The organism is Alteromonas sp. 07-89-2 (genome assembly GCF_013113925.1).
In the GTDB taxonomy this organism is placed as follows: domain Bacteria; phylum Pseudomonadota; class Gammaproteobacteria; order Enterobacterales; family Alteromonadaceae; genus Alteromonas; species Alteromonas macleodii.
In genome coordinates, this window is record NZ_VTYM01000006.1 from 1 (window position 1) to 57,671 (window position 57,671).

43 protein-coding genes (1 of these 43 running past the window's edge) are annotated in these 57,671 nt (G+C 45.7%); 21 read left to right on the plus strand and 22 right to left on the minus strand.

All coding sequences use genetic code 11. The features are described from left to right. Nucleotides 1–143 precede the first annotated feature (143 nt). From lexA to F0261_RS05925, 3 genes are all read right to left on the minus strand, one after another. Nucleotides 144–770, minus strand: a complete 627-nt coding sequence (gene lexA / locus F0261_RS05915; protein WP_014951387.1) for a transcriptional repressor LexA — start codon at nt 768–770, stop codon at nt 144–146. 112 nt (nt 771–882) lie between these two features. After that, nucleotides 883–4,443, minus strand: a complete 3,561-nt coding sequence (locus F0261_RS05920) for a hypothetical protein (RefSeq protein WP_171337450.1) — start codon at nt 4,441–4,443, stop codon at nt 883–885. 172 nt (nt 4,444–4,615) lie between these two features. Beyond that, a complete protein-coding gene (locus F0261_RS05925) occupies nt 4,616–6,901 on the minus strand; it encodes a diguanylate cyclase (protein WP_171337451.1) in 2,286 nt (761 codons plus the stop codon). 267 nt (nt 6,902–7,168) lie between these two features. Here F0261_RS05925 and plsB point away from each other — a divergent pair, with 267 nt between their 5' ends. Then, nucleotides 7,169–9,622 carry a glycerol-3-phosphate 1-O-acyltransferase PlsB gene (plsB, locus tag F0261_RS05930; protein WP_014951390.1) on the plus strand — a complete coding sequence of 818 codons (2,454 nt, stop codon included), beginning with the start codon at nt 7,169–7,171 and terminating at the stop codon, nt 9,620–9,622. A gap of 246 nt (nt 9,623–9,868) precedes the next feature. On the opposite strand, the gene ilvA is transcribed toward plsB, so the two are convergent. Both ilvA and ilvD read right to left on the minus strand, forming a co-directional pair. Continuing rightward, the gene (gene ilvA, locus F0261_RS05935; protein ID WP_014977809.1) at nt 9,869–11,422 is read right to left on the minus strand and encodes a threonine ammonia-lyase, biosynthetic; all 1,554 of its coding nucleotides are present in this window, start codon (nt 11,420–11,422) and stop codon (nt 9,869–9,871) included. Then, nucleotides 11,422–13,272 (minus strand): dihydroxy-acid dehydratase, encoded by a 1,851-nt coding sequence (gene ilvD / locus F0261_RS05940; RefSeq protein ID WP_171337452.1) that lies wholly within the window; start codon nt 13,270–13,272, stop codon nt 11,422–11,424. The genes ilvA and ilvD overlap by 1 nt, the downstream gene beginning before the upstream one ends. A 442-nt stretch (nt 13,273–13,714) precedes the next feature. Here ilvD and F0261_RS05945 point away from each other — a divergent pair, with 442 nt between their 5' ends. Beyond that, a complete protein-coding gene (locus tag F0261_RS05945; protein WP_014951393.1) occupies nt 13,715–14,332 on the plus strand; it encodes a trimeric intracellular cation channel family protein in 618 nt (205 codons plus the stop codon). Nucleotides 14,333–14,540: 208 nt separating this feature from the next. After that, nucleotides 14,541–16,055 (plus strand): YifB family Mg chelatase-like AAA ATPase, encoded by a 1,515-nt coding sequence (locus F0261_RS05950; RefSeq protein WP_171337453.1) that lies wholly within the window; start codon nt 14,541–14,543, stop codon nt 16,053–16,055. A gap of 20 nt (nt 16,056–16,075) precedes the next feature. On the opposite strand, the gene ilvY is transcribed toward F0261_RS05950, so the two are convergent. Continuing rightward, the gene (gene ilvY, locus F0261_RS05955) at nt 16,076–16,948 is read right to left on the minus strand and encodes an HTH-type transcriptional activator IlvY (RefSeq protein ID WP_014977812.1); all 873 of its coding nucleotides are present in this window, start codon (nt 16,946–16,948) and stop codon (nt 16,076–16,078) included. 157 nt (nt 16,949–17,105) lie between these two features. On the opposite strand from ilvY, the gene ilvC reads away from it, so the two are divergent. Beyond that, nucleotides 17,106–18,584 carry a ketol-acid reductoisomerase gene (gene ilvC / locus F0261_RS05960; protein WP_039235682.1) on the plus strand — a complete coding sequence of 493 codons (1,479 nt, stop codon included), beginning with the start codon at nt 17,106–17,108 and terminating at the stop codon, nt 18,582–18,584. Between the two features lie 133 nt (nt 18,585–18,717). Here ilvC and F0261_RS05965 read toward each other — a convergent pair whose 3' ends face one another. Together F0261_RS05965 and F0261_RS05970 are read right to left on the minus strand one after the other, a co-directional pair. Then, on the minus strand, nt 18,718–19,965 hold the full coding sequence (locus tag F0261_RS05965) for a multidrug effflux MFS transporter (protein WP_061096227.1): 1,248 nt from the start codon (nt 19,963–19,965) through the stop codon (nt 18,718–18,720). Between the two features lie 140 nt (nt 19,966–20,105). Next, nucleotides 20,106–22,097: a S9 family peptidase gene (locus F0261_RS05970; RefSeq protein WP_171337454.1), complete on the minus strand. Its 1,992-nt coding sequence runs from the start codon at nt 22,095–22,097 to the stop codon at nt 20,106–20,108. 367 nt (nt 22,098–22,464) lie between these two features. On the opposite strand from F0261_RS05970, the gene F0261_RS05975 reads away from it, so the two are divergent. Together F0261_RS05975 and F0261_RS05980 are read left to right on the plus strand one after the other, a co-directional pair. After that, the gene (locus tag F0261_RS05975; protein ID WP_061486851.1) at nt 22,465–24,303 is read left to right on the plus strand and encodes an autotransporter assembly complex family protein; all 1,839 of its coding nucleotides are present in this window, start codon (nt 22,465–22,467) and stop codon (nt 24,301–24,303) included. After that, nucleotides 24,300–28,172 carry a translocation/assembly module TamB domain-containing protein gene (locus F0261_RS05980; RefSeq protein ID WP_171337455.1) on the plus strand — a complete coding sequence of 1,291 codons (3,873 nt, stop codon included), beginning with the start codon at nt 24,300–24,302 and terminating at the stop codon, nt 28,170–28,172. The genes F0261_RS05975 and F0261_RS05980 overlap by 4 nt, the downstream gene beginning before the upstream one ends. Before the next feature lie 42 nt (nt 28,173–28,214). Here the strand turns inward: F0261_RS05980 and F0261_RS05985 are convergent, their stop codons facing one another. Together F0261_RS05985 and F0261_RS05990 are read right to left on the minus strand one after the other, a co-directional pair. After that, nucleotides 28,215–28,835 (minus strand): hypothetical protein, encoded by a 621-nt coding sequence (locus tag F0261_RS05985; RefSeq protein ID WP_171337456.1) that lies wholly within the window; start codon nt 28,833–28,835, stop codon nt 28,215–28,217. Further along, nucleotides 28,828–29,334 (minus strand): RNA polymerase sigma factor, encoded by a 507-nt coding sequence (locus tag F0261_RS05990; RefSeq protein ID WP_171337513.1) that lies wholly within the window; start codon nt 29,332–29,334, stop codon nt 28,828–28,830. The genes F0261_RS05985 and F0261_RS05990 overlap by 8 nt, the downstream gene beginning before the upstream one ends. A gap of 210 nt (nt 29,335–29,544) precedes the next feature. Between F0261_RS05990 and F0261_RS05995 the strand changes: the two genes are divergently transcribed. Then, nucleotides 29,545–29,820 (plus strand): hypothetical protein, encoded by a 276-nt coding sequence (locus F0261_RS05995; RefSeq protein ID WP_014951413.1) that lies wholly within the window; start codon nt 29,545–29,547, stop codon nt 29,818–29,820. A 16-nt stretch (nt 29,821–29,836) separates the two neighbouring features. On the opposite strand, the gene F0261_RS06000 is transcribed toward F0261_RS05995, so the two are convergent. The 4 genes from F0261_RS06000 to proB all read right to left on the minus strand — a co-directional run bounded on the left by F0261_RS06000 (nt 29,837) and on the right by proB (nt 33,432). After that, nucleotides 29,837–30,739, minus strand: coding sequence for a DMT family transporter (locus F0261_RS06000; protein ID WP_049586437.1), 903 nt, complete (start codon nt 30,737–30,739; stop codon nt 29,837–29,839). A 9-nt stretch (nt 30,740–30,748) separates the two neighbouring features. After that, nucleotides 30,749–31,765, minus strand: coding sequence for a D-2-hydroxyacid dehydrogenase (locus F0261_RS06005; RefSeq protein ID WP_171337457.1), 1,017 nt, complete (start codon nt 31,763–31,765; stop codon nt 30,749–30,751). A gap of 3 nt (nt 31,766–31,768) precedes the next feature. Continuing rightward, nucleotides 31,769–32,206 carry a thioesterase family protein gene (locus F0261_RS06010; protein ID WP_014951416.1) on the minus strand — a complete coding sequence of 146 codons (438 nt, stop codon included), beginning with the start codon at nt 32,204–32,206 and terminating at the stop codon, nt 31,769–31,771. Between the two features lie 125 nt (nt 32,207–32,331). Next, nucleotides 32,332–33,432 (minus strand): glutamate 5-kinase, encoded by a 1,101-nt coding sequence (proB, locus tag F0261_RS06015; protein ID WP_014951417.1) that lies wholly within the window; start codon nt 33,430–33,432, stop codon nt 32,332–32,334. A 193-nt stretch (nt 33,433–33,625) separates the two neighbouring features. On the opposite strand from proB, the gene F0261_RS06020 reads away from it, so the two are divergent. The 4 genes from F0261_RS06020 (at nt 33,626) to F0261_RS06035 (ending at nt 39,108) form a co-directional block, all read left to right on the plus strand. Further along, the gene (locus F0261_RS06020) at nt 33,626–36,088 is read left to right on the plus strand and encodes a M1 family aminopeptidase (RefSeq protein WP_014980757.1); all 2,463 of its coding nucleotides are present in this window, start codon (nt 33,626–33,628) and stop codon (nt 36,086–36,088) included. Further along, nucleotides 36,078–36,662, plus strand: coding sequence for a DUF6702 family protein (locus F0261_RS06025; protein WP_171337458.1), 585 nt, complete (start codon nt 36,078–36,080; stop codon nt 36,660–36,662). Before F0261_RS06020 ends, F0261_RS06025 begins: the two co-directional genes overlap by 11 nt. A gap of 283 nt (nt 36,663–36,945) precedes the next feature. Then, nucleotides 36,946–37,365, plus strand: a complete 420-nt coding sequence (locus tag F0261_RS06030; RefSeq protein WP_014951420.1) for a hypothetical protein — start codon at nt 36,946–36,948, stop codon at nt 37,363–37,365. 375 nt (nt 37,366–37,740) lie between these two features. Continuing rightward, nucleotides 37,741–39,108 carry an AarF/ABC1/UbiB kinase family protein gene (locus tag F0261_RS06035; protein WP_171337459.1) on the plus strand — a complete coding sequence of 456 codons (1,368 nt, stop codon included), beginning with the start codon at nt 37,741–37,743 and terminating at the stop codon, nt 39,106–39,108. Nucleotides 39,109–39,283: 175 nt separating this feature from the next. On the opposite strand, the gene F0261_RS06040 is transcribed toward F0261_RS06035, so the two are convergent. Both F0261_RS06040 and F0261_RS06045 read right to left on the minus strand, forming a co-directional pair. Further along, on the minus strand, nt 39,284–39,592 hold the full coding sequence (locus F0261_RS06040) for a DUF6482 family protein (RefSeq protein WP_171337460.1): 309 nt from the start codon (nt 39,590–39,592) through the stop codon (nt 39,284–39,286). 90 nt (nt 39,593–39,682) lie between these two features. Further along, nucleotides 39,683–40,075, minus strand: coding sequence for a hypothetical protein (locus F0261_RS06045; RefSeq protein WP_171337461.1), 393 nt, complete (start codon nt 40,073–40,075; stop codon nt 39,683–39,685). Nucleotides 40,076–40,456: 381 nt separating this feature from the next. On the opposite strand from F0261_RS06045, the gene F0261_RS06050 reads away from it, so the two are divergent. From F0261_RS06050 to F0261_RS06080, 7 genes are all read left to right on the plus strand, one after another. Beyond that, nucleotides 40,457–41,317: a DUF3014 domain-containing protein gene (locus F0261_RS06050; protein ID WP_171337462.1), complete on the plus strand. Its 861-nt coding sequence runs from the start codon at nt 40,457–40,459 to the stop codon at nt 41,315–41,317. Continuing rightward, nucleotides 41,304–41,888, plus strand: coding sequence for a DUF1285 domain-containing protein (locus tag F0261_RS06055; protein WP_171337463.1), 585 nt, complete (start codon nt 41,304–41,306; stop codon nt 41,886–41,888). Before F0261_RS06050 ends, F0261_RS06055 begins: the two co-directional genes overlap by 14 nt. A 149-nt stretch (nt 41,889–42,037) precedes the next feature. Continuing rightward, entirely contained in the window at nt 42,038–43,330 is a 1,293-nt protein-coding gene (locus F0261_RS06060; protein ID WP_014980764.1) for an amidohydrolase family protein, read from the plus strand. Nucleotides 43,331–43,355: 25 nt separating this feature from the next. Next, nucleotides 43,356–43,946 carry a YqaA family protein gene (locus F0261_RS06065; RefSeq protein ID WP_171337464.1) on the plus strand — a complete coding sequence of 197 codons (591 nt, stop codon included), beginning with the start codon at nt 43,356–43,358 and terminating at the stop codon, nt 43,944–43,946. Nucleotides 43,947–44,109: 163 nt separating this feature from the next. Then, nucleotides 44,110–44,571, plus strand: coding sequence for a hypothetical protein (locus F0261_RS06070; protein ID WP_171337465.1), 462 nt, complete (start codon nt 44,110–44,112; stop codon nt 44,569–44,571). 27 nt (nt 44,572–44,598) lie between these two features. Then, nucleotides 44,599–44,781, plus strand: coding sequence for a hypothetical protein (locus F0261_RS06075; RefSeq protein ID WP_232298237.1), 183 nt, complete (start codon nt 44,599–44,601; stop codon nt 44,779–44,781). Between the two features lie 116 nt (nt 44,782–44,897). Continuing rightward, nucleotides 44,898–45,701 (plus strand): DUF1206 domain-containing protein, encoded by an 804-nt coding sequence (locus tag F0261_RS06080; RefSeq protein ID WP_171337466.1) that lies wholly within the window; start codon nt 44,898–44,900, stop codon nt 45,699–45,701. Nucleotides 45,702–45,752: 51 nt separating this feature from the next. On the opposite strand, the gene tusA is transcribed toward F0261_RS06080, so the two are convergent. Genes tusA through rph form a run of 3 tightly spaced genes read right to left on the minus strand, consistent with a single transcriptional unit; the run spans nt 45,753 to nt 47,415 of the window. After that, the gene (gene tusA, locus F0261_RS06085; protein WP_014951430.1) at nt 45,753–46,013 is read right to left on the minus strand and encodes a sulfurtransferase TusA; all 261 of its coding nucleotides are present in this window, start codon (nt 46,011–46,013) and stop codon (nt 45,753–45,755) included. Then, the gene (pyrE, locus tag F0261_RS06090) at nt 46,003–46,644 is read right to left on the minus strand and encodes an orotate phosphoribosyltransferase (protein ID WP_171337467.1); all 642 of its coding nucleotides are present in this window, start codon (nt 46,642–46,644) and stop codon (nt 46,003–46,005) included. Before pyrE ends, tusA begins: the two co-directional genes overlap by 11 nt. 57 nt (nt 46,645–46,701) lie before the next feature. Next, nucleotides 46,702–47,415, minus strand: coding sequence for a ribonuclease PH (rph, locus tag F0261_RS06095; RefSeq protein WP_014951432.1), 714 nt, complete (start codon nt 47,413–47,415; stop codon nt 46,702–46,704). Nucleotides 47,416–47,716: 301 nt separating this feature from the next. Here rph and F0261_RS06100 point away from each other — a divergent pair, with 301 nt between their 5' ends. Beyond that, a complete protein-coding gene (locus tag F0261_RS06100; RefSeq protein ID WP_014980769.1) occupies nt 47,717–48,580 on the plus strand; it encodes a YicC/YloC family endoribonuclease in 864 nt (287 codons plus the stop codon). 158 nt (nt 48,581–48,738) lie between these two features. Here F0261_RS06100 and F0261_RS06105 read toward each other — a convergent pair whose 3' ends face one another. From F0261_RS06105 to F0261_RS06115, 3 genes are all read right to left on the minus strand, one after another. Then, nucleotides 48,739–50,244: a tryptophan halogenase family protein gene (locus F0261_RS06105; protein WP_171337468.1), complete on the minus strand. Its 1,506-nt coding sequence runs from the start codon at nt 50,242–50,244 to the stop codon at nt 48,739–48,741. Then, a complete protein-coding gene (locus tag F0261_RS06110; protein ID WP_171337469.1) occupies nt 50,222–51,895 on the minus strand; it encodes a tryptophan halogenase family protein in 1,674 nt (557 codons plus the stop codon). The genes F0261_RS06105 and F0261_RS06110 overlap by 23 nt, the downstream gene beginning before the upstream one ends. Nucleotides 51,896–52,038: 143 nt before the next feature. Further along, a complete protein-coding gene (locus tag F0261_RS06115) occupies nt 52,039–54,969 on the minus strand; it encodes a TonB-dependent receptor (protein WP_014977831.1) in 2,931 nt (976 codons plus the stop codon). A gap of 525 nt (nt 54,970–55,494) precedes the next feature. On the opposite strand from F0261_RS06115, the gene F0261_RS06120 reads away from it, so the two are divergent. Together F0261_RS06120 and F0261_RS06125 are read left to right on the plus strand one after the other, a co-directional pair. Beyond that, nucleotides 55,495–56,832: a GH1 family beta-glucosidase gene (locus F0261_RS06120; protein ID WP_171337470.1), complete on the plus strand. Its 1,338-nt coding sequence runs from the start codon at nt 55,495–55,497 to the stop codon at nt 56,830–56,832. 17 nt (nt 56,833–56,849) lie between these two features. Then, a protein-coding gene (locus F0261_RS06125) for an MFS transporter (RefSeq protein ID WP_171337471.1) crosses the window boundary here: on the plus strand, nt 56,850–57,671 show its 5' portion. It continues 786 nt past the right edge of the window; 822 of the gene's 1,608 nt are visible here — the first part of the coding sequence; the start codon lies at nt 56,850–56,852; the stop codon falls past the right edge of the window.

The window sequence follows — 57,671 nt, forward strand, 5'->3', positions numbered from 1 at the left end:
GCCTAAATCGATACCAAGAACTTTAATAGTAGACATGATGGTTCGCCTCTTTGATTGCCTAACTCTAAGACTAGCTTAGAGGTGAGGCGGACCATCTAATTAAAGCGGCTAACGCGCCGCTTTTATACAAACAAGCTAAAATACTACATCCAGTCAGCGTTTCTGATCACACCCACCGCAATGCCTTCTATCGCAAAATGTTCAGTCGCCAAATCAACTTTTATTGGTGCAAACTCATCATTCTCAGCATGAAGCAATACTTCACGCCCGCGTTTCTCTAGACGCTTTACGGTGACGTCTTCATCTACACGCGCCACAACCACCTGACCGTTGTGTACATCAGTGGTGCGATGAACAGCGAGAAGATCACCGTCTAAAATACCAATGTCTTTCATGCTCATACCGTTAACGCGTAGCAAAAAGTCGGCATGGGGTTGAAACAGTGCAGGATCGACTTTGTAGTGCGATTCAACATGCTCTTGCGCCAAGATCGGCTCACCGGCTGCAACACGCCCAATTAACGGTAGGCCTTCTTCTTCTTGTGCGTCGTTATCAAGAGGGATATTGAGCTTAATGCCACGAGACGTACCAGGCAAAATTTCAATCACGCCTTTACGCGCCAATGCTTTCAAATGTTCCTCTGCTGCATTAGCAGAACGAAAGCCAAGCTGACGGGCTATTTCCGCACGAGTAGGCGGCATTCCCGTTTCTAACATGGTTGTTTTAATAAGTTCTAAAACTTCGGTTTGTCGAGCTGTGAGTGGGCGCATAAAAGACCTGTCTGTTCATACAGTTCCTGTAAGTATATACACCTAAAACTAAATAACAAGCACTTGCCGCGTCTTTTGCGATCTGCAATAGCCTACGACAAGTGCTTTCCTCTTATTTTACGAGAAGAGCCATGTTCGGGTTACTAATTTGTAACTCCAGCTCCCCATCACTATTTTGACGTGTGCGCATGCCTTCAACATTATCGAGCCCAAGTCCAGGGCTTTGCCACACCACATTGCCTTTATTATCAACCTCAACCACGCGATATGCGATGCTGTCATAATAATTGTACGAATAGTCATTCTCGTTAGGCTGGTAGATAGCGAGAATCGACTGATTAGACGACGTCGTTGGAACAGCCGCTATATACTGAGGGTAGAATGACGGTGCTATAGCGTCTTTGAGTTCTAATGCATCGCTCGCCACGTCATAAACATTGATGGTGTTGTAGTTTCTATTTAAACACGCAAATTCAAGTTCGCTATCACTATCAAAATTTACCGTGAGCAATTGGTCACAATTGGTTTCCAATTCATTCAATCCAACAAATTCACCATCCTGCATTTTATAGAGCTTGAGCGAACTATAGCCCCCAACAGCAAAATAATGCACACCGTCTTTTTCAGAGGCAGCAAGCGCATTAATTGAAAAATCGTTAATGATTGAGTCGATAAGCACCTGATTCTCGATATCAAACGCTTTAAGTCGATTGTTCTCAATAATAACTGCATCGGCGTAACTATCGTTATTTACGTCAATGGCTTCAATAAACGAAATTTCACTATTCTGATTATTGTTCAGTGTCCACTGAATAGCGTTATCTGTAAGTCTCACGACATTAAACGACGAACTATAATCCAGTGCCCCTATTAGTAACTCACCCACACCGTCATTGTTGTAGTCTGTAACGACCGGTTTGCTATAGTTATAGACATCTTCGCCAACCTCAGCACTTATCGCAAAGTTATCCTCTTTATCTACCGATAAAATCTGAATAGATGATTCGTAACTACTTGTATCGCTAACAAAGACGGCTCTTTCATCATTATCGCCATAAGGTGCCCAACCCGCGGCATGATATCTACTCGCGCGCGGCGCACCTTTTATATCTGACAAGGCATATTCACCGTTGGCATCTTGTTGCGCTACTAAAATTTGATTCTCACCAGTCCAAATAATGTCGTCCACATTGTCATTGTCTAAATCGTCAATGAGAAGTGACATGCCACTGTAAGTGTTGTGGTTAAGAGCCCACTGCTCAGAGATTTGTCCCGCTTCTAATGCAAAACCTCTAACTTGTCCCCACTGACACTCGGAGACAACCACTATTCCTTCTGTAGCTGGGCTTTCTTTACTATAGGCGATATCACAAATGTCACCATGTTCCGCCGTTGCCAAACTGCTTTTCGATACTGCTGAGTAGATTGAGATATCATTCCAACTATCGGCACCGATGATTTCATCTACACCATCGTTATTCATATCACCCAGCACAACAAATGCGTCGCTGAACCCGCTACCGTATAGCCATTGGTTGGCACCGCTTTCGATATCAAATACATAACCATTGTTCGTTACCATTTCTATCGATGTGTCATCATCTACATTACCAAAAGCAAGGTTATTGACGCCGTCAATATCGTACTGTTGCAAGTGCTCACCTGTGCGAACATCTACAATGGCAATAGAAGTCGCATTGTAATATTCGCTCCCATATAAATAAGCAACTTCATCAACCCCGTCACCATTGATGTCGTAAAATAAGCCAGAAATAATACTATCTTCAATAATAAACACCGCTTCTGCGTTACTTTCGCGGTCTTTTATTACAGACAATCCCTGTTGAGTAAGAAGGTAGATTTCATCATTATTGTCACCATCAACATCTTGGGTATGCACGCTTCTAATTTCGCCTTTAGTTGGCAGTTTATACGGATACACATAGGTATTTTTAAGCGTATTGCCTTCTAGCGAAAATGCGCCCACGTTGCGAGCATTTACCGTGATAAGTTCACTTACACCATTGGTCGAAGCAATAGCAAAGCCGTGATTATAAATTGGTGTCATCACAGTAGTACGAGCATAAGCCGGGGCCTTGTCCGCATAAGAAGTGATTTCGAGCGTTTGTTGGGATTCAGTTCCGTCTAAGCTAGCGAAACTAAACATATAAGTTTGAGCGTTGAAAAGTTGATTCGCAGGTACATTCCAGGTCATCAGACCTTCCGCATTTAACGAAGCACCGGGAGGCGCTGAAATAAGCTCTCCCGCGACGTCATCGTCAACTCTGTCTGGGTCACTCATCGATACGGTAAACTCTACGTATCCGCCCGCAGTTACTACTTCAGGCATATTCGATGCAGTGAGCGTCATAGGAGAATTGCCGATCTCAACGAAAGTAGGCTGGGATTCAACAACGTTAATACCGTCTGACACCACCATGGTAACTTTAACTTCATCACCGAAGACTGCGCTGTAAGGTGGCAGCGTGGTACCATTAACATCGTCAAGGACTACACCATTTACATACCAGCGAAACGAAATCACCAGCTCTGAGTCGGGAGTATCTGAATCATGATAGTAGCCAGGCTCAACGGTGACTTCATCTGTGGTATAGACAGTCTCATAGGCATAGTAATAAGGCTGATTCACTACAGGAGGTACGGATATCGCATCGATATCTGAAAGCGCAAGGCCAGTATGATTTCCGCTGGCAAACGCTGTTAGATTATTAAAGTATACACCTACATCGTAAATATCATCGCCGTTGTTATCTTCGCCATAGCGAACTGCGCCATCAATAACGTCAATTCCAGCCGTTTTATCTCCTTTTACGACCAGCGAGCCAGATGACGAATAGGGAAGGTCGCCCTGATCAGAAGAATATGCAAAGTCCAATTTGCCTTTAGACGCAATGTAGATTGAACCATTAAGTTCAGACACGAAGGTGTTGTTTGTCACCCCTTCTGCTGATGTGCCACTGACCTTGTAAGTTTCACCATTGTGCGTGACAGTAAGATACTGCCTCGTCTCTTCATAAAACGTACCTGTTTGTGGGCGGTAGCGAAAATCAACACTTAAGTAGCCTTTTAATGTTGTGCGCACGCCACCGTCTAGCATAGACAAAGTAGTGAAATAAGACGTTACTTCGGAGCTGTTTTCACCTGCGTCAGTAATAACTAGCGAAAATTGTCCGTCATACCGAGTGGAGTCGTAATATTGAATGCACTGATCATAGTCTACAGTAATCGTTCCTTTACCCGTGTCTTCATCAAGCTTACCTGAGTATGTTACTGATCCTGATTCATAGCACTCGGTCGTACCTTCAACGTTGCCGTTCTCATCTAGGAAGGTGTAGATATCATATTGATCTACATAGGGTGAGCCACTTGTATTGTCACCAAAGAGCGTGATGTAAACCTCTTGTACTGCGCTGATATCCACAGTAGAGACTTTCGTTTCTCCACTGTAGTTCGCATCAGCATAGGTGGTTGCCGCCGAGTTTAGTCGTGACTCTGAGTAATCTAAAGGATTTGATAAAATTTCTAGTGCTGTCGGCTCAGGTGGAGGTGGTGGGTTTGTAGGTGGAGAAGAATCAGAGCCACCTCCACCACCACACGCAGTTAGAGCTAAAAGAGAAAAAAGGCCAGAAAAACCCAAGCGCGAAGTTTTCATACATCGTCCCTGATTTAAAAGGCATGTCGGCTTTTTAGTTAAAAGCTCAAAACAAGCCTAATTATTAAGTTTAATAAAATATTCGTTTTTTATAACTTAACTTTATCAATCTAGCAACAGCGCCTTGAGCGTATTCGCTTATATTTAATGTAGGCGAAGCCACGTACTATTATTATTCATCCCATACGACTTGGTTTCTGCCCTGCTCCTTGGCTCTGTACAGCGCCTTGTCAGCAAGCGATAAGAGGGCGCTGAAATCCGCCTCATAGGTGTCTTTAACAAATGTTGCGCCAATGCTGATCGATAAATTCATAGTGTCTGTCTTGTAGGTCACCCTTCCTTCTTCAACAGCAATGCGCAGTGCTTCTAGCTGCCTATGGATCTCTTCTTTCTTGTCACCTATCATGACTATTGCAAACTCTTCTCCTCCTAATCGAGCCACGACATTTGGCGCTTGATTATGTTTAGCTATTTTTCTCGCAACAGCAATAAGCGCCTGATCTCCAGCATCGTGACCGTAGGTATCGTTTACTTTTTTGAAGTGATCAATATCGACAATAGCAACACATCCTCGACAATGTTGTTTTGAAAATGAGATGCACTCGTCAAGGAACGCGCGTCGGTTATAAAGGCCCGTTAAAGAATCAGTCATCGCCAAATGCCTAAGCTTCTCTTCAGCAACGGCTCGGGCTTCCTCAAGCTCTACTGCGTAGAACAAGCCAGCCAATGCATCTAAAAAGGGCTGTAGAAACTCAGCATCTTCGTCAGTGTAGGTATCAAACTTATTCGCTAAACCGACCATTCCCACTACTTTATCTTTCACTTTTATAGGTAGGCCTAAAAATCGGCTAATGCGCGGATGACCGTGCGGAACACCTTTGGAATTAGGGTGACTGTTTGGCGCATTACTAATGGTAACTTCTCCCGTTAAAATTGAGGTTCCAAAAAGGTTGTCGAAGTTACTAAAGTAGAGGTTTCGTTTTTTGTATTCTGCATATTGAGAAAAGCTACTGTTATCCCAAACAATTTCAGAAATCGCATGAATGAAAAGTCTAGATGAGCTACCGTCTCCTTTCATTTGGCCGACAAAGGCAAACTGGCTATCTGAGATATCTATGAGTTCAGCCAGTACGGACTGACACGCCATCGTCAAGTCATTGTTTTGCAGATATGATGCCCGGGTTTTATTGATAAATTGAAGGAGCTGGGTTTTCTTTCTCTCATGCAGTTCGCTTTCCATGCGCTGCGTTATATCTCTATGAATACCTGCTATACGAACCGGCTTACCTTGGGCATCTGTCTCAACGGTTTTCCCATAACTTTCAACCCAAACCCAAGAGCCATCAGTGTGTTTCATGCGAAATGTGGTGTTAAAGACTTTGCTCTTACCAATTAGATGCATGTTGAGCTGCTTTTCAACTTTGACGTAATCCGCGGGATGAATGAGCTGTCTAAAAAAGCGAGAGCCACTGTCATAGTATTCATACTCAAGACCAACAATGTCGCACCAGCGCTTGTTGACTTGATTAACATCGGCGGCCAAGTTCCAGTCCCATGTTCCTAACTCTGAAGCCTCGAGTAATAAACGCATCCGCTGATTGGTTTTGTTGAGCTTATCTTCCACATACTTTTGGTCACTAGTATCAAACAAAAATGCTTGAACCGAGTACAACATGCCGTCTTCGCGAAAATTTGCCGTTGATATCATGCTCACCCAAATAGTACGCGTTGGCGTTTTTATCTGAAGACGGCAGGTGTGCGTTTCAACACCTTCCATGTGGGCCTGCATAGCAAAGGTAAAATCACCCTCCGCCTCCTCAGACAGCACCTCACTCAATGCCACCGTTCCAGTGAGCAAATCTTGGGGTGAAACTCCCAATACACGCTCACTATTTTTCGAGATATACACCAGCCTCAACGACGTATCATAGCGCCACGTTGCCAACACAATAGGAGACTTCTCAATAAGCCCATGCTCGCGTTTAAGCGCTTCGTGTTCTCTTGAAAGCGAAATATGCTGACTAACCAAAGCACCTATTCTCTCTAAAACTTCTAAGTGTTTTGCGTCTATTTCTCTTGGCACGGTATCAATTAAACATACGGCACCGATTACCTGATCATTTATCTCGATCGGCGTTCCTGCGTAGAAACAAATGTGAGGTTCTCCGGTGACGAGAGGATTATGCATAAACCGTGGATCTTCTTGCGCGTTGCTAACAACCACCTGCTCGCGCTCTTCAACGACGTGACTACAAAACGCATGTTCACGAGTGACTTTAGAAAGAGTGGTTCCGTAGTGTGCTTTAAAGGTTTCTTCAAACTCTCCGACGACGCCAATGAGTGCGATCGGCACCTTGTATGCCTCTGCGAGCACCATCATTAAATCATCAAGATCTAACGGCACTTCGCTATTGAGCATAAAGTCATCAATTGTCTTTAACCGGCTTTGATCATCCACTACTGCTTGCTCATATTCATTTGCCCTTATAAAAGTAGTAACAGTCCGACTGTACCGCAATTAAATACAGCTAATGTTACGTTCTCTGTATTCGAACCCATTATAGAAATGGCTGTGACTCACAAGAAAAGGAGAAGGGCGCTTTTGAACTTCCCATGTTATGGATAGTCATTACAGCATGAGAAGCGATGAAATTGGCTTGTCGCGAGATTGTGACGCGTTTGTGTTACACTTCACCCGTTTTTATTTCATAGGATTACATAATTCATGTCGTGGATGCGAAAAGCCCTTCTGTCGGTATTTCATTATCCTGTTAAGTTACTGGTTAAAGCCCACAGCATTCCAGTTAACGTTGAAACCGAATTAGGAATAGATAAAAGTAAACCTATCGTTTATCTACTCCCCACCAACTCAGTGACAGACCAACTTGCACTGAGAATGTCGACTAAAGCGCTAGGTTTACCTAGTCCTACAGAAACCCTCACATTAGCGGGGCGAGAGTATTCGTCGACCTTATTTTTACGCAAAACCCAGCCTCTTTTCCGTTCGTCGGCTAAAGATACGGGAATTGAAGACGTTTTTACTGACCTCTTTCATTTGCATAGAGACCATGAAAACCTAGATTTACAAGTTGTTCCTGTCTATGTGACGTGGGGCCGTGCCCCGGGTCGTGGTAAGCCAGGCTTAAGCGATCTCATTGCTGATAAAGCGGCGCCAAGTTGGCTTCGTAAGTTGTTCATTGTGCTGTTTTTGGGCCGCGACAACTTTATTAACTACTCTAAAGCCGTTTCTGCACGCGCGATGTCCAATCAACATGGTAGTGACCAAAGTATTGCACATAAGCTTGTGCGCGTAGCAAGCACTCACTTTCAAAGAAAGCGCCAAAGCATGACTGGCCCTACGCTGTTAGAGCGCCAAGAACTCAATAATAGTGTGTTGGGCTCTGATGCAGTGCGTCGCGCTATTGCTGAGGAATCACGAAGCAAGAAGGTGTCTCATGAAAAAGCGAAAGAGACTGCCCAAACCTACATCACAGAAATCGCGGCAGACTACCGCGAAGGGCTAATTCGTTTTGGCGACAGGCTACTTACCCGTATCTGGAACAAAATTTATAACGGTATTAGTGTAGGTCATGCCGATCGCATTCGTGAATTGGCGGCTAATGGTCATGAAATCATCTACGTACCGTGCCACCGTAGTCACATGGATTACCTATTATTGACCTACGTGATTTATCACGAAGGTATGGTTACGCCACATATCGCTGCAGGTATCAATCTGAACTTTTGGCCGGTTGGAAAAATGTTCCGTCGTGGCGGTGCTTTTTTCTTACGCCGCAGTTTTGCAGGTAACAAGCTCTACACAGCTGTATTCAGAGAATATCTAGAGCTGCTGTTTAACAAAGGCTATTCGGTAAAATACTATCCCGAAGGTGGCCGCAGCCGAACCGGCCGTTTGATCCCACCGAAAACGGGCATGCTAGCCATGACCATTCAAGCCATGCTCAAAGGCGTTAACCGTCCCGTTAGTATCGTGCCTGTCTATATTGGCTATGAGAACGTGATGGAAGTGAAGAGCTACTTGAACGAACTCAAAGGCTCTAAGAAGAAAAAAGAATCTAACCTTCAGGTGTTCTCGGCTATTCGTAAACTCAAGAATTATGGTCACGGATACGTGAATTTTGGCGAACCCATTGCGCTTAACCAGTTTCTTGAAAATCATGTGCCTAACTGGCGAGATTGTCGCGATGCCGAGCCAGAGAAAAAACCAGCGTGGCTGACACCTGCGGTTAACGAACTGGCCAATAATGTCATGACGCGAATTAATCGCGCAGCGGCATTAAATGGTATGGCGTTAGCGTCGTTATGCTTACTGTCTTCTAAACGACAGACCATGAGTGAAGCTGAGTTAAAACAAGCAATGGGCGATTTCATGGACTTGTTTAAAGCGGTACCGTTCAGCGATGATGCCACCATTCCAGATTCATCAGCGGAAGAGCTACTGCGCGATACGCTGAAATTAGGCCGCTTTGACGTAAAAGAAGACGATTATGGGCGTTTGATCAGTCCTCAACCAAAATCAGCGGTATACCTTACTTATTATCGCAACAACATTTTGCATTTATTCGCGATCCCAGGTCTTATTATGGCGTCTATCTTCGCGAAGAAAGGCACCACGAAGAACAGTATTTTTCAGCTTATTGCGGCGCTTTATCCGTTGCTGCAAAAAGAGCTGTTCTTGCACCTTACCCAAGATGAAGCGCTTGCGCATACTGATGCGCTTATAACAGCGCTACTAAACAAAGGATTGTTGCGTCAGGAAGGCGATGAACTGTTGCCGCCAGATGCACACTGCAAACAATTCCACTCAGCATGGCTGTTAAGCCGATGCATGCAGGAAACGCTTCAGCGTTACGCGGTGGTATTGACCATTCTAGATAAAGAAAAGGTCATTAGCCGAAGTGCACTTGAGCGCGAAAGTAAGCAAGTGGCTGAACGCTTATCTGCTCTCTACGGGCTAAGCTCACCAGAGTTTTACGATAAGAATGTGTTGTCTAGCTTTATCAGTGCATTGAAAGAAAACCACTGGCTGGACTCTGAAAAAGATGGCAGCTTGAAGTACTCAGAAGAGTGTGAAGCCTTACGCGCTGACGTTATGGCCCTGATTTGGCCAGAAATGATGCAGCATTTGGAAAACGTTACACTAAACGCTTCGAATTAAGGCGACGCTAGCTGGCTGAATTTGCCAGAACTACGGAGCTTAGGTAAAAAGAGAAAGCCCATGCTACTGCATGGGCTTTTTATTGCGCGTCAATCTATCTTGGCAGGCATTGAAAATCCCCATACTTCATTGAAAGATAGACGCTAGATAGTGCCGCTTCGTATCGCTCCCCGGTAAACCTGCGCTTAACGCGAAGCAATACAAAGCGAAAACGGGAGATAGGCTCGTTTTCGCCTGTTTCGCTATTTAAACCTTCGCTGGTTGCGACAGGAAAAAACGATAGGCGGGGTTGTCTGTTACTTCTTCAACCTTATAGCCTAACTCAGCAACATGCTGGTTAAAGTCATCTCTACTTTCTGGTGCGATATCAAAGCCTGCCAATACCAAACCTTCTGCTGCGCCATGGTTGCGATAGTGAAATAGGGTAATATTCCACTGTTCACCTAACGTATTTAAGAAGTTCAGTAGCGCACCCGGACGCTCAGGAAATTCAAAGCTGAAGACTTGCTCGTTGAGAATAGTTGGCGGACGGCCACCAACCATGTGGCGAACATGGAGCTTCGCTAACTCATTATCGGTTAAGTTAACGCAGTCATACCCTTTGCTTTCAAGGTCGCTTTGCAGTGCCGCGAACTCTTGCTGCCCGCCTTTGAGCTTAACGCCCACGAAAATATGTGCTTCGCTCTCACTGGCATAGCGATAGTTAAATTCGGTGATTGCTTTTGCCCCAACGCACTCGCAAAACTGTTTAAACGCACCTTTGTTTTCAGGAATTTTAACCGCAAAGACCGCTTCTTTCTGCTCACCTAATTCACAGCGTTCAGACACATAGCGAAGGGTATGAAAGTTGATGTTTGCGCCACACAGAATGCCGCCTAACTTCTTACCTTTGAGGTCGTGTTGCTTAGCGTACTTGCGAATTGCCGCCACCGACAATGCGCCCGCAGGCTCTGCAATAACACGGGTATCATCAAAGATATCCTTAATTGCTCCGCATATTTCATCATTAGTAACCGTAATGGTTTCATCAATTAAACGATTACACAGACGGAAAGTTTCCTGCCCCATCACTTTAACAGCAACGCCATCAGCAAAAATGCCGACGCTTTCAAGCTCGGTAGGCGCGCCTTGCGCCTTTGCTTTAATGAAACAGGCCGATTCTTCCGACTCTACCGCAACGATTTTTATGCTTGGTTTTAGTTGCTTTAAGTAAACCGCAATACCAGCGGCTAAACCACCGCCACCCACAGCAATAAATAAGATATCGAGGTGTGGGTTTTGCTCTAGCAACTCTCGCGCGACTGTACCTTGCCCTGCAATGACATCGGGGTCGTCAAAGGGCGGAACAAAGGTATAACCGTGGGTCTCACATAATGCTTTTGCATGGCTACTTGCTTGATCAAAGCTGGTTCCATGCAATACCACATTTACGTTTTCACCGCCGAAGCGTCGTACTGCGTCTACCTTGATATCAGGCGTGGTTTCAGGCATGACAATAGTCGCCTGAATACCTTTCATTTTTGCACTGTACGCTAAGCCTTGCGCATGATTACCCGCCGAGGCGCCAATTACGCCAGCTTGCAATTGCTCGTCGCTTAGTGAGCAAATACGGTTATAGGCACCGCGCAGCTTAAAGCTTTTTACCGGCTGCTGATCTTCGCGTTTCAGAAAAATTTCATTGCCAAGCTCGGCTGAAAGCAAAGACATATAGGAAAGTTCACTTGCCACTGCTACATCGTAAACAGGGGCAAGTAAGATCTTCTTCAAATATTCATGATCGCTAACGTGTTCGGCTGCCATTATAGATTTTCCAGCTTAGTCACATCACGCACTGCACCTTTATCGGCACTGGTTGCTAACGCCGCAAAGGTTTTAAGTGATGTGGAGACTTCACGAACGCGATCTTTCGGCTTCCAAGGCTTATCACTGGCTTCCATTTTCGCGCGGCGTTCTGCTAGTTCTTCATAGCTAATAGCAATATTGATACTTCTATTGGGTATATCTATTTCAATTTTATCGCCATCTTCCACTAGGCCAATGCCACCACCACTGGCGGCTTCAGGTGAGCAGTGACCTATAGACAACCCACTGGTACCGCCACTAAAGCGTCCGTCTGTTACCAAAGCGCAGTGCTTGCCTAACCCTTTAGATTTCAAGTAAGACGTTGGGTACAGCATTTCTTGCATACCCGGGCCGCCGCGGGGACCTTCGTAGCGAATGAAGACCACATCACCGGCTTTTACTTCATCGCCCAAGATACCTGCTACCGCATCATCTTGGCTTTCGTAGATTCTCGCAGTTCCGTTGAATTTAAGAATAGACTCATCTACGCCAGCCGTTTTTACAATACAGCCATCTTCAGCCACATTACCGTAAAGCACGGCTAGGCCACCTTCTTGACTGAACGCATGGTCGATAGAGCGAATGCAGCCGTTTTCGCGGTCGTCATCGGCTTCGTCCCAGCGACAATCTTGGCTAAATGCTTTTGTCGTGCGAATACCCGCAGGACCCGCGCGATAAAAGGTAATAGCGTCTTCGTTTTCAGGGTTAGTGATGTCCCACTCGCTGATAACGTCGGTAAGCGGTTTTCCTAAAACATGATTAACATCGGTGTTCAGCAAGCCAGCCTTATTTAGCTCGTTCAAAATACCCAAAACGCCACCCGCTCGGTGTACGTCTTCCATGTGATATTTGGGTGTTGAAGGTGCCACTTTGCATAGGTGAGGGACTTTGCGAGACAATCTGTCGATGTCTGCCATAGTAAACGGCACTTCGCCTTCCATTGCCGCTGCTAACAGATGCAAAATGGTATTGGTCGACCCACCCATGGCAATATCCAAGCTCATGGCATTCTCAAAAGCCTTAAAGTTAGCGATATTACGTGGTAATACACTGTCATCATCGTCGCCGTAGTAACGCTTGCACAGCTCAACAATTTGTTTGCCTGCTTGTTTAAATAAACCTTCACGGTCGGCGTGGGTAGCCAGCATAGAGCCGTTGCCCGGCAAGGATAAACCTAACGCTTCGGTTAGACAGTTCATGGAGTTCGCGGTGAACATCCCTGAACATGAGCCGCAGGTAGGGCAGGCTGAGCGCTCAATTTCGTCGGTATCAGCATCGCTAACTTTGTCGTCAGCAGCCGCTACCATGGCGTCAACCAAGTCTAGTTTAATAAGCTGGTCTGAAAGCTTGGTTTTACCCGCTTCCATTGGGCCCCCAGACACAAAAATGACCGGTACGTTCAAGCGCATAGACGCCATTAGCATTCCCGGAGTGATCTTGTCGCAGTTAGAAATACAAACGATTGCATCGGCGCAATGTGCGTTCACCATGTATTCCACTGCATCAGCAATGATTTCTCGAGATGGTAAGCTATACAGCATACCGCTGTGCCCCATGGCGATACCGTCATCCACTGCGATAGTGTTGAATTCTTTCGCCACACCACCCGCTTCTTCAACGCTGCGTGCCACTAATTGGCCGAGATCTTTTAGGTGAACATGCCCAGGTACGAACTGCGTAAATGAGTTCGCAATAGCAATAATAGGCTTGCCGAAATCAGAGTCTTTCATTCCAGTTGCTCGCCATAACGCGCGAGCTCCCGCCATATTTCTACCTTGGGTGGTAGTTGCTGAACGTAACTTGGGCATAAATCCTTCCCGTTAATTTAAGGTTCTAGGTTTAGGCGCTAGACCTTTTTGTGAAACTAAAAAACAGTGGTAAACCAGTAATGCTTTGGCTCAACTTCCAATACGCGCTGTTTTACTCAAAATTGCATGTCATACTGATGATGTAACACATCATCTAAGGTCGTTCAAAGCGAGGAGCAACAAAGCCTAACTGCTAACACATCAGTAGCGCTTTGTTTTATATGATATATTTGACATACAATACCTATATCCATTGGCATTGTAGTTATGAAATGTTGTTCGTTAGAGGTTATGGCTTTACCTCATCACTCAATATCACGAACCGTAATCTCAACAGTACGTTTCGATATTGGGCAAAGAAATAGCATGAAACATAAGGCCTGATCAAGTATTTTGCGGTAGGAATGGCGAGTTTTTAAGGGTAGTAAAAGGGTACAAGAAGATGTTTGATTGGTTTCATTGGTTAAACTTAGCGGGGGTTGCAGTGTGCGCAATTTCCGGCACCCTGATGGCCTATCAAAAGCGTATGGATGGATTTGGCGTGGTCGTGCTTGCCAGCGCAACCGCCATTGGCGGCGGAACACTACGTGATGTCATGTTAGATGTCCCGGTCTTCTGGATTGCCGATACCGATTATTTATACACCACACTGATAGCCGCCTTTATACCCATTATCTGGCTGCGTATTAGTCCACGCTTTCCTTTTCACTATTTATTAATTGCCGATGCTTTCGGGCTGGCGCTGTTTAACGTAGTAGGCATAGAGAAAGCCTTGGCAAACGATACAGGCATGGCCGTGGCGGTTGCCATGGGCACCATTACCGGCGTGTTTGGCGGTCTGTTACGGGACGTTATTTGCCGAGAGGTACCGCTGGTACTCAACGGCGAACTGTATGCCATGACCTGTATTGCAGGGGGCGTGGTTTATGGAATAGGCATGCAAATGGAACTCGCCACACAGTGGTGTGGTATTGCGGCCCTTGTAACAACCGTACTGTTTAGGCTTGGCGCCATGCGCTGGCATTGGCAGCTGCCCGTTTTCTACAACGACCACCACTAGCACTAGCCTAAGTTTGCTGAGCAGGATCATTACATGCCAAGCGTTTTATGCACTCTCAGTAAATCCCATCGTTAGTACAGTTACATCTTATCCCGACTCTCTCTAAAGTTTACGCCGACTGCGTTGGCTTACATTTTTACCGCGCTGACACGTTTGCGTTTCATAACCACGAATCATAAGTATTCAGGGAGAGGAGGTTGTTTAGATTATGGGAATGGCTGTTGTTAAAACCTTTGCGGGGCAGGGCGTGGCAGCGCCAGAGGTAAGTGTAGAGATTCACCTAGCTAATGGTTTACCTGCTTTTCAACTGGTCGGCATGGCAGAAACCAGCGTTAAAGAAGCGCGAGAAAGAGTACGCAGCGCCCTGATAAACAGTGGTTTTGAGTTTCCCGCAAAACGAATAACCGTCAATTTAGCGCCAGCAGATATTCCCAAGTTTGGTGGGCGGTTCGACCTTCCCATTGCCGTAGGCATTTTAGCTGCGTCGGGCTACATCTCAGACATTAGCCTGCTCAACATTGCCTTTGTGGGCGAGCTTGCATTAAACGGTGAAATAAAGCCGGTTAACGGGCTTATTCCTGTTGTCATGGCAGCCGCAAATGAAGATATTGCGCTCGTATATCCGGGGGATAATGACGTAGAGGCTGCATTGGTTTCTCACGCAACGCGCTATCCCGCTTTCGATTTACTGTCTGTTTATGAACACCTTACCGGCAACAAAAAGCTCGCCAAAGGCCAGCCGTTTACCTCGCGAGCACTTAACAGCCCCCTTTCAGGGTGGGATGACATTATCGGCCAAGAGCAAGCCAAACGAGCGCTTGTTATCGCAGCAAGTGGAGCACACAATTTACTTATGGTGGGGCCTCCTGGCACAGGTAAAAGCCTGCTCGCCAGCCGAATGCTATCGCTATTACCCGATATGAGCGAGGAAGAAGCGTTGGAAGTGGCTGCCATTCACTCTGTGAAAGGCGAAAAACTGCATGCAGAGCGGTTTTTAACCCGCCACTTGCGTTCGCCCCACCATACTAGCTCTGCGGTGGCACTTACTGGCGGCGGCTCTAACCCAGTGCCAGGTGAAATATCGCTGGCTCATAATGGTATTTTGTTTCTAGACGAACTGCCTGAATTTGGGCGAAAAGCACTGGATGTATTGCGCGAGCCACTTGAAACCGGCGACGTGCATTTGTCTCGTGCTTCAGGAAGCGCGACATACCCCGCTAACTTTCAATTAGTAGCGGCAATGAACCCAAGCCCGACAGGTGACATTGATGATAACCGACTAACCCCGCAGCAACAGCTCAACTACTTGAACCGATTATCGGGCCCACTGCTTGACAGAATTGATATACAAGTCGAAGTGCCGCGGCTACCTGACTACGACCTGCCAGAGCGTGCCAATAGATCTGACGACTCGATACACGCAACGCGAGAGCGGGTCATTGCAGCGCGTCACAAACAAGGGCTACGGCAAGGTAAGCCAAATGGGGCGCTGCACGCGGGTGAGCTTGCCGATATATGCTTACTTGATGACGCTGATTTGCAGTTTTTACAAGCCGCTGCTAAACAGCTTAATTTGTCTATGCGGGTGTTTCATCGCACGTTAAAAGTGGCAAGAACCATTGCAGATCTTGAAGATGAGCACGCCGTATCGCGGGCGCACATTGCAGAAGCATTGGGCTATCGCGCTCTCGATAACCTTATTAAACAGTTGAGCGCTAGCTGAGCACCAGCTATGCCTTAAACTTAGCCACGCGTTTGCAAATTAAGCTGCATAAAGGCGTTAATAAGCGGCTCGTTTTGCTTGTCCTGCAAGCAGCACAATCCTAGGGCATAAGGCTCAATATCTTCAACAGGTATTTGGGTTACAGCATTGGCCATACTGGAGTGATCAAGTACCACTTTAGGCACAAAACCCACGCCACATTCAAGTGCCACCATGCTCACGATGGCCTCGTTACCGCCGACATAAGCATACACATTTGGACGAATACCGTGTTCAGCAAACCAGTGATAGGCAGTACGACGGGTTGGGCCAGTTTCGGGCATAATCACCTGATGCTTGGTCCAGTCCAACTGGCTTAGTTGAGTAAGTCGCCACTCTCTTGGGGCAATAAGTACCAAAGGTACATTATCAAGCGCGGTGAAATGTAAATCTGTCGGCATATCAGGGGTGTAGATAGCAATAGATAAGTCGCACTGTTTGCCTTTCACTTTTTCTATCGCAAGGGCAGGATCGCCGGTAATTAGGCGAATATCAACACCCGGGTGCTGTTGCCTGAACTGTCTAAGCATAGCGGGTAAGTGGCTTTGACTAGCGGTAACCGAGCAAAATACGCTGAGCTCTCCCTGCAATGCGTCGTTATCTTCTTTTAAGTCGACCTTTAGCTGCTGCCAATCTTTCAGCGCTTGCTTTGAAAAAGACAGCAGCTTGTGCCCACTGTGGGTTAGCGCCACTTTGCGGTTATCACGTTTAAACAACGTGCAGCCTAGCTCGTCCTCAAGGCGTTGAATAACCCGGCTTAACGTAGAAGGCGACACATACATGGCCTCGGCGGTAATGCCAAAATGTAGGCTGGTAGCTAGGTGATTGAACAGCTGTAGACTGCGAAAATCCATAAACATTTCACTTTATGCAATATTATCTTGCAAATATATCATTTTCCAAAACAAAAGAAATCTTTTAGTCTCAATATCAAGTCGTCATAGACGAGGTCTGTCAACACCAAGGTCGGTGCTTGATATTGACAAAAATGAATGTTGTTCGGAAATTTTTATGGCTAATTATTTCAACACCCTGTCACTTCGCCAGCAGTTAGATCAGCTTGGCCGCTGCCGTTTCATGGCACGCGATGAATTCGCTGACGGTTGTCAGTTCTTAAAAGGCAAGAAAATTGTCATTGTAGGCTGCGGCGCGCAGGGCCTTAACCAAGGCTTGAATATGCGTGACTCAGGGTTAGATGTTTCTTATGCGCTGCGTCAAGCAGCCATTGATGAGCAACGCGACTCATATAAGCGTGCAACCAGTAACGGATTTACCGTTGGTACTTACCAACAGCTCATTCCAGAAGCAGACGTAGTATATAACTTAACACCTGATAAGCAGCACGCTAGCGTAGTCGAAGCCGTAATGCCGCTTATGAAAGAAGGTGCAACGCTAGGTTACTCTCACGGTTTCAATATCGTTGAAGAAGGCCAGCAAATTCGTAGCGATATCACAGTAATCATGTGTGCGCCGAAAAGCCCGGGCTCTGAAGTACGTGAAGAATATAAGCGTGGCTTCGGTGTACCAACTCTGATTGCTGTACACCCAGAAAACGACCCTGAAGGTAAAGGTTGGGATCAAGCCAAAGCACTTGCAAGTGCAACGGGCGGTGACCGCGCAGGTGTGCTTGAGTCATCATTTGTGGCTGAAGTTAAATCTGACCTCATGGGCGAGCAAACCATTTTGTGTGGTATGCAACAAGTTGCAGCGGTACTTGCGTTTGAAAAAATGGTTGATGACGGTATCGAGCCAGGATACGCAGGTGCACTTATTCAGTACGGCCTAGAAGCTATTACTGAAGCACTTAAGATTGGCGGTGTGACTAACATGATGGACCGTCTATCAAACCCTGCAAAAGTGAAAGCGTTTGAGCTTTCTGAGCAGTTAACTGATTTACTTCGTCCGCTATTTGAAAAGCACCAAGACGACATCATCAGCGGTGAGTTCTCTCGCACCATGATGGAAGATTGGGCCAATGGCGATGCGAACCTGCTTAAGTGGCGTGAAGAAACCGGTGAAACCGCGTTTGAAAACGCACCGGCTTATGAAGGTGAAATCAGTGAACAAGAATTCTTTGACCACGGCATCTTACTGGTTGCCATGATCAAGTGTGGTGTTGAAGTTGCGTTCGACGTAATGGTTGAAGCCGGTATTTTACCTGAGTCTGCGTACTATGAATCACTGCATGAAACACCGCTTATTTCTAACACAATCGCACGTAAGCGTTTGTATGAAATGAACGTGGTTATTTCAGACACAGCAGAATACGGAAATTATTTGTTTGCTAACGCAGCAATTCCAATTTTGCGTGAGAAATTTATGCCTACCATCGATACCAGCGTTATCGGTAAGGGTTTGACTACTGCTTCTAACCAAGTAGAAAACAAACGCCTTGTTGAAATTAACGAAGCCATCCGCTCACACGGTGTGGAATCGGTAGGTAAGACCTTACGTGGCTACATGACTGACATGAAGGCCATCATAGGTTAGGACAGTTTCTGTCGTTAGGTGCTTAACTAAGCCCTCTTGCCCGACCATTTTGGTCGGGCTTTTTTATGTCCGTAAGCCTGCTAATAAGTATCTTTCTTACGCAACTGACCACTGCGACACGCCGATACACCTTCTAAATAGAACCTTCACGAACGCGCTCAGCATAGCGTACGGATACGTAAGACAAAGCAAAAAAGACGAGAAATCCCCAGCCGATAGGCATTAAATTTCCATTTAAGAAACTGTCGACGAACAGTGCAACAGGCACCGAGAAAAGGCTAGAAAATGAGCCAATTATGGCCGCGCCTAAACCTGCCATATCGCCAAGCGGCTGCATCGCCATGGCGTTTAAGTTACCAAACAGTATGCCCACAAAGAAAAAGCCTACAAACATAACCGCAACCGTAGGAATTAAAGGCGGCAAGCCGTCGTACGCCAACAGCAACACTAAATACACAACGGCAAACCCGTTAACCCCTTTAAGTGCAAAACGACAAAGCTTGCGCATCCCAAAACGCATTACCATTTTGCCGTTAAAGTAAGAGGCGAGACCAATTGAAAAAGCAAGCGTTGCAAAGATGTAGGGAAACCATTCACCTACGTTGTAAAACACAGTAAATATGGTTTGCGAAGCACTTAAATACGCCAAGAATGCCCCAAAAATACAGCCCATAGCAAAGGTGTAACCCATCACTGCTGGGTTAGTGAGAATGAACTTTGAAGATGCAAAAAACTGCGCCCATGAAAACTTTTTACGCCTTGCTCTTGGCAGGGTTTCCCCTTGACGAGAAAAAAACCAAATGCCGGCCATGGTAGCCACAATGAGAAACATAGTGAAAATATGGAACCATGAGGTCAACTCCATGACCGTTTGCCCAATTATAGGCGCCAACATAGGCACTAATATAAACACCATCATGATAAACGACATGACTTTTGCCATCGCATCGCCAACGTAAAGGTCGCGAATAATTGCCATAGAGGCTATTCGTGGCCCAGACACCCCAAATGCTTGAATAACGCGACCTACCAGCATGGTCTCCAAATTGGTGGCCATCATGCAAACAAATGTACCTAAGGCGAAAATACACAGGCCCACTAATATAGTTAGGCGACGGCCGCGGCTATCGGAAAAAGGCCCAAAGAACATTTGACCCAGTGCCATGCCTAAAAAGAACACGGTAACGATTAAGTGGGTTTGATGCGCCTCGGCGACCTGTAGTGACTCGCCAATTTGAATCAACGCAGGCAGCATAGCGTCAATGCTCAACGCGACAAGGGATGTCATCGTAGCCATTAGCGCAACAAATTCAACAAGGCCAAGCGCTGGCTTTTGCACAACTGCAGTATCCTCAGATACGCCATTAGAAGTCTGGGGCATAAAGTCTCGAATATGAAATAAAGTGGGGGAAATTAAAAAGGCGCGAAATTAACGCGCCTTGTTGAGTATACCTGAAACTTGGTTAAAAAGCCGCCAGCCAAGTAAAATCTTGTCGTAAATACTGGTGCATTTAACGGGTGTTACTCGGAAGCTGAAACATTTGCCGTTTCAGCACTCGCTTTACTCGCTGGCCTAAGGTGTTGGTCTAAAAATGCATCCATTTCCTTAAAGAAAATATGACGATTTCGCTGAATAGACAAATTGTGGTCGCCACTTTCAAGCTCTACATACTTGTAGACCTTGTCGTAATCATCTAACTCGTCAGCCATGTAGCGACTATGAAGTGGAGGGACAACTCTATCTTCCTCTCCATGTACCAGCAAAATTGGCGTCTTTATCCCTTTCGCATTGTAGTAAGGCGAGCGCGCTTCAAGGTCGTCATAATCATCCCCAATTTGGTTTTTCACAAATTCGTTGTTCAGGAAACGGCGAGAATGAATAATGACGTGTTTAAGTGAACTTACGCCAGCAAAGCTCACCGCACACTTAAACAGATCCGGGGTTTTAACAGTTGCCATCAGGGCGGCGTAACCGCCATAGCTAGCGCCCACAATACACATGTTGTCTTGCTCAGCGTGCCCCTGCTCTACCATCCAGTTTGCCGCATCGGTGATATCATCTTGCATAGCCAAGCCCCAACCTTTCATTTGGCTTTGCGCAAAGCTGTACCCATACCCTCTAGAACCTCTAAAGTTAGGCCTTAGTACTGCATAACCTTTCGATGTAAAATACGCTGTCCAATAGTCGAAACCACTGAAATCTCTTGCTCCAGGGCCGCCGTGGGGATGAATAATGGTAGGAAATGGGCCTTCGCCTTTTGGTAAGGTCAAATACGCTTCGATTTTGATGCCGTCTCTGGCTTCATATTCAATTAACGTATGCTCAGATAATTTTGCCGGATCTATTTGAGCATACTGCTCAAAAAGCATCACTAACGTGCCTTCTTTACGGTCACCCAGCAAATAAACTCCTGGTAAGGTGTCAGACTCTGAATAAACAATATATGTTTGTTCGTCGTCGCTAAAGCTCACTAAGGTATTGTCGTAATCAGGAAGACCAGCATCGATACCATTTTGAAGAGCAACGTAACGTTCATCCCAATAATGTCGACCGTCATGGCGTACTCCTATTGCATCTCGGGTAACCGGTGAATAGATAAGGCTACCATTTACATCATACCCTTCATCAGCATACACCTCTGTTCGCTCATTAGTAGTAAGGTTTAAGGTGTACAATGCACGGAAGTCTCCTTTATAACCTTTGAAATAAAGAATATTTGGGTCTTTTGCAAAGCCAACTGGGTATTCACCCTTGTCAGACATAGCGTTGTAAGCAAATAAGGTGCGCCAATCGTCTCCTTCTTTTAGAAAGACTTCTCGCTCTCCTGTATCGTAATCAAGTGAAACACCTATACGAACGTTATTTTGTTGGTCCGTCATCCAATCTCTAATGCGTTTTTTCCCGCGAATAATGCGACTTACGCCACCATCATTAACATTGATTTTGTAAACCGACGGCAGCCCCAACACCTCAGCGTCTAAGGCAATTAGAATATGTTCTGGATCGTCAGGCAGCCAGTCGATAACGTCATCGTGAAATTGAGGAATGTGGTTCGGGTTACCTGCTCGACGCTTTATTCTCTCCCATTCAACCAAGTTGAATGCACCGCCTTCACCGTCAAACTTAATGCTTAACAACCGTGTGTCATGAACTTTCGTTGTGCCACGTCGGGTTTCGTAACGAGCGCTAACCACCAGCCGTTCATTGTTCACCCAGTTGTACCAGTTAATTTTTACGCGTTCATTGTCCGATCGCAGTAGGTAGTGCTTTTCACCCTTTTTTAAGTCGTAAGTGGCAAGCATGGCAAACGCTTCTTCTTGCTCAACGTTTTGAACAAAAGCGATTTTTGAGCCATCGGGTGACAGCGACGGAGTCCAATAAGTTGGCAAAGAACTGAATTTTTCGTACTCGGGTTCTGCCTTAGTTTGATCTGCGCCCAGTGTGGGGAAAGAGCAAACCAACAGTAGCAAAGTAACTAGTGTCGTAGGTAAGAGAGCCTTATTAGAAGACATAACATTCCCTTGTTGTTTTTTATTGTTAGTGGAACTTAGCTTAGGCAAAAAACTCGAAGTTAAGTTACGCAGAGTATACCCACTCATGCCCAGATGTACAAAAACAAAGCAATACTAGGCTCTATGTTCAGTGAGTGAATGTGCAAGATATGTTCTGAAGAAGGGCATTCTAGTTAGGAAAATACGTTGAATGCATTCTATGCGGATTGGTATTAATTACCGACGTCAGCGCAATTATTTGATCTCTCGTCGTAGTTTGCGGATACAAATTGCAAATGTGGTATCATTAACCACAGACATAATATGGATTTTACCATCAAGCGGTAAGCTTCACAGCCCAGCGTTACCTTAAGGATTTAGCCTTTTCATGCCTTCGATTTGGAGCGGGCTTGCCAGTTTGCAAGACCATCTTTTCCGACAATTTATGTTCAGAATCACCAAAGCAGTCCGAGTTTTGGTGGGCAGTACATTGTGCACGCTAGCGTGTGCTCTCTTTACTTTTTCACATGCCCAAGACCCTATTTCCTATAACATTCAGGGCGTAGAAGACGACAAACTGCGTAATAATATCCGCCTGCATTTAAACAGTCTCGACGTGGAAAAATCGTTGCTTACTGACCCTTACTGGCAAGATGAAGTGGGCGAAACTGTAGCGACGGCGGTTCAACCCTATGGCTATTACAACAGCGAAACCAAGGTAAGTATTGAAGAGGGCGACAAGGTTACAGTGAATGTTGCTTTGAATGCGCCGCTTACCATAAATAAAGTTACTCGCGAAATAATAGGTGCAGGACGTGAAGATAAGGCTTTCAGAGAACGTTTTAATTCACTAAAGCTTAAAGAAGGCGACGTGTTAAACCAAACCATTTACGAGTCGTTTAAGTCGTCCATGTTTAACTACGCCTTATCTAATGGCTATTTTGATTATTTTTGGCAGGCGACGCGTCTCGACCTAGTGCGTGACGAAAAACAAGCAAACGTACTTTTGATTGCGCAAAGCGGGCCCCAGTACCAATTTGGAGAGCTAAAATTTATTGGCGATGACAAGGCGAAAGCCATCATTGAGCGGCTAAAGCCGTTTAAAACAGGCGATGCGTACTCTTCATCAACACTTGCCGATTTCAACAGAAGCCTTAATCAATCTGGGTATTTTACCCGCGTTATTGCTCGCCCGGTTGTAAGTGAGGCTGATGGTTTGCTGGTACCGGTTGAGGTATCGTTACTTCACAGACCCACAGACGCATTTAACGTTTCTGTTGGCGCAGCCACTGACACGGGCCCACGGGTTCGCTTAGGATGGGAGCGTCCTTGGGTGAATAGTAAAGGGCACTCTGTTTCATCTGATATTTTCATTTCAGCGCCAGAACAATCAGTGACTGCCGACTACCGTATACCGATGAGAAACATAACGCGGGATTACGCGAGTATAGAGGCGGGTTACCAATTTATAGAGTACAGTAACACTTCCTTTGAGAGTGAAACCCTATCTTTGTCTGCACACCGTTACTGGCAACATGACAATTCACCATGGCAACACGATGGCTCGGTGACATATCTACGTGAAACTTATGATCAAGGGGAATTGAGTACAAACACCACGTCCCTAGTATTACCCGGGTACTCGTTAACCTATCGCGATAAAGACAGTGAGCTCAACATTAATAATGGTACCTACCTTCAAATGCTCACTCAAATAGGCAGAGAAGGTTATGGTTCTGATATCGATTTTGCCAAAGCCGTGGTTGAAGCCACGCTTATCCGTACCTTTAACAATGTGCACAGAATAACCATACGCGGTGAAGCTGGGGTTATTAAAACCAATAGTTTTGATGAGGTGCCAACGTCGTTGCGTTTTTATGCAGGGGGCGATAAAAGTGTTCGCGGCTTCGACTATCGCGAAATTTCTCCGACAGCTGAAGTCATTGATCCAGAAACAGGAGAACTCATTGTTGACTCTATTGGAGGGAAGTACCTTGCTACATCGAGTGTAGAGTATGCCTATCAAGTGGCAGATAATTGGAGAGTGGCAGCGTTTGTCGATGCAGGTACAGCAACAAACGACACCAGCACAACGCTGACATATAGCGTTGGACCTGGTGTACATTGGCTTTCACCAATTGGTCCAGTCAGACTTTACGTGGCAAGAGGCTTTGCGCCAGACGAGAATACATGGCAGTTACATATTTTGTTGGGGCCTGAGCTATGAGAAAACGTACGCTTTCGGCCATTTTACTTTCACCGGTTCTTATACTGGTCGCGTTGTATGCCGTTTTGATAAGTCCTCTAGGCGGCTCTACCGTTAAGTTACTGGCCAACACGTTTGTTGAAAACCTTTCCATCGATGCCATTGACGGTGGGTTTGCTGACACACTAGAAGTGCATAATGTGGAGTGGGAAAACCCGCAATGGAAGGTGTCTGCACAATATGCCTACATTGATATTACCTGGCGTTGTTTGTTTGAGCCTAGAGTATGTGTCAATGAAGTCACGCTGGAAAACGCTACGCTTACACAGCGATCAAACGCGCCTGACTCTTCCGATGATGCACCTGCAGGTGGCCAGATTGAATTACCGCTGCCTATTGATGTTGGGTATTTAGCGCTAACGAATATCAAACTTGCTCTACTTACGACAACAGTAGAAATTGATGAACTAGAGCTAACCGATTTTGAAGGAAATAGCGACCTCATACTTGACAGCATAGCCGCGAAAGGTGTTCGCATTGCTCTGCTAAACCAAGATGAAGCTGCCAGCTCTACACCGGCAGCCATGACCAATGCATCGGAAACTAATAGTGAGCAGCCTGCTCCCAAAAAAGAACAGGCTCCAAGTGCTGATAGCGCTTTGCCTACTTCATACTCACTAAGCTACGATGTCCCCGTACTACCAAATATAGCTACGCCTATTCCTTTGTCTCTTGGTACTTTTTTAGTAGAAGATCTACACATAATTCAAGGGGAGAGCAAACAGCACATTTCACTCATCTCGCTGTTAGAGGCTCACTTTAAGGGCAGCGATGTTGCTATTGAAGAAATGACCGTTGTACATGAACAAGGTGAGGTGAAAGGAAAAGCGAGCGCAACACTTGACGGAAATTTCCCATTAAATGTGGCTATTAACGCGAAAACGAAGCTTGGCGACACACCACAAGAACTGAGTGTAGCGGCCTCGGGTGCGTTGGACGACTTAACGCTGTCAGTTGTAGCCAAAGGCGCGGTAACCGCAAACGCTAACCTAATGGCCAACATTCTAGACAGTAACCTTCCCATAGAATTCACTGCGAACTGGCAAGAACAAGCCATACCGACAGTGGAAAACACTACGCTCAAAGAAGGACAGTTAACGCTTTCCGGCACCATGGGTGATTACGTACTTAAAGGAGCTGGCGCAGCTACATTGCCTGACATTGGCAATGTACCGGTATCACTTGATGTGGTGCTGAAAAAGAACAATATTTTTGTTAATCAAGCCAATATAAACGCTTTGGAAGGGAGCTTAACCAACACAGGTACCCTTTATCTAAATGAGAGTATCGCGTGGGAAGGTAAGACAACGCTTAAGAATGTATCAGGGCGGCAATTCAGCACTTATGCGCCTGAAAAAATTAGCGGAGAAATAGACAGTATATTGCAATACTCTGAGCGCGGCGGATTACACATGAGCCTAAGAGATATGACTGTCTCGGGCGTACTTCAGGGCAAACCGCTTCAGGTGAAGGGGAATGCGGTTTATGCTGGCCCCAGCGACTTATTCGTTACTAACGTCAATATCATTCAAGAACACGAGCAAGAGCGAAACACGATACGCGCCATTGCTCAAGTACTGAATAAGCGGCATTTAAATGCAAATATTGCGATAAACGTTAACGCTATTTCAAGCCTATACCCAGAAGTGACAGGTGCGATAAGTGGCAATATCACAGCCGCCGGTCCTTGGCAAAACCCAAGTGCTAACGGCACACTCGCCCTATCTAATATTGCTGTGTCACCCAATTTAAATGCCTCTGCCGCGCAGCAAGGACCATTGAACGGCGAAATCAAAGTTAACGGTACCTATCGCGACCACACCGCAGATATTGACCTAGCTGTGCCCAACAATAATATTGGGCTGTCTTTAAAAGGTGCATGGACGAACAATCACTGGGTGGGGGAAATTAGTGATACCGCATTGAAGCTCGCTAATATGCAGTGGACGCTATCAAGCCCGTTCAGTGTAGATATAGGCACCTCACCTATAACGGCTAAAATAGGTCAGCACTGTTGGACCTCTCGAAAAGAAGGTGAGCTGTGTATTTCAAACGTGAATTATCAACAAAACAAAGCCAGTTGGGATATCAGCGCGACGGCGCTGCCCATCGGGTTATGGGCGAACGAGTTAGCGCCTACTGTTGTTTCAAGTCCCTCACAGGCAACACTTACCGTAAAAACCAAAGGCAGCTACTCGGCTAACGATCCCATCGATGCCACATTTACTGCGTCTATGAGTTCTGCGCCATGGCAACTTGGTGAAACGCGCCCGCTAACGCTCACTATTAACTCCATAGAAACTAAAGGAGAGATAAAGCAGGGGCAGTTAGCATCAACATCTGTGATCTCAAGCCAAGATGTCGGGGATGCAACACTAACCTTGAATACCCGCCCTTTCGAATCGCGTATACCACTCGATGGTAAACTAGAGATGCAAGGGCTTAATGTTGCACCATTCAAACCCCTTTCCCCTGCTATCAGAACCCTTACAGGAAAGTTAAATGGGAACGTATCGTTGAGTGGTTACATCGACGACCCTACGCTTAACGGTGAATTGACGGTTTCAAATGGCGCTATCGATATACAAGATACACCTGTGACACTGGCCGATTGGAATCAAAAAGTATCGCTTAATGGTCAAACCGCTGCTCTAGACGGCACCTTCTTACTAGGCGGAGGAAAAGGGGCGTTAAAAGGCGAGTTAGACTGGTCATCCAACCCCAGTGCGACATTTAATTTAAAGGGAAACGGTTTCGAAATTCGTCAGCCAAACATTCGACTCAAGGTATCACCGAATATCGATATCGCCGCCACAAAAGAAAAAGTGGACGTGAGTGGCGAGGTAAATATTCCTTGGGCGAGAATTGAAATAGAGTCGCTACCTGAGAGTGCTGTTTCCCCATCAAAAGACGTGCACCTGCGTGGCGAACCGGATAGAGAGGAACCGCTAGATATCGTCCACGCTTCGGTATTGGTCAACATCGACAAAAACAAAACCGAAGAAGTAAAACTCGAAGCGTTTGGCCTTACTGCAAGTTTGTATGGTGGCATTCGCGTAAACACTCAACCTGCACTTGTGGGCTATGGTGACCTTCAAATTTTAAATGGTCGATACAACGCTTACGGACAACAGTTAATTATTCAAACCGGTGAAGTACAATTTAACGGCCCAATTGACCAACCTTTGTTGCTGGTCGAAGCCATCCGCGACCCGGCTAAAACCGATGACGACGTAATTGCAGGTATCCGAATTGATGGCGCGGCTGACTCGCCAAGTATTAACCTTTTCTCTGAGCCTGCGATGGATCAACAGGGCGTATTGTCATATCTACTCACAGGTTCTGGACCGAACTCGGGCACACAAGATCCTAACTACGCTGCGCTGCTGGTAGGTTTTGGTTTATCCAACACCAAAACCCTGACAGGACAAGTGGGAAGCGCGCTAGGTATTGATGATTTTAGTTTAAGCACTAACGAAGATTTACTGTCGGTAAGAGGGCAGATTAACGAGCGATTATCGGTGGAATACAATGTGGACGTTGGTCTAAGTAACAACGACGCCAATAGCACGCTACGACGCAGACAACTACCGCCTGACTTGGCGGTAAAATATCAGCTTCTACCTAGTTTATATTTAGAAGCCATTCAAACCACACTGGAAGACCAATCTGAGTTCGCGTTAGACCTTTATTATGAGTTTTTCTTGGGTGATAACAGAACCCGTAGAGATAGTGATGAAGACGACAGTGAAGCTGACGAGTCCAATGAAAGCGCAGAGCAAGATCTGAAAGATAATGTGAGCACTCCGAGCACAAGTAATAACAATTAAGCGCTCAAAGTCAAAACATCGTACTTTTGCACTCATGCGCCCTTAACGCTGCTGTGCCATCTTCTCAAGCGTTTCGAGTTGACGCTCAAAACGCTTTTGTCTTTTGCTCGCCCACACATACCACACTAGCATCACAACGCTCATGGTCGTCATAACTATAGCCATCTTCATAACTTTCGCTGGGGTAAGCTCCCCATAAAAATAGCGCTCCACCAGAAAGGCACATCCAAATAACACTGCAGTCCATGTCGAGTGTTTAGTGATTACAGCAATCTTCACGTTATTCTTAATTTGCTTTATTAGCTGCGTTAGGTGGTCAGCGGTTTGAGTGTCTCTTGAAAATGCAGCCACTCTTCTTAACCACAGCTGATAAACAAGCAAGGGAAGAGCCGTGACCAGCATAAAAACAAACATCGCGTGGGCGACAAAAGTGAACTTTTCCCAAGTAACAACTAGCAAGTAGATCGCTGGGATAAACGCTAAGGAGTCAACCAACATATACCAGCGTTGCTTGGTTCGCTCGCTGCTTAAACTGGCTTTTACTTCCGAGAGGTTGATAGTCGTAACTGGCTGAGCTTGCCATAGCGCAGAAAGGCCATCATTTTGCGCATCGTCTACTGATACGGGCGGGTTCGTTTGATTCTCTTTATCTGAATTATGCATGCGGTTGCTCCTGCATGATACTTTGCTTGGCGCGCTTTAATATCACACCAACATGATTTTTAGTCAGACCACAGACGTCTGCAATTTCATTGTAACTTAAGCCTTCAAGAGAAAGCGTTAGCACTTGTCTTGACTGCAATGGAAGTGCCCGTACCGCGCGAAGTAGGCGTTCTAATGACTGGTGTTGACTAGACATTTCCTCTGGTGAATGGGTAGTACTCGCGAACCCGTCAGAGCCCAAATCATCGTGGTCATATTGATGGGTATCGAGACGCTTCACTTGATTTGCTACGTGAGTAACTGCGCGGTTATGAGCTATCTTCAAAATATAGGTTTTCACGCTGCTATCGCCCTTAAAACGTGACAGCCCCTGCCAAACGGCAATAGCAATTTCTTGCAATAATTCTTGCTGCATCGCTTCGTTTGCTTCATAGCTGTTGGCTACACGGCTCAATATTGCCCCGTATTGCGCAAAAACATCTTCAAAACCCTGCCCCAACGTCACATCCCTAATCACAAAAACTGTTGTTATTTTATTGTGTTACTTCTATCAGTCTGCCCCCACGAATTTTTATTACAAACTTTTTTCGTCAATACTGTAATTTTTTTAAGCAGCAAACGACTAGTTAAAACAGTAAGTGCAGTAACGTGCGTTTAGGGCATTTTCCCTAAAAGCTTTCAACCTTGAAATTTGGATTAGGAAAAAATTATGTCTACGTTAAGTATAGTTTTGTTAATTGGCAGCCTGACGTCGCTTGTGCTTTTGGCAAGCTACTTAGACGCAAAATTTCAGTGGCGACTAAACGACTGGATGAACGGCGAGTGCAGCAACCCGTTCGTTAAAAGCGTGACCGACAAACAGCAGCAGCGTTTAGAGGAAAAAGATGCGCAGATTGAAGCTTTGATGGCGCGAATCGAAACCCTTGAAACCATTGTTACCGAGCCTGCTTACGAACTGAATAAGAAAATCAACGCGCTCAAATAAACGGTTTTACCAGCTCCTAGCTCGACACCGGTGGGCGACGCATAAAGCGGGGAATTTTTCCCATTGCAATGGCGTTGCCTACCAGCACAATGACCACCCCAACCACAGATAAAACGCTCCAGGTATAGCCTTCGAAAAAGGTGGAAATAACCAGTGCAACCATGGGGTATACCAAGACCACATATGCAGCCTTGTCAGCGCCCATTTGCTTTAACAGTTTCATGTACGCGCCAAACGCAAACACAGAGCCAAAGATAGCCAGATAAAGCAGCGACAGATAGAACTCGGGTTGGGTAGGAATGACCAACTTACCCGGCATTGCCAGTGAGGTGATGAAAAGCAGCACCATGGCATAGCTCATGGCATAGAAGTTCATTTGGATAACAGGCGTACCCGAGGTCAAAATACGCTCGGAGATAACGTTACCTGTTGAGGCGCAGAAAAAGCTGACAAACGCTATAGCGAGGCCGGTAGCAAGCGCCGCATCCATGGAGACTTTGGAAAACTCCGGCACAAACAAACACACAATGCCCAGCAAGCCAAATGTAGCACCTATAACCACTTCTTTTCTTATAGGCTCTTTAAGCCACCATCGCCGAAGCACAACATTAATGTAGATAATACAAGAACTCATAAGGGCTAACAGCGCGCTAATTATGTGCGCTTGCGCCATATACAGCAGCGTGTAATTTAAGCTGTATAAAAAGAGACCGACTGCGGCCATTTTCACATGAACATGTACCGGTAGCTTAAGCGGCAAACGCCTAATAACACAGTAAATCCCTAAACAGGCCGACGCCAATAAATAACGCAGCGCAATGGCAAACGTTTCAGAGGTATGCCCTATTTGGTAAGTGATGGCTATCCATGTTGAGCCCCAAATCAGGCAGCACAGAGCAAATAAGGTTGCGTTATTCATAGCGGTGTTCTAGCCCTGGGAAGCTGATAAACAAGAAGATAAATGGGCAGATAAATGGTCAATAGCACTATCGAGCAGTTTTTGCCTAGCGCCATTACCAATCCACGCATTATGCGGCGTTACCAGCAAGTTAGGTAGTGCCTCTTTAAGCAATATATGATCAACAGGCGGAGGCTCGACACTTAATACATCTAATCCCGCGCCACCAATTTGATTGTTTTTAAGCGCATGATAGAGTGCCTCCTCATCAATCAAACCGCCGCGAGCCGTATTAATGAGAAAAGCGGTTGGCTTCATCAGCGACAACGTCTTGGCATTAATCAGCTTATCGGTGGCTTCAGTAAGCGGGCAATGAAGACTTGCCACATCGGCATTTGGTAAAAGCGATGCAAGACTTGGACGAGGGTCGTCTTGTTTACCTGGGCGAGCAGCGATACTCACCTGCATACCCATAGCCTTAAACAATGCCTCTACACGCTTGCCAAGCTCGCCATGCCCAACAATTACCGCATGCTTACCCGCCAATTCCACCACGGGATGATTGAGTAAGCAGAAATGAGAAGATGCAGACCATGCTTGGTTGCGCATATCGCGCTGATACGTCACAAAATTGGTGGCCAAATTTAGTGCCAAGGTCAACGTATGTTGAGCGACGCTGTCTGTGCCGTAGCCCTCTACATTTTGAACGGTAATACCAGCCTGTTCGCAGTAGTCACGGTCGATATTGTTCATGCCAGTCGCAGTTACACCAATATAGCGCAGCTGACTGGCCTGCTGTAAATCTTTGGCTTGTAGCACGACTTTGTTAACCAGCACAGCATCGGCATTTTTAATGCGCTCGGCAACGTCTTCGGCTTGAGTTTGTTGATGAAGCGTAATCGCGGCGTCGAAATTTTTTTGTACGTCATCGAGTGACGAGGTATCAAGACTGGGCAAATCCATGGTTTCGGCGTCCAGAAAAACAACCTGCTTTTGTTTGCCGTTGCTCATCGCTTGTGATGCATTGTGTTTCGTCATTTTTGCCATGCTCTACATTACTTCCACAATCGACTCTAACGCTGTTTTCACATTAACAGGAATAGGAATGGCCTTGTCGGTTTTTCTATCTACAAACACATGCACAAATTGGCCATGAGCCACGCGTCGCTTATTCTCTCCGGCATAAACCGATAGACCATAAGTCACTGAACTTCTTCCAATTTTGATAACGCGCAAGCCTACAAAAATGTCTTCAGGGTAGGCTGCCGGAGCAATGTACTGACACTGACTGCTTACCACATACGCCACGGATTGCCCGTTGTGTATATCTAGCCCACCTTCTTCAATTAAAAAACGGTTTACCGCGGTATCAAAGAAACCATAGTACACAACATTGTTGATATGTCCGTACGCATCATTGTCTTGCCAACGCGTGGCGATAGTGACTTTGTAAGGGTAGTCGGCAAGTGTAGGTGTGATATCAGTCATGATCGTCCCTTAGTGAATAAATGTATCGCTTTGTTGTTGGCGCAAATAATGGAAATCGATGAACGACTAACGCCAATTAATGTTTAATGTGCGGTAGTCTATTGCAGCGATTCTTTTGAGTAGCGCTATGAGTAAAGCACCATATCGTCACGGTGAATGGCAACATCCGTTGTTTCATAACCTAACACACTGGCAATTTCTTTCGACTTTTTCCCTTTTATAAGCGTTAAGTCTTTTGCGTTATACAGGCAAAGCCCCTTGGCAATAACTTCGCCTTGGCACACCACTTCAACAGCATCGCCTTGTTCAAACAAACCGACGACATCAACAATACCCGATGGCAGTAATGACGCGCCTTTTCGCACTAACGCCTCTTTCGCACCGCTATCAACGTCTATTCTGCCAGCGGTTTTAAGAGTATGGGTAAGCCACAGTCTGCGCGCGCTGGCGGGAGTGCTACTAGCATTGAATAGGGTTCCCGGCACTTTACCTTCAAGTAATGCATCGAAGGTTTCGCCTTTTCGCCCGTTTACAATAAGAGTTTGAATACCGCTACTGGTGCACTTATCTGCCGCTTCAATTTTTGTGCGCATGCCGCCAGTTCCTACCGCAGTTCCAGCGCCGCCGGCAAGGCCGTAAATAGTGCTGTCTATTTTATCTACCTGTGGAATGAGTGTGGCGCTGGCGTCTTTTCTTGGGTCTGCGGTAAATAAACCGTCGATATCTGAGCAGATAATGAGGGTGTCTGCTTGGGCGACCAGGGCAGTGTAAGCACCCAAGTTATCGTTATCACCCACTTTGAGTTCGTTGACAGCTACGGTGTCGTTTTCATTCACAATAGGTAACGCATTGTGATTCAAAATTTCGCGCAAGGTATTTTTAATATTTACGTAGCGGGTTCTATCGCGTAGATCATCCGCCGTTAACAATACTTGTGCACAGGGAAAGTCGAAAAAGCGCTGCCAGTTGGCCATCATTAAATTCTGGCCAATCGCAGCCATGGCTTGTTTTTCTGCAATAGATGCGTTGTGACGAACCTTCACTTTGCTGCGGCCCGCGGCAACACTGCCAGAAGAGACAAGAATAATTTCTTTGCCAGCTTCGCGACTAGCAGTAATAAATCGAGCAAGAGACAGTAAATAACGCCCACTACACTCATTGCCTTCAGGAGCAATAAGCGCACTGCCAACTTTTATAACGGCACGTTGCCAATTAAAACGGTTCATAGGGGGAAGAAAAAAGAAAACAAGAGCTTAAGAATACGACAGTTAAAGCGCGAAACAAAACGATCTGTTACAGTTTTTTTGCGTTAAAACATGGTTAGTTTACGGTCAAAAAATTGGATTGTGACAGGCATACTTATATACTAGGCGGTGTTATCTTATAACAATTCTAACTTACAAGTTGCAAGGAACCTGCATGAGCACCGCAAAACGACACTTTTTCTGGCTAGCGCCAGTGTTGTCTATGCTGATTTCTCTTCCTAGTACCGCCGCTATTAAACAAACTAAAGGCGATTTCGAAGATAAATTCCGTCAGCTGGACGAAGTTCTTCCTACTCCAAACGTATACCGTAACGCCGCTGGTGAGCCAGGCCACCAATATTGGCAACAACAAGTAGATTACGATATTGACGTAAAGCTACTTGAAGACAAACGCCGCATTGAAGCAAGCGAAACCATTACTTACCACAACAACGCGCCAGACACGCTTAAGTACTTGTGGATCCAGCTTGACCAAAACAAATTCCGCGACGATTCAATGTCTGCGCTTACTACCACGTTTGGCGGTATCGGTAACCGCGGGCCGGGTACGCAAGCTGCTAGCGGCGATGCGCCAGCTAAGCTAAGCATGGGAGCATTGCGCCGTCAGCAGTTTGTTGACGACAACGAGCTGGGCTATACCATTTCTCGAGTTGAAGACAAAGCGGGCAATGACTTACGTCACACAGTAGTTGGCACCTTAATGCGTGTTGACTTGGCTCAACCGTTGAAGCCAGGCAGCAAAGTTACGTTTGATATCGATTTTGCGTTTAACATTGTTGAAGAAGACGCTGTTTCAGCACGTGCAGGTTACGAGCATTTCCCAGATGACGAACGTGAAGGCGGTAACGACATCTTCTTGCTAGCACAGTGGTTCCCTCGTCTAGCGGCTTACACCGACTACGAAGCATGGACCAATAAAGAGTTTATTGGCCGTGGCGAGTTCACGCTAGAGTTCGGTAACTACGAAGTAGATATTACGGTTCCGGCTGACCACATCGTATCGTCAACGGGTGTGCTTCAAAACCCGAAAGACGTGTTAACTAAAACACAGCGCGACCGTCTGAAAAAGGCAGAAAAAGCTGACCGTATCGTATTCATTGTTTCACCAGAAGAAGCAATTGAGAACGAAAAAGAAGGCACGACTAAGCTTAAAACCTGGACCTTTAAGGCAGAAAACGTACGTGACTTTGCATGGGCCTCTTCGCGTAAATTTGCGTGGGATGCGCGTGGTTATCAGCAAGGCGGTGACACTCAACCATTGGTAATGGCCATGTCTTTCTACCCGAAAGAAGGTGGCGAGCTATGGCAGAAGTATTCTACAGAATCAATCATCCACACCATGGATGTTTATAGCCGCTTTAGCTTCGATTACCCATACCCAGTAGCCCAATCAGTAAATGGTCCAGTTGGCGGCATGGAATACCCCATGATCACCTTCAACGGCCCGCGTACAGAGCTTCGTGACGATGGTTCACGCACGTACTCGCTTGCTGAGAAACGTTTCCTTATTGGCGTGGTTATTCACGAAGTAGGTCATATCTATTTCCCTATGACAGTTAACTCTGACGAGCGCCAGTGGACATGGATGGATGAAGGTCTGAACAGCTTCCTAGACGGCGTTGCCGGTCGCGAGTGGGATCCTACGATCCCTTGGGGCGTTGAGCCACGTGATATCACTGGCTATATGAAGTCTCAGACGCAAGTGCCAATTATGACCCAGTCTGACTCAGTACTTCGCCTTGGCCCAAATGCCTATACCAAGCCTGCAGTAGCACTTAATATTCTTCGCGAAACTATTCTTGGCCGTGAGCTGTTTGACTTCGCGTTTAAAGAGTACGCGCAGCGTTGGATGTTTAAACGTCCTACACCATCAGATTTCTTCCGTACTATGGAAGAGGCGTCAGGCGTTGACCTAGACTGGTTCTGGCGTGGTTGGTTTTACACCACAGACCATGTAGATATTAGCCTAGACAGCGTATACAAGCTTCGTTTAGACACTGAAGATCCAGATATCGATTTTGCTCGCGAGCGCGAAGCAGAAATGGAAAAACCGAAGTCACTTACCGACCTTCGTAATAAAGAAGAAGGCAAAAAGCTTTGGGTAGATCGCTTTGAAGATATCAGTGACTTCTACGACGAAAACGATCGTTACACCGTAACTAACAAAGAGCGCAACAAGTACAAGAAATTCTTGAAAGATCTTGAGCCTTGGGAGCGTAAAGCGTTTGAGCGTGCGGTGAAAGAAGACAAAAACTACTACGTGCTAGATTTCAGCAACAAGGGTGGGTTGGTGATGCCAATCATTCTTGAGCTAACGTTTGAAGACGGCACAAAAGAAGAAATGCGTATTCCTGCGGAAATCTGGCGTCGTACACCTAAAGCGGTAAGCAAGCTTATTGTTACCGACAAAGACAAAGAGCTGGTAAGCGTGACGGTTGACCCGCATTGGGAAACAGCAGACGTAGATGTGGAAAACAACCACTACCCCCGTCGTATTATTCCTTCGCGTATTGAAGCGTACAAGAATAAGCCGCGTAACACTTACGAGTACCGCGACCTGATGCACGACTCAAAGACCGAGCTAAAAACCGACGACGAGGACAAAGATGACGAATAAGTTATCTTTGACCCGCTTGCAGCAGAGCGCGCATGCTCTGCTTGCAAGCGTAAGTGCATTCGCAATTACGGCTGCGCTATTAGTTAGCGCAATGTCGTACAGCACTGCAGCCCAAGCGCATCAAATAAAAGCCGCAATTACCACGGTACTGTTTAATCCTAGAACAGAAAATATTGAGGTGATGCACCGCTTTAATTTGCACGACGCTGAACACGCGGTTAAGGCGTTGTTCGACAAGCACGCAGATATTATGGACGACATAGAACCGCAGCAACAATTCGCTGATTACGTCGCCCACCACTTTGCGATTTTAAATGCGGCAGGCGAGCCATTAGAGCTTACCGATGTAGGTTTTGAAGTTGAAGGGAAACACTTTTGGGTTTATCAGGAAACTGCTGAACCGCCTGTGCTTGAAGGCATTAAAATTCGCCACGATGCATTGCGTGACTTGTGGCCGAAACAGGTGAATACGCTAAATGTAGAAGGCAAGGGTGATATCAAAACCCTGACCTTTGCTGATAGCGTAAATTTGCTGGAAGTAAGCTTCAAAAGCCAAAATAGCGACCATCACTAATACCTAACGGTATAAGTTTGTGAAAGCCCACCCGCATTCCTTGTCAAACGGCAGTGATTGCGGGTGGGCTTTTTTGTTTACGTGCTTCACGGTGTTCTTATAGATAATGTATGCCTACCTCAGCCTTTGCCCCTCTAATTCGAGCGCCGCATTCGAATAGGGAAAATCCTAAAACACGTTTTCTAATTGTCGTGTGAGACCGAAGTCGTATAGTCATCTTGGCATGCATGCTCTACCTTAATTATGGATAAACAGTTACTAAATTCAGTTAATGAGGTACATCATGACCCATAGCGCTGCATCACCGTTGCCTTCACAGGTCAAGAAACCCCAATCAAGAAGTGAGCGTAGTGCACGAAAACTACGTGCATCCAAAGCAGCTCAGTGCGCTGTTCAAGCAGAAGATGCGCAGCAAATGCAAGATGCCGATGCAAAGAACGTCAAACAAAACAATGCGTTCGCTGATAAGAAAAATATCATGTGGGTGCTGTTAAGTGGCGCAATGGCGCTAACCTTTGTCGTCATGCTGTTTTTGCCAGATACAGGGATGGGCGGCGGCCTTGTTTCCACCTATTCTGCCATGCTTTGGTGTGGCTTTTTTGGTGCAGCACTTTGGCGTTATAGAGCGACAAGTGGCTGGGCTGGGTTTGCTTATGGAAGCGTTGTTGGACTAGTGATTCAATTTATTTCACAGATAATCTAGTACACAGTGTTTATACAATTGCCTTATGCAACTCGCCTAGTAAGAAACCGTTGAGCGACTAGGAACGGCAAGTACACATTTCTTTTAAGTACATTATGGGCAACCTAAACGCGGCTTTTAAATAAGACTTCTGTTTAAACAGCTGTCTTATCCGTTGATCGCCCTGTTAGCAACCTCACTTCCTAAACATTAAGTCCTGTTGATCTTTGATGTACAGCAATGGTCAACAGATCCTCAATGACTTTTGGCTGGAAACCCGATCCAGACGTTTTGTCCGACAGTATAATTTATAAACTCTAGTTACTTTTTTAGGTTATGTTTAGACAATAACAAACCAAACGTTACCTTTCGCCTTTAATAAAACTGAGTGAGCCTATGGCAGAGAAGCCCAATAAATCCGCTGAGTCACCAACCCGCTCTAGTAGAGCGGTACCGTCGTCGCGTTTATCGCGCATAGGCCGCTTGGGCTCACTGGCAGGTAGAATTGCAGGTAACGTAGTATCACAAGGTGCAGGACAACTGTTAAAGGGCGAGAAGCCCGCGTTGTCTTCGCTGCTCTTAACGCCCAAAAACATTTCAAACATTGCAGATCAGCTTGCCAGTATGCGTGGTGCAGCTATGAAGCTCGGGCAGCTTATTTCAATGGATGCAGGAGATTTTCTTCCCGAAGAGCTCGCGGTAATTTTAGGGCGATTACGGGACGACGCTGACCCGATGCCAAAAGACCAGCTAATTGCCACGCTGAATCAGTCTTGGGGCGAAAAATGGCAAGATGACTTACTTTACTTTTCCTTTGCCCCTATAGCTGCGGCCTCTATTGGCCAGGTGCATAAAGTCATTACGATGGACGGTCGGATGTTAGCAGTAAAAGTGCAGTATCCTGGCGTGAAAAAAAGCATAGATAGCGATGTAGACAACGTAGCTACACTTATAAAACTTACTGGCTTGGTACCCAAATCATTAGATATCAACCCGCTTTTACAAGAGGCTAAAGCACAGCTTCACCAAGAAGCTGATTATGTGCGAGAAGCTGACATGCTCAACCGTTATCGCGCGCTGGTTGAAAGCACCGACATCCAAAGCAAGGGGAGCAAGGCTTTTGTCATTCCGCAAACCTTTGCTCCCCTTACCACCAGTACAGTGTTAGCGATGGATTTCATAGAGGCGCAAGACTTAGATGCGCTATTAAACGAGCCTCAGGACGTCCGAGATGCCGTGATGACGGCGCTAATGACTTTATTTTTTAATGAAATTTTTCATTTTAAGCTGCTGCAGAGCGACCCTAACTTAGCCAACTACCAGTTTAAACCCGATACAAAAGAAATCGTTCTGTTAGATTTTGGTGCTACACGGGATGTGCCTGACGCCATTTCAGCCCAGTATCAGGCGTTACTCAACAGCGCCGCAGCCAACGATAGAGCGATGATGCAGCAAGCCGCGTTTCGCATAGGATTAATTGACGAAAGCCACTCTCAAACGCAAGTCGACGCCGTCATAAACATTGGAATGGAGGCGTGTGAAGCGATTCGCTGCGAGGGCGCTTATGACTTTGGACAAAGCGATCTTATTGCAAGGCTCCACGAAAAGGGAATGGCGCTGACTATGGAGCACAATTTTTGGCATACGCCGCCAGTAGATGCCCTGTTTATACACAGGAAGCTAGGTGGCTTATTTCTGTTGGCTAAACGATTGAAAGCTAAAGTAGATATGCGAAAGGCTGCAGGTACATGGCTGAATCTATAACCTGCACTTCGTTGGTGTGTTAAGCGAATAAGAAACTACTTATTACGCAGCTTATATATCGTTTAAATCGGTTTTGCGGTGCTGTGCCATGTTTTACTGTGAAAACGTTGCTCTGCGACCTTACAGACCTCAAATAGGATCCACTTCAAAAAGCCTACAGCACTCGCACAACAATCTAGTAAGGCAAATCCATGCTGAACGGTAACGCCATCCGTTCTGCACTTTTTGGCGGGTTGCCAATCATTTCATCGTAAGGCGTATCGTGCTTCATTACCGCCTGGCGAACATGACAATGCGCGAAAGCTTCGCGAATGTGGCCGGCACTAAAAAAACGCATGGGCTTATCTTTGTTGTCGTAAAGCATGCCACTTTGACTGCCGATAGTGAGATAAACCAGGTAAACATTCATCTCATACGACTGAACTTCCAGATAATCTATCGCGGTAGGCGACTCTTCAATATCTCGAAAATAGAACTTCTGCATTTTTCTACCTCATGAACCAAGTATGCACCTTGCACGCCCTATATTCTTATTTAATGACGGAAGTTAGGACGAAAAAGCAGATTATATACGTTAGGCAAGGTGCTCAGGTTCATTAGATAGAGCTAGCGGAGGTCGGTGGTTTTTAAACCGTACTGCATTTGCCAACACCAGCAAGGATGCAAGAGAGCAGGCACTGTATAGGAACGCCGCCGTACCCATTCCAGAAGCAATCCATAGTAATGGAAATACCAGCAACCTAGGGCCTTCAACAGCTAAAGCGACTTTCGCTTTAGACAGTATAAAGCCATTTTGTATACTCATAACAATGACAGTCGCTACAGCAATGATCTGATGCTTGGTTGGCAAGTTATTGATATTTAGAAGGAGATAAAGCATTACTCCCAGCATGATTAGATGCTGCATAACACTGTAGCGTTTTACTGCTCGGTGTAATTTGGGGTGATACTGTCTAAACTTACTCACGCTAATTATCCTATAAGGGCACATTTAAGTTGAAACGGGGTCATGGGGCTCGAAATATTCATTAATTATTATAGATAACAACGAGCTAGCATTTGCTTTTCAATGACTAATCAACACATTAGTACACAAACCCAATTTGTTAAACATTTGTTTTAAAATTATTTTTACATTTACATAAAATCGAATGTGAATGAGAAGAAAAAATGAGGGTTTTCCACTAAATTTGTATAAAAAGAAATCGGAAAGTGACTTTTTTACGTTAAAAAGTGTTCAAAATAAGGAATTTACAATCTAAGGGAACATTTCTCTTGATTGATTTTCTAAATTTGGGTGTTATCTCTGGTAGTATTACCAAAAGGATAGTTTTGTAGCGGAGTCATTATGAGCGAATCGTCGGAAAAGAAATCGTCAGGCCCACACTTTATCATTGTAGGCATCCTTCTTGTTGTTATTCTGGCTGTTGTGTTTTGGCCCAGCGACGATGAGCCTGAGCCAGTAGTTACTCCTGAGCCCGAAGTGACTGAACCTGAAGTGACTACGCCAGAAGAGCCTGAAGTATTTGAGCCTACTCAGCCAGCTCCAACAGTAGAGCTTGAGGAAAAAGACGAGGTTGAGCCGCTTCCAGAGCCAGTTGAACCAGAACCGGAACCTCTGGATACCAGCGATCCTGCTGTGAAAGCTTCACTTATTGAGAGTTCGTCTGCGAGCGAAGAAACCGTTAACCGCATGCTGGTTGATGAAGGTCTAATTCAACGCTTTGTGGTGTCGGTTACGAATCTAGCAAATGATGAAATGGCGCCTAATCACCAGTTACTAACGCCACCTGAGCAGAACTTCCGCGTATACTCTCAAGCAGGCAAGCAATGGATTGATGCAGCAAGCTATAAACGTTATACACCATACGTAGATATGTTGGAGTCATTCAATAACGAAGCACTGCTTAACATATACGGTATTTATAAAGACGACATTCAGGCGAAGTACGCCGAAATTGGAAGCCCTGACCAAGACTTCAACAGCGTATTGCTAGAAGCGATTGATCAGCTTCTTGATACACCTGAAGTGCCGGTTCCTGTAGAGGTTTACACCGACTCGGTCGCCTACAAGTATGCTGATGATCGTCTAGAGAGTTTAAACGAGCCACAGAAACAACTTCTTCGTACTGGCCCAGATAACATGCGTCGCATAAAGGCAAAGCTACGCGAACTAAAAGTATTGGTTGAAGAGCGTGGATCTAACTAGATTTCAACAGCAGCTTAAGGGCACGTCGTCAAAAGCGCGCCCTTTACCTCCTGTTGAGCAATGGAACCCCGATTTTTGCGGTGACATCAATCTAACTATAGCGCTTGATGGAAGATGGTTTTATGAAGGCAGTCCTATTGGGCGCGCAAGCTTGGTTCAGCTTTTTGCTTCGGTGTTAAAGCGGGAAGGTGACAAGTACTTCTTAGTTACTCCCGTAGAGAAAGTAGGCATTACCGTTGAAGATGCACCTTTTCTTGTAACTCAATGGCATAGGGAAGAGGGTGAATCAGCGAGTGACAACACCTATGTGTTTACCACCCAAACAGGCGACATTATAAGGTTAGAGCGTTCTGATCAGCTCGAACTTCGCGTTCCGCCTAAAGCCATACAAGATCCAGAGGCAACGCCCATTCCCTACCTATGCGTTCGCAGAAACTTGTGGGCAAGGCTACATCAAAATGCCTATTATCAACTGCTTGAACAAGCTGATGAAAAACCGGATGAAGCCGGCACGCAATTTAGTATTCAGTCAAACGGCATCACCTTTATTTTAGGTGAAGTAAGCAACTAGCCTACTTTGTTGCTTCTGTCTCTTCGAGCATATCAACACGTAATTCATCTTCAATAAAGCACCGTTAACAGCGCTTTGTTTTGCGTTATACCTCTGACTGCATTACATTCGATATAGTCTATAAAACAATCAACAAGAAGACCTATATCATGAACAAGCCTCTGATTACGCTGGCTGTTGCCAGTGCCTTACTCTCATCGCCCTTTTCCACTGTAGCCGACACGCTGATTCATGCAGGAAAAGTGTTTACTGGCACATCAAACTCTCTTCAGGAAAATGTGACTATTGTTGTTGAAGACAACAAGATCAAAGCGGTAAAAAAGGGGTTTGCTGAAGCCCAAGAAGGCGATACTGTCATCGACTTGAAGACGTCAACCGTTATGCCAGGTCTGATGGACATGCATGTTCATTTGTCTTCTCAACATGGTGGTCCACAAACGTATCTGGAGCGCTTTTCACTAAATGAAGCCGACTATGCATTACGGGCAGCGAACTACGCTAAGATTACGTTAGATTCGGGCTTCACCACGGTTCGCAACTTAGGGGATGGCTACAACGAAACCGTTGCGCTAAGGAACGCTATTAGTAAAGGCTATGCAACAGGCCCGCGTATTTATACCGTTGCTAAATCTATTGCTACTACAGGCGGACATGCCGACCCAAGTAACGGCTTATCTCATTTACTTCGCCCGGATGTAGGCCCCAAGCAAGGAGTGGTTAATGGCGAAGCTGAAGCGCGAGAGGCAGTAAGGACTCGTTACCAAGATGGCGCGGACTTGATCAAAATTACGGCAACCGGCGGTGTATTAAGCGTTGCCAAAAGCGGCCAAAACCCGCAGTTCATGACCGATGAACTAGAAGCAATTGTTGAAACGGCAAAAGACTACGGTATGACAGTAGCAGTGCATGCTCATGGGAAAGAAGGCATGAAGCGGGCTATTGAAGCCGGTGTAGACTCTATTGAGCACGGCACTTATATGGACGACGAAATTCGCACATTAATGAAGAAGCACGGCACCTACTATGTGCCAACAATACTGGCAGGAAAGTTCGTAGCAGACAAAGCCAAAATTGATGGTTTCTTTCCAGAGTTAGTACGCCCGAAAGCTGCCGCTATCGGCCCGCTTATCCAAAATACGTTTGAACAAGCGCATAAAGCAGGCGTAAAAATTGCTTTTGGTACAGACAGTGGTGTATCAGCCCACGGCGACAATGCGCAAGAGTTCTCTTTAATGGTTGAAGCGGGTATGAAACCTGCTGACGCTCTGCTTAGTGCTACCGTGAATAGCGCGAGCTTACTAGGCATAAGCGATATTCTAGGCACCCTTGAAGAAGGAAAACTGGCTGACATTGTCGCGGTTCAAGGCAACCCGCTTGACGATATATCGCTTATGGAAAGCGTGTCTTTTGTCATGAAAGACGGAGTTGTTTACAAGCAGTAGAGAAAAATAGAGTGGTAGAGATTACATGGAACTAGGTAAAAAGGTTAAGCACAAAACCAAAAAGCTTGTCGATTCTAAGCATATGTTAAAGGGCATCACTTTTGCCTCATTTTTAGAATCAACCATTGTTCCTATACCACTAGAAGCCGTAATGGTGCCACTAATGCAAGCAAGACGGGAGTCGCTTTGGCAAATTGCATTAATGGCCACCATAGGCTGTGTGATTGGCGCAGTCTTCGGTTATACCCTTGGTTACTACCTCTTCGATATGATTGGTCAGTGGCTTATAGATACGTTTTTTAGCCAAGACCAATTCGACAATGTAAAACAGCAGATGCAAAACCAAGGTTTTTGGTTCGTAATGACCTTAGGTATTGCCCCTATTCCTTTTCAGGTTGCGATGCTCGCAGCAGGTGCAACCCAATACTCACTTCCGCTTTTTCTTTTAGCTACTGTTATTGCACGTTCAATTCGCTATTTCGGACTCGCAGCCGTGGTCTATTACGCAGGAGACAAAGCTGAGCAGCTCATTAAGCGCTACAAAATGAAAGCGGTTATTGCTATCACAGTTGCAGTGCTTCTTTTATGGTGGCTTTCAAATTTAATCAGCCAATAAGCTTGCCTGTACTAGTGACTCAAAGAACTTAATAGTGCGCGACAAACGATGCCGTTGGTTCACGACAATGTAAATATCAAATCAACCCAATAGATTTTTTGAACTTTACATTTGATAATGATTCTTATTTGCACTAATGTAATAAAAAACAGGAGGTGTTTATATGAATGTTCAGCGGCTATGCCCAGTTTACAGAAAGTGGCTACAGCTAAACCCTTCAAGCGCACGAGAGCATCGCTATGCTATGCAAGCGCAGACGCAGCAAGCCCATCAACAGGGCAAATTGGATTATGCCCGTGAGTTGGGTTATCAAACCTTTGAAGCGGCTAAAGCTATTCTCAACGCGCTACAGCCCATATCCTCTCAAAAAGTGAACGCTGTGCAAGAAGACGTACTCGCGTTTGGCACTATGGGCATGTACTTATCTTATTTGCTAGCTCAAGAGCACAAAAAACAAGAGTCTCATGCAATTTTGCAGGAGTGCCAACAGCAGTTAATTGCCATATTACCTTTGCATGCCACTAATCCGTCTGTATGTAAGCTGATAGCCGCCATTCAGCACACGGTTGAGCAAACCTATGAACCTCAAATTAGAAGGCAGCTCGCGTCTGCTGCCTTGCATTAAATCAAACAGTTGAAGGAGCGAATGATGATGTCGAAACAAATCTCAAACGAAGACGGCTTTGTCTCTTTAAGCGTAAGAGCATCTGTACTTCAAGAGATGCTTAAAGGTGAAGTTCTCCACATGACAGACGTTCACTGCAATTGTGCGCATAGCAAACGTACGCTTCAAAGCTTGCTTTTACAAGCCGTTGCAGACAGTTCAGAACGTTAATCTGAAACGCTAGCTTGTAAGCGCAGAATACAGACAGGCGCAAAACGGAACATAACTTGATACAGGATAAGTCACTATATCGTTTTTGTTTTGCAATTAAGCTATGAGAGGGCACCGTGGAACTTTCGTCTAAATGGAAAGAGATAACCGCTAGAGCGGGATATAGCGCTAAAACAGTCATGTACGTTATGCTTGGTGTCTTCATTCTTACATCTGTATTTACAGCGCTAAACCGTGAAAAAGCCTCTCAGTCCAATGTCTTTATTACACTTAAAGAGCAACCACTCGGGCAAATTTTTCTAGGAGTTCTTGTTTTCGGCCTAGTGTGTTATGCCTGCTGGCGTTGGCTACAGATTTTTATTACCGACAAATCAGACGACGACAGTTTGTTCGTTCACATTATAAATAAGCTGTTCTTCTTTATATCAGGCGCGTTCTATTTTGTTGCTGCTTACGCAGGGGGTAAAACGTTATTAGAAGTACAAAGTAGCTCTTCATCCCAAGGTAGTGGAAAGAAGGTGAGTGAATTTCTAATGCAATACGAATGGGGGCTATTGCTTGTGGCCGCAATCGGGCTTTGCATCATTATATTTGCCGTTGTCCAGTTCAAACATGCTTACACTGCAGACTTTTTACAGAAGTTTTCACTACACGCTTTAAATCAACGTATTAGCAAGAGTGTGAAAATAACTGGTCGCCTAGGGTATACCGCAAGAGGGATCGTTTATTCCTTAGTAGGTGGTTTTTTTATTCTTGCCGCCATATTAAGTAACCCATCGCAAGCAGGTGGATTACAAAAAGCACTAGAAACTTTAATGAAGCAGCCCTTCGGCCCTTATCTCATTGCCGCCGTAGGCGCAGGCTTTGTTATGTTCGGTCTTTATTGTGCGCTAGAAGCAAAATACAGAAAGGTAAAGTAGAAACTTAAATGAAAGGCGCTAACAGCCTAAATTTGAAAGATAAAAAGGCGCTCAAGCGCGCCCTTTCTTAATTACGTATTGGTAAGGCATGGTCTCGGTTTGAGACGCAACCAGCGTGTGGTCCATAAAGCGGCAAAAGCTAGGAATATCTCTGGCCGTTGAGGGATCGTCAGCCGTGACCGATAAAGTTTCCCCATCGGCCAGCTTTCGAATATTCAGACGCACCATCATTACTGGCTCTGGGCAACGCAATCCTAGCGCATCTAAATGCTGACTAGCCGCGCTAAATGCGCTGTCAAAATCAGATGCCATAATTTTCACGATAGGTGTTAATGGCCCTGATTTCGCTATCAAACCCGCCTTTCTCGGTCAGATAAGCCACGACGTCGGCAAGCGATACAATAGAGATAACCTGAGTGCCAAAATCGCGCTCGACCTCTTGAATAGCTGACAGTTCGCCATTACCGCGCTCTTGTCTGTCTAGCGCAATCAGCACGCCAGACAAGCTAGCCTGCTGCTGCTCGATTAAGGTCATTGATTCGCGAATAGCCGTACCCGCAGTGATCACGTCATCCACCAGCATAACCTTACCTTCTAGTGGGCTGCCAACTAGATTGCCGCCTTCACCGTGGGTTTTCGCTTCTTTGCGGTTGAAGCAATAAGGCACATCAAGGTCGTGGCTATCGGCCAATGCAACGGCTGTTGTTGTCGCAATAGGAATGCCCTTATAGGCTGGACCAAAAAGTACATCGAACGCAACGCCTGCGTCCATTAACGCATCAGCGTAAAAACGCCCCAACTTAGCCAAATCGCCACCGCGATTAAACAAGCCTGCATTGAAAAAGTACGGGCTAACGCGGCCTGACTTTAAAGTGAATTCGCCAAATTTCAGTACGCCACGTTCAATGGCAAACTCAATAAAATCACGCTGAAACGCTTTCATGATGACCTCTTAATTTCTAATTTACGCGTTGGTTCTAACTACGTGTCGATGACTCGCTTACGCTAGCGCCGCTTTTTGAATGTCGAACAATTCACGTAAACCGTGCTTACCAATTTTCAGCATCTCGTCAAGCTCTTCAAACGAGAACGGTTCGCCCTCTGCAGTACCTTGAACTTCAATCAGCTTGCCGGTTTCGGTCATTACGATGTTCATGTCTGTCTCTGCCTCAGAGTCTTCGGTGTACTCAAGGTCAGCGATTGGCGTACCTTCGTAAATACCTACTGAAAGGGCGGCAATCATATGTTTAAGCGGGTTAGTTTTGATAATGCCTTTTGCACGCATGTAAGTAAGTGCATCAACAAGAGCTACACACGCACCGGTGATTGACGCTGTGCGCGTACCGCCGTCGGCCTGAATAACGTCGCAGTCCAACGTTATGGTGTTTTCACCCAGAAGTTTCAAATCTACCGCTGCGCGTAGTGAACGCGCAATTAGACGCTGGATCTCTAACGTGCGGCCGCCTTGTTTACCGCGCGCAGCTTCACGGCCGCTTCGCGTATGGGTGGCACGTGGAAGCATGCTGTACTCAGCTGTAATCCAGCCTTTCCCTTGGCCCTTCATAAAGCGTGGCACACCTTCTTCTACCGTCGCATTACACAACACCTTAGTGTTACCAAACTCTACAAGAACAGAGCCTTCTGCGTGACAAGTGTATTGGCGAGTAATTGTAACAGGGCGAATTTGACTGGCGGTTCTGCCGCTTGGACGCATAGTGTTCTCCACAACGTAAGTGCTTAAAAAAGGGTAGCGTTTTATAGGTTTTATTGGCGATATGTGAATAGAAAGCCCAATTCGCGGTCAAAACCTATAAATTCGATGTAGCTACGAAATTGCGCCTAAGTATAACGCAATACTCGCGGCCGTTAAAAACGAACTTTACATGTTTGCTTATTGAATTACGTAAATGTGCGCTAATATACAAAATACAAGAAAACCTGCTGTAGATATTCACGTATACAACACGACGTTCGGGTTGTTTTTGCAGGCTTTCAGTTAAATTTAAAGGATATTTATGATTTACAGCATGACAGCGTTTGCGCGCGTAGAAACCAAAAAAGAGTGGGGCTCAGCCGTGTGGGAAATACGCTCGGTCAACCAACGCTTTTTAGAAACTTACTTTCGCCTGCCGGAACAGTTTCGCTCATTGGAGCCGGTTTTACGTGAACGATTCCGTAAAAAGCTTGCCCGAGGTAAGGTGGAATGTGCGCTTCGTTTTACCGCGAACGATGCTGCTGTAACTAAGCTAAGCTTGAACGAAGAGTTGGCTAAGCAAGTACTTCACGCCGCTGACTGGGTGCAATCCCATGGCCAATCCACGGGGGTTAACCCACTAGACGTTTTGCGCTGGCCTGGGGTAATTGCAGCGGAAGAAGCCGATATGGACGCCATCCACGCTGACGTAATGGCCGCGTTCGACCATGCACTTAACGATTTTATTAGTGCCCGCGCTACCGAAGGGGAAGCCCTTAAAGGTATGATTACGCAGCGCCTTGACGCTATAGAAGTGGAAGCTGAAAAAGTAGCCGCGCGTATGCCTGAAATCATGGTGTGGCAGCGAGAAAAAGTGCAAACCCGCTTTGAAGAAGCAAAGGTTGAACTTGATGCAGGCCGTTTTGAACAAGAAATGATCATGCTGGCGCAAAAAGTAGACGTGGCAGAAGAGTTAGATCGTCTAAATGCTCACGTTAAGGAAACCCGCAACATACTTAAAAAGGGTGGAGCAGTAGGCCGCCGTCTTGATTTCATGATGCAGGAGTTTAACCGCGAATCGAACACGTTAGGCTCAAAGTCTATCAGCACCGACATCACACAATCGGCGGTTGAACTTAAAGTCCTGATTGAGCAGATGCGCGAGCAAATTCAGAATATTGAGTAATTAAAAGCAGATTCAAACTCATTCAATAAATAACACCAAACCCAGCTTTCTAGCTGGGTTTGATACTTCTGTAGGTCGTTTGGTAGCTCGTCGGTTACGAGCTACTTGAGTCACTGTTGACGCGCTACCTGCCGCCAACATCTAACGCTTCTAATAACTCATCTCAGATACTGTGTTAAGAAGGCCTCGTGCGAGGGGAGTTTAGCTACGTGATTATCAACCTGCTGCTTTAATCCTGCCATAAACTGCTTAAGTGACTGCTCACTCATTTCATCGGCAACACGATGGTACTGGCTTGGTGTCATGCCCTGGCCCATCAATACTTGGGTCCAGGAATCAACACGGAAAATATCTCCGTCATCTAGAAACACGCGGCCAGACTCGGCAAATAAAGCCAATTTATGTTTAAGAGAAGACGGAATGTCCATGCGTTGACACTGCTGCCAAAAGGGGCTGTCCTCGCGCTGTGTCACCTTGTAATGCATAACAATAAAATCGAGTATGGCCGACATTTCGCTATCAAACTTATTATTGTATTCGTCGATTGCGCTTTGGGTGATGCCATCAAAAGGAAATAGGCGCATTAAGCGTATAAGGCCAGTCATGATTAGATGGATACTGGTCGACTCTAAAGGCTCAATAAAGCCACTGGATAGCCCTAGCGCTACGCAGTTTTTATTCCAACCACGCCTGCGTTTTCCAGGAGTAAAACGAATCACTCTCGGCTCATTAATGGGCGTGCCTGTCACCTGCGATTTAAGTGTATTGATGGCGTCTTCATCGCTCATAAATCGGCTACAAAATACCAATCCATTACCCATTCGCTCTTGAAGAGGTATTTGCCAGCGCCACCCCGCCTTATGGGCCACGCTTTTGGTGTATGGCACAGGTGGGGCTGTAAGCTCAGTTTGCATAGCTACCGCACTATCGCAGAAAAGATAGTGTCGCCAATCATCGTAACCGGTGTGAAGGGCTTGTTCAATAAGCAGCCCTTTAAAGCCTGTACAGTCTATGAAAAAGTCGCCATCTATGACTTCATCGCTTGCTAATCGAAGGGACTGGATGTTGCCTGATTGCGGGCATACTACGACCTCTTCTATGTCTCCTTCCTTGTGAGTTACCCCAGCATCACACGCTAAAGACTTTAAAAATCGACCGTAGGCAACAGCATCAAAATGATAGGCAAAGTTAAGCGGCATGGCTTCTGATGTGGCGAACTTGCTCTGTTTAGCGGCAATAAGTTCCGGGCAATAATCACCAAATTCACCACCAAATCCGTATTCTTTAGCCCTCAGCCAAAAATGGTGAAACTCGCCAGCCCAACACTCTCTTCCGGTAATACCAAAAGAATGGATATAGCTGTGACCTTGTTCACGCCAATTTTCAAACTCAATACCCAGTTTGAACGTGGCTTGTGTGGCACGCATAAATGCTTTTTCGTCGATGCCAAGCAACTTGTGAAATGTTCTAATAGGCGGAATAGTCGCCTCGCCCACACCTACAATACCAATATCTTTAGACTCGACTAGCGTAACGTTTATTGACTTACCCAAAAGCCGTGACAGCGCTGTGGCCGCCATCCATCCTGCAGTACCGCCACCCGCAATGACAACGTTCTTAACGGGCGTTTGATTTTTACTGCTATCTAAACCCGATACGGTCATAAGAAGTGTCCTTTTTATCTGAAGTATTTTTTATGTCATTACAACTCGAAGCTGAAGCATGTTCGTTCTTTTCACGTTGAGCAAGCGAGGGCACGTGTTGTTTTTCATTGTTGTAGCGCTTTGCAATATCATTGAGCAAAACTCTGTTAGACGGCAATCCCTGCAGATAAGCGTTTTTAGTTTGTTGTAAGGTTTCGCGAATGTGAACTGCTTTACGCTTATGCTCTTCATTTAGCCGTAAAGGCGATGTAGAAGAAGAAAAGCCCATTCCATACAGTACATACTGATAGCTAGCAGAGGGGAAAATCTCTTCGTTCTCGATAAGATCTAAGCGTGAAGGGCTTTGATACTTCCACAGTTCAAGCAATTCAGCGAGGGAGTCGGGTATGGACGCCTTATCTCTTTGCGCTAACCAATACGGCTCTTCTCTATCGCTTAAAGCATAATGTAGTTTTAGAAAGTCGATAACGCGCTGCCAGCGATATGCAAAGCGCGAGTTGTAGCGCTTACTGGCTATTTCCATGTGCGCTTTGTTTTGCGGAAAAGCCTCACAGAGCATACGTAAGCCAAGTTCGACCATGGCAATGGCTGATGCTTCAAGCGGTTCAACAAACCCCGAAGACATACCTAAGCTCAAACAGTTTTTTACCCAAAACTGTGATCTATAGCCGGGCTCAAAGGAGAGTGTACGAAAAGAAAGCTCTGCATCATGTGCACTAGGGTAGCGTTCACGAGCGTAGTCAATCAGCACCTGCTTTGCTTGCTCTTCATTTGTGAATTGAGAAGAGTAAACTAGGCCTACACCTCGGCGGTGCTGCAACGCAATATCCCACGTCCACCCACAGGTTTGTGCAGTGGCCACTGTGGTACTTTTTATTTCAGCATCTTCGTTTGAATAAGGCACTTGAAGCGCAACGGCGCGATCATTGAGCATTGTGCGCTTAACGGGTATCCAGGGAATAGTAAAGTGTTTATTGATGAGCAGGCCGCTGTGGCCTGAACAGTCAATAAATAGATCGCCAACTATTTTTTTCCCGTCCTTTGTTGATACGCTTTCAATATCTCCGTTTTGATGAGAGTGAACACTGTCAACATGACTAACGACATGGGCGACATTTAACTTGTCTACGCAATGATTTTTTAACAGCTCAGCAAGCTTTGTGGCGTCGAAATGGTAACCGTAATTGAGCACATGGGCGTAGTCCGGCGTAGCAATTTGCTTGGGCGCCTTGCCTGCGGCACACATGGCGGCTTGTAACGAAAACACATCTTCGTACGATGTGTTTGGTGCGATTGCTTTCCAACATGTATAAATATCGAGCTCGTTGTAGCCTGTTGGAACAGTAAAAGGATGATAATAGCAGTGCCCGCCTTTACGCCAATTAACAAAGCTGGAGCCTTGCTTGAAAGCGCCATGACACAGGGTTAAGAATTCCGTTTCACTAATACCAATATCAAGAAGGGTATCGCGCAGTGATGGCCAAGAGCCTTCGCCCACACCTAGAGAAGGGATGTTGGGTGACTCTATCAAGGTAATGGTGTGATTCGCGCTTAGTTTTGCGGCAAGTATCCCTGCTGCAAGCCACCCAGCCGTACCACCACCGACAATGACAACCCGATGCATACTGCTATGATTTTCGTTATCACTCATACGTTAAGAACCACGATATGTCCCACTGCACTTCTACAAACATGTTAAGTCGATTTACTGGTTACTAATCAAACAGCACTATGACAAAAAAACCCGCTAAAGCGCAACCCTAAGCACTTTAGCGGGTAAACACACCCCAATCATTAAAACTTGTAGCGAACTCCCAGTGCATAGCGAGCGCCAAGCTCATCTAATTTCCACAACATAGCACTTGTTCTGCCGTGTCTTCGGATATTTTCATCTGTGATGTTAATCCCTTCAAATGACACCGTAAGATCTTCAGTGATGTCGTAAGAAACATTGAAGTCTATTTGTGAATAGTCTTCGGTATAGCCCGGTTCATTAATGTACTGAGAGGTTGTATCAAGGAACTTATCTCGCCAGTTGTAGGCAATACGCGCTTGCAAAGCATCTTTCTCATACATCAAGATGAGGTTTGCTGTGTCACTTAGTCCCACAAGGGCAAACTGAGTTATCGATGGATTTGCGTCATTATCAAAACCAATATCACCTTGCACTGTGGTGTAGTTAGCCAGTACCCCGAAGCCGCTATCACCAAAGAAGTGCTGCGCAGCAAGTTCGAAACCGTAAATATTCGCCGCTTTATTGTTAACAGGTTTAGAGTTAATGAAGGTAATCAACGGATCTTCGCTATTGGGCAGCACATCGAATTGCTGCTCAAACTGCTCGTCAGTCAACGAGTCATACTCGATACCGTTTTCCATCGCAGCAACCATGTTAAACAATGACGTGTCATTAATTGGAATACCACGCGCCTCTAATTCAGCGCGAGCCGCCTCTGCACGCGGTCCATTGGTAACGTCTCTCAAGCCAAAGATATTTTCTTCAACTTGTTCATTACCGATAAAGTTCTTAACACGCTTATCGTAAAAACCAACCGACACATAGCTTGTCTCATCGAAATAATATTCGAATGAAAGATCAAGGTTGTCTGACTCTAATGGTATCAGCGATGGGTTACCTGAACTCGCGGTGGCGGTAATGCTGTCAGTAAGAATTGTCGGCCCGCTTTGAGGCGATACTGTCGCAGCGGCGCTCAAGTTGTTGTACGTGGGTCGCGCTATTGTCTTACTGTAAGAGAATCGCGCAATCATGTTTTCAACAACTTCGATATCGAAATCTAATGCAGGAAGTACATGGTCGTAACTTGATTCAACTTCAACATCTTCCATGTCGCTTCCAAAGCGGACGTTGAAGTCATTATTACCTTCCCACGCAATGCCGCTAGGTAAACTTATATTTGCAATTGAAGTTACATCGGTATTTTCGTAGCGTACACCTGCCAGCAGGTTGTACTCCATGCCGTTTAACTCGCCAGATAAGTCCAATTCGAAATAAACCGCAGTTATGTCTTCTTCAATAGTACGGTTAGTTGCAAACGGGTTGTTGGCAAGAAAATCAAAACCGTATTCTTGAGCAGCAAATGCACCAATTTGCGCAACGCTACCGGTAAAGCCCTGAGAGAACATCCCCTCAGTATTGAAATCGCTAAACTCACTTGCCAAATCCAGCGGTGTTAAAGAACCAGCAGGAAGCTCACCCGGGTTCTCAATTCCCCAGTTGCCCATGGTGTGGCGGGTTAGAGATTGGAGCGATGTGCTCTCCATTGAGCGTGACTCAATACCAAAGTTAATACTTCCGGTATCCATAACGTAAGAGCCATCAAGACGAGCTTGAGTAATTTCGGTGTCTTGCGACGAGAAATTCATGTCCAATATCGATGTACCTACGTCATCTTGGTCAAGCACGCCATTACCGTTAAGATTATCACGAGCTTCATCGTCAAAATCGACGAACATAATAGGGAAGTCGCCTCTGAAATCGACACCTTGCCCTTTAACTACGTTTGCGCCTAAACCAAGATTTGTCCACGTTCCATAGGGCGCATCTGGGCGTCCTTCTGCCGTCGAATTATGAAGGTCGAAGACTAGAGTTAGCTCGTCATTTACGAAGTACTCAAGGTTTAAGCCGATCGACTTGTTTTCGTTGACTTGGTTTAGTTCTTGAAGCGCCAAACCTAGATCACGAGGTAGCAAATCTCGGCGTTCTTGAGTGATTAATACCGGCGTTTTTACCGTTTCATCATCAAAGGTTAGTTCGGTGAAGTACCTATCATCCATCCATATCGATTGCTCGGCTCGAGCTTCGTATAAGTCTTGCTTTGAATAGGTGTAATCAAGCGTGGCCGTCATTTTTTCTGAAGGAGCAAACTGGAACGTTAGCTGTGCATTCGTTCTTTCACGCTCTCGGTCTGCCATGTAATAACGTAAATCTGAGGGAATGGCGAAAAGCTGTCCCATGGCTGGTGCGTTGTTCAGCACAATTGGGTCACCACTATCTGGGTTCGCTGGATCAGGTGATTGCGGCACCGTGCCATCAAATGGATTTACGCGCCACTCGTTCACAAACGCACCTTGTGCAGCACTGTCACGCTGTTGGAATGAACCGGTAAACGTAACGCCAAAGGTATTGTCATCATTGAGGTAATTGATGAAGCCTGATACTTCAGGCGTAACATCATCACCTACACGGTTAGTCGTATCATGTAGTGCTTTTGCGCCTACACTTGCGGTAATGCCATTGTCAGATGCTTGAAAGGGACGTGCTGTTCGTATATTTACCGTAGCCCCAATACCCCCAGTTGCAATACTCGCTCTACCTGTTTTGTACACTTCAACCGCTCTAACACTTTCAGAAGCAAGGTCAGAAAAATCGAAGGCGCGAGAATTTGCTGCTCCGCCACCACCAGGTAACGCAGAACCAGGCATCGTACGTCCATTCAGCGTTACCATATTAAAGTCAGGTCCAAAACCACGCGCTGTGACTTGGCTTCCTTCACCATTATTCCGACTAATTGAAATACCAGTGATACGCTGTAGTGACTCTGCTAAGTTGGTATCAGGAAATTTACCAATATCTTCTGCTGAGATGGCATCAACAACACCAGCAGAGTCACGCTTGATACCCATCGACTCTTGAACACTACTTCGTATACCTGATACCTGAATAACTTCTATATCTTTTTCTGTTTCTTGCGCCGTCGCAGATGACATCACGCCGCTACTCAAAGCGGTCCCGAGTATCAATGACAAACTTGCTGCGATCTTGCTTTTATTTGGTGTTGTTTGTGTCACGGTCTATCTCTCTTTACTAGTGGCTTTTATGTGTGTTGTGAACCTTATGCGCCTACAGAAAGGGCTTTCCCAAAGAGAAACTAGAACACCCAGACGTAAGAAAGCGCTTTCCGAACATTAATTCAACAAAAGTTTAAGATCAACACATTTTTTACAATTAATTCACAGAGAACTACTATATCGAGAACACCAAACTCCTTCATGCAAAACTTAAAGCTTTTAAATTCAATATTTTACAACATAACCAAAGCTCTATTAGATTCCGGTGATAATCATAGAAATATTATCAGCCACTTAATTCCATTAACGTAGAAATGACATAAATGCGAGAAAGCGCTTTCTAATTGTTTTTTATTTGTGCTATAAACCGCTTTGTTATTTCAGATTCATTGTACTGCCAGCATCCGTTTAGAATTTGTGCAGTAAGAAAAAGGTTATCAACATATGAACAGCATTTCGCTTCCCGCAGGCAGCCCCTTACTCAAAAATTCGTTTCTTTATGGAACTGCCACGTCAAGTTTTCAGATAGAAGGGGATGTCGATAACCGTCTCGAATGTATTTGGGATAGATTTTGTGAACGGCCTTCAGCCATCGCTGATCACTCCAATGGCGATGTCGCCTGTGATCATATTGCTCGCTGGAGAGAAGATTTCGACATTTTGTTAGACTTAAATGTAGACGCTTACCGTTTCTCTATTTCTTGGCCGCGCGTTATCACTCAAGAAGGTGAGCTAAACCCAAAAGGCGTTGCCTTTTATAAAACGCTAGTTGATGCGTTAAATGAAAAAGGCATTAAGCCATTTGTTACCCTTTATCACTGGGATCTCCCGCAGCACTTAGAAGATAAGGGTGGGTGGCTTTACCGACAAACTGCTTTTGCATTTGAAGACTATGTTGACAAAATAACGCAGGCGTTAGGCGAGTCCGTTTTTTCCTATGCAACGTTCAATGAACCTTTTTGCAGTGCTTATTTAGGGTATGAAATAGGCGTACACGCCCCGGGCAGAACGGGTAGAAAATACGGAAGAACTGCGGCTCATCACATTTTGCTAGCACACGGCCTTGGGATGAAAGTGCTTAGAAAAAATGTCCCAAATAGCGAAGCCGGTATAGTATTGAATTTTACGCCATGCTACCCCGCCACACAAAAGACAGAAGACCTATTAGCCACCCGCAAAGCAGATGACTATATCAACCAATGGTATATGCAGCCTGTAATGGAGGGAAGCTACCCCGAAGTGTTATTTGATATAGACGAAGCGGATAGACCACCAGTTGAAGCTGGTGATATGGAGACAATCTGTCAGCCCATCGATTTCTTAGGGGTAAATTTCTACACGCGATTACAGTATTCTGCGCCCAAAGAGAAAGGCGCATTGTATTTCGAGCATCCTCATCAAGGTCCATTGACCGATATTGGTTGGGAAATCTATCCAAAAGCGCTTTATGATTTACTTACTTCATTAAACGAACGGTACACGCTCCCTCCCATTTTTATAACTGAAAATGGTGCTGCAATGGCAGACGAACTCAAAGATGGTCTTGTTAATGATGTTGATCGGGTTGATTACTACAATGCCCATTTAAACATGGTACACAACGCAGTAATTGATGGAGTTGAAGTGAGTGGTTACTTCGCATGGAGCCTTCTTGATAACTTCGAGTGGGCGGAAGGTTATGAAAAGCGATTTGGGCTAGTTTATGTGGATTTTGAAACGCAAAAGCGTACGCTTAAACTTAGCGCCAATGCTTATAAAGCGCTCATAGCAAGTCGAACATAACAACAGTGGAAATAGCAATGAACCATAAGCTGACATTAAAAGAAAAAGTGGGTTATGGCATGGGCGACGCTGCGGCCAATTTAGTTTGGCGGGGCGCACTTGCATATTTGGCGGTATTTTATACCGATACGTTCGGTATTACAGCCGCTGCAGCTGCGATGCTATTTCTTGTCGTTCGTCTTTCTGACGGTGTGACCGATATTATCATGGGAATGATTGCTGACAGAACCCAGACTAAGATGGGAAAGTTTCGCCCTTGGATATTAGGCTCCACTCCTTTTCTTGGCCTTTTCATGGTCCTTTGCTTTACCACACCTGATCTCTCGTATTCAGGCAAACTCATTTACGCTTACCTGACCTACATCGGACTAACCTTAGCGTATACGGTTAATAATGTACCGTACTCAGCGCTAATGGGCGTGATGACCAGTGATGATAGAGAGCGTACAAGTTTGTCTGGCTTTCGTTTTGCTGGGGCATTCTTTGGTGGACTGCTTGTTATGGGATGTTTGCCTATGCTGGTGGACTTGCTAGGCCAAGGGAACACCGCTGTAGGGTATCAATATACCATGTGGTTGTTTGCCACGTTGCTTGTCATATTAATGTGTGTAACAGTTTTTACCACGAAAGAGCGCGTTACGTTGCAGCAGGTTTCAAAGCCACAAGACACTAAACTAACCTCTCCAAAAACAGAGACAGATACCCAAGTAGCGCCCGCTCCTCGTTCACTAACATCTGAACTCATCGACTTGGGAAAGCAACTACCGTTAATTCTCGTTCCTCTTTCAGCGATAACCGCCTTCTTTTACTATCGAGACGTTTTAACTGGGGCAATCTTC

Excerpts from the sequence above, each read along its gene's own strand:
- lexA (WP_014951387.1), bottom strand. The coding sequence starts at position 770 with ATGCGCCCACTCACAGCTCGACAAACCGAAGTTTTAGAACTTATTAAA.
- F0261_RS05920 (WP_171337450.1), bottom strand. The coding sequence starts at position 4,443 with ATGAAAACTTCGCGCTTGGGTTTTTCTGGCCTTTTTTCTCTTTTAGCT.
- plsB (WP_014951390.1), top strand. The coding sequence starts at position 7,169 with ATGTCGTGGATGCGAAAAGCCCTTCTGTCGGTATTTCATTATCCTGTT.
- ilvA (WP_014977809.1), bottom strand. The coding sequence starts at position 11,422 with ATGGCAGCCGAACACGTTAGCGATCATGAATATTTGAAGAAGATCTTA.
- ilvD (WP_171337452.1), bottom strand. The coding sequence starts at position 13,272 with ATGCCCAAGTTACGTTCAGCAACTACCACCCAAGGTAGAAATATGGCG.
- F0261_RS05945 (WP_014951393.1), top strand. The coding sequence starts at position 13,715 with ATGTTTGATTGGTTTCATTGGTTAAACTTAGCGGGGGTTGCAGTGTGC.
- F0261_RS05950 (WP_171337453.1), top strand. The coding sequence starts at position 14,541 with ATGGGAATGGCTGTTGTTAAAACCTTTGCGGGGCAGGGCGTGGCAGCG.
- ilvY (WP_014977812.1), bottom strand. The coding sequence starts at position 16,948 with ATGGATTTTCGCAGTCTACAGCTGTTCAATCACCTAGCTACCAGCCTA.
- ilvC (WP_039235682.1), top strand. The coding sequence starts at position 17,106 with ATGGCTAATTATTTCAACACCCTGTCACTTCGCCAGCAGTTAGATCAG.
- F0261_RS05965 (WP_061096227.1), bottom strand. The coding sequence starts at position 19,965 with ATGCCCCAGACTTCTAATGGCGTATCTGAGGATACTGCAGTTGTGCAA.
- F0261_RS05970 (WP_171337454.1), bottom strand. The coding sequence starts at position 22,097 with ATGTCTTCTAATAAGGCTCTCTTACCTACGACACTAGTTACTTTGCTA.
- F0261_RS05975 (WP_061486851.1), top strand. The coding sequence starts at position 22,465 with ATGCCTTCGATTTGGAGCGGGCTTGCCAGTTTGCAAGACCATCTTTTC.
- F0261_RS05980 (WP_171337455.1), top strand. The coding sequence starts at position 24,300 with ATGAGAAAACGTACGCTTTCGGCCATTTTACTTTCACCGGTTCTTATA.
- F0261_RS05985 (WP_171337456.1), bottom strand. The coding sequence starts at position 28,835 with ATGCATAATTCAGATAAAGAGAATCAAACGAACCCGCCCGTATCAGTA.
- F0261_RS05995 (WP_014951413.1), top strand. The coding sequence starts at position 29,545 with ATGTCTACGTTAAGTATAGTTTTGTTAATTGGCAGCCTGACGTCGCTT.
- F0261_RS06000 (WP_049586437.1), bottom strand. The coding sequence starts at position 30,739 with ATGAATAACGCAACCTTATTTGCTCTGTGCTGCCTGATTTGGGGCTCA.
- F0261_RS06005 (WP_171337457.1), bottom strand. The coding sequence starts at position 31,765 with ATGGCAAAAATGACGAAACACAATGCATCACAAGCGATGAGCAACGGC.
- F0261_RS06010 (WP_014951416.1), bottom strand. The coding sequence starts at position 32,206 with ATGACTGATATCACACCTACACTTGCCGACTACCCTTACAAAGTCACT.
- proB (WP_014951417.1), bottom strand. The coding sequence starts at position 33,432 with ATGAACCGTTTTAATTGGCAACGTGCCGTTATAAAAGTTGGCAGTGCG.
- F0261_RS06020 (WP_014980757.1), top strand. The coding sequence starts at position 33,626 with ATGAGCACCGCAAAACGACACTTTTTCTGGCTAGCGCCAGTGTTGTCT.
- F0261_RS06025 (WP_171337458.1), top strand. The coding sequence starts at position 36,078 with ATGACGAATAAGTTATCTTTGACCCGCTTGCAGCAGAGCGCGCATGCT.
- F0261_RS06030 (WP_014951420.1), top strand. The coding sequence starts at position 36,946 with ATGACCCATAGCGCTGCATCACCGTTGCCTTCACAGGTCAAGAAACCC.
- F0261_RS06035 (WP_171337459.1), top strand. The coding sequence starts at position 37,741 with ATGGCAGAGAAGCCCAATAAATCCGCTGAGTCACCAACCCGCTCTAGT.
- F0261_RS06040 (WP_171337460.1), bottom strand. The coding sequence starts at position 39,592 with ATGCAGAAGTTCTATTTTCGAGATATTGAAGAGTCGCCTACCGCGATA.
- F0261_RS06050 (WP_171337462.1), top strand. The coding sequence starts at position 40,457 with ATGAGCGAATCGTCGGAAAAGAAATCGTCAGGCCCACACTTTATCATT.
- F0261_RS06060 (WP_014980764.1), top strand. The coding sequence starts at position 42,038 with ATGAACAAGCCTCTGATTACGCTGGCTGTTGCCAGTGCCTTACTCTCA.
- F0261_RS06065 (WP_171337464.1), top strand. The coding sequence starts at position 43,356 with ATGGAACTAGGTAAAAAGGTTAAGCACAAAACCAAAAAGCTTGTCGAT.
- F0261_RS06070 (WP_171337465.1), top strand. The coding sequence starts at position 44,110 with ATGAATGTTCAGCGGCTATGCCCAGTTTACAGAAAGTGGCTACAGCTA.
- F0261_RS06075 (WP_232298237.1), top strand. The coding sequence starts at position 44,599 with ATGTCGAAACAAATCTCAAACGAAGACGGCTTTGTCTCTTTAAGCGTA.
- tusA (WP_014951430.1), bottom strand. The coding sequence starts at position 46,013 with ATGGCATCTGATTTTGACAGCGCATTTAGCGCGGCTAGTCAGCATTTA.
- pyrE (WP_171337467.1), bottom strand. The coding sequence starts at position 46,644 with ATGAAAGCGTTTCAGCGTGATTTTATTGAGTTTGCCATTGAACGTGGC.
- rph (WP_014951432.1), bottom strand. The coding sequence starts at position 47,415 with ATGCGTCCAAGCGGCAGAACCGCCAGTCAAATTCGCCCTGTTACAATT.
- F0261_RS06100 (WP_014980769.1), top strand. The coding sequence starts at position 47,717 with ATGATTTACAGCATGACAGCGTTTGCGCGCGTAGAAACCAAAAAAGAG.
- F0261_RS06105 (WP_171337468.1), bottom strand. The coding sequence starts at position 50,244 with ATGACCGTATCGGGTTTAGATAGCAGTAAAAATCAAACGCCCGTTAAG.
- F0261_RS06110 (WP_171337469.1), bottom strand. The coding sequence starts at position 51,895 with ATGAGTGATAACGAAAATCATAGCAGTATGCATCGGGTTGTCATTGTC.
- F0261_RS06115 (WP_014977831.1), bottom strand. The coding sequence starts at position 54,969 with ATGTCATCTGCGACGGCGCAAGAAACAGAAAAAGATATAGAAGTTATT.
- F0261_RS06120 (WP_171337470.1), top strand. The coding sequence starts at position 55,495 with ATGAACAGCATTTCGCTTCCCGCAGGCAGCCCCTTACTCAAAAATTCG.